Origin of the sequence: Trinickia sp. (assembly GCF_051961175.1) — a bacterium.
Taxonomy (GTDB): domain Bacteria; phylum Pseudomonadota; class Gammaproteobacteria; order Burkholderiales; family Burkholderiaceae; genus Trinickia.
In genome coordinates, this window is record NZ_JBQCDN010000112.1 from 1 (window position 1) to 57,671 (window position 57,671).

The window sequence follows — 57,671 nt, forward strand, 5'->3', positions numbered from 1 at the left end:
GTTCTCAATGGCTAAGTCCGCAAAGCGCGTTGCCGTTACCGGCGCCGCAGGTCAAATCGGTTACTCGCTGCTGTTTCGTATCGCCAACGGCGATCTGCTCGGCAAGGACCAGCCCGTCATCCTGCAACTGCTCGACCTCCCGCAAGCACAAGCCGCCGTCAAGGGCGTCGTCATGGAGCTCGAAGATTGCGCGTTCCCGCTGCTCGCGGGCGTGGTCGTGACGGACGATCCCAAGGTCGCGTTCAAGGACGCCGACATCGCGCTGCTCGTGGGTGCGCGTCCGCGCTCGAAGGGCATGGAGCGTAAGGATCTGCTCTCCGCCAACGCCGAAATCTTCACGGTGCAAGGCCGCGCGCTGAACGAAGTCGCCAGCCGCGACGTGAAGGTGCTCGTCGTCGGCAACCCGGCGAACACGAATGCTTACATCGCGATGAAGTCGGCACCGGATCTGCCGAAGAAGAACTTCACGGCGATGTTGCGCCTCGACCACAACCGCGCACTCTCGCAAATCGCCGCGAAGTCCGGCAAGCCGGTTTCGTCGCTCGAAAAGCTCACCGTCTGGGGCAACCACTCGCCGACGATGTACGCCGACTACCGCTTCGCGACGGCCGACGGCCAGTCGGTCAAGACGCTGATCAACGACGAGGAATGGAACCGCAACGTGTTCCAGCCGACCGTCGGCAAGCGCGGCGCGGCGATCATCGAAGCGCGCGGCCTGTCGTCGGCGGCTTCGGCAGCCAACGCGGCGATCGACCACGTGCGTGACTGGGTGCTTGGCACGAACGGCAAGTGGGTCACGATGGGCGTTCCGTCGGATGGCTCGTATGGCATTCCCGAAGACATCGTCTACGGCGTGCCGGTGACTTGCGAAAACGGCGAGTACAAGCGCGTGGAAGGTCTGGAAATCGACGCCTTCTCGCGTGAAAAGATGGACTTCACGCTGAACGAACTCCTCGAAGAACGCGACGGCGTCCAACACCTGCTCGGCTGATCTTCGGCAGCCGGCGCCGCCTGCGCGAGCGGGCAGCGCCGGCGAATGATTCGAGAGTCCGGCGCCGCGCACGCCGCGTCACGACGACGCAGGCGTCCGGCGCCGGCTCACCTTATGAGATTCGCACGTGCTTTGCTCACGCAAACGCGCAGTATCGGGTCGTCATGGCGCGGTGAAGCGGCGCCGCCATCGGCGCCTCGCACCGGGGAGCACCCCGCCACGCGTCCCGCAGCGCTCGAGCGAATCCCGTCTCTTGTTTTAAAGCGATTGAAGCTTCTCGAGCCGAAGATGCGCGCCCTCACTCCAGCAGAAGTATTGTTTGACGGCGAAATGCCGCCCGCGCTGCTACCCGTGTGCGATCACTACGCGGGCAGCGAAAAGCTGATGCTCAAATCGCTCGCGCTTCAGGCTGAACTCGGGCCCGTCTTCGACGTGACGCTCGATTGCGAAGACGGCGCTGCTGTCGGCCACGAGGCGGAACATGCCGAACTCGTCGCATCGCTGCTCGGCAGCGAACACGATCGGTTTGCACGCGTCGGCGTACGCATTCACGACTACGCCCATCCCCATTGGCGCGACGACGTCCGGCTCATTCTGCGCTCGGCGCGGCGTGCCCCCGCCTACATCACGCTGCCGAAAGTGCGCAGCGTCGCGGATGCGGCCGAAATGTGCGCGTTCATCGAAGCGACACGCCGTGAGTTCGGTATCGAAAAACCCGTACCCACTCAACTTCTGATCGAAACCCACGGCGCACTCGCCGACGTCTTCCGCCTCGCGTCGCTGCCGACTGTCGAAGCGCTGTCGTTCGGGCTCATGGATTTCGTCTCAGCGCACGACGGCGCGATCCCCGATGCGGCGATGCGTTCGCCGGGCCAATTCGATCATCCGCTCGTTCGGCGCGCGAAGCTGGAGATCGCCGCCGCCTGTCACGCCCACGGACGTGTGCCCTCGCACAACGTCAGTACGGAAATTCGCGACATGTCGATCGTTGCCGCCGACGCCGCCCGCGCCCGTGACGAGTTCGGCTACACGCGCATGTGGAGCATCCATCCGGCGCAAGTGCCTGTCATCGTCGCCGCGTTCGCGCCGCGCGACGAGGCCATCGCCACCGCGGCGGACATTTTGCTGGCGGCTCAAGCCTCGCAATGGGGGCCGACGCGCCACGGCGATACGCTGCACGATCGCGCAAGCTACCGCTACTACTGGTCAGTGCTGCGCCGGGCGCGCGCGACCGGGCGCGCGCTGCCGCCCGAAACCGCGCCGCTGTTCGCCAGCCCCGCTTGCTCGAAGGCGCTGTGATGACGTCGTCTCCCTCTACAAAACGGTCGGGCGCGGTGGCCCCAAAGGCGTCCGGGCGCATGGGTACGGCAGCAGCAAACGGCTTCAAGTCGTAAAATCTGAAGTTTGTACGGCCAAATAGGAGAAAATAGCGACCGCCGCGCGTCGCCATTGCGCGCAAAGCCGGCCGGTCCGCCTGCCGCGCGGTTCGTGTTCATTTGTCTCACCGTTATCCAAAGGTCTTGATTCCATGAAGAAATTGCTGATCGCCGCCGTCGTCGCCTCGCTTTCCGCCACGACGCTTCTCGCTGCGAACGATGCATTCGCGCAAGGCAGCACGGCTGCCAAGAAGCCCGCGCCGAAGCACCGCCTGATCAAGCGCAAATCGACCAAGAGCGTCGCCAAGAACGATCCGGTACCCGAGGGTGCGGTGAAGTGGTCCTGCCAGGACGGCCAGTCGTTCGACCTGAAGGGCGACATGAAGCGCGACCAGATCGTGACGGTCCACTGGGCCAACAAGAACTACAATCTGCCGCGCGAGTCCACGAGCACGGGCGCCGACCGCTTCCATGACGCCGCCACCGGCCTCGACCTCGTCGTCATCCCGACGAAGGCGATGCTGTTCTCCGACCATGATGGCGCGCGCCTTGCGGACGAATGCAAGACGGCCGAAATGATGCAAGGCTCGCCGGCCCCGACGCAATCGAACGAGTTGCAAAAGTCCGGCAGCTAAGTCCTGCGCGAGGGAGCCTCGTCCCATGTCCGCACCGATCCCCCATGTCCGGCCCGCGCCGGATCAGGTGTTTGTCGATATCGTCGACTACGTCCGGGATGCCCGGATCGACGGCGCTCCGGCGCTCGACACGGCCCGCAACTGTTTGATCGACACGCTGGGCTGCGGACTCGAGGCGCTCTCCTACCCTGCCTGCACGAAGCTGCTGGGCCCGATCGTGCCCGGTACTGTCGTCCCTCACGGGGCGAAGGTGCCCGGCACGCAATTTCAGCTCGATCCCGTGCAGGCCGCCTTCAACATCGGCGCGATGATTCGTTGGCTCGATTTCAACGATACGTGGCTCGCCGCCGAATGGGGGCATCCGTCCGATAACCTCGGCGGCATTCTGGCCACGGCCGATTGGTTGTCGCGCAACGCGGTGGCCGCCGGCAAAAAGCCGCTGGTGATGAAGGACGTGCTCGTCGCGATGGTCAAGGCGCACGAGATCCAGGGCGTCATCGCACTCGAGAATTCGTTCAATCAGGTCGGGCTCGATCACGTTCTGCTCGTCAAGGTCGCCTCGACGGCCGTCGTAGGGCAGATGCTCGGCCTTTCCCGCGACGAACTCGTCAATGCCGTTTCCCTCGCATTCGTCGACGGCCATGCCCTGCGCACGTACCGGCACGCGCCGAATACGGGCTCGCGCAAATCGTGGGCGGCGGGCGATGCCACCTCGCGGGCGGTGCGCCTCGCGCTGATCGCCAAGACCGGCGAGATGGGCTACCCATCGGCGCTGACCGCCCGGACGTGGGGCTTTTACGATGTGCTGTTCAAAGGCAACGCGTTCGGGTTTCAGCGTCCATACGGCTCGTACGTGATGGAAAACGTGCTCTTCAAGATCTCGTTTCCGGCCGAGTTTCATGCTCAGACGGCGGCCGAAGCGGCCATGGCACTGCATGGTCGATTGCAGGCAAGCGGCAAGCGAATCGAAGATATCGCGAAGATCACGATCCGCACCCACGAAGCGGCGATCCGCATCATCGACAAAACCGGCCCGCTTTCCAACCCGGCCGATCGCGACCATTGCATCCAGTTCATGGTGGCGGTACCGCTGATTTTCGGGCGTTTGACGGCAGCCGACTACGAGGATGCCGTCGCGGCCGATCCGCGTATCGACGCGCTGCGCGCGAAGATCGTTTGCATCGAGGATCCGCAGTTCACGGCCGATTACCACGATCCCGGCAAACGCTCGATCGCCAATGCATTGACGGTCGAGTTCAGTGACGGGACGAAGCTCGACGAAGTCGTGGTTGAATACCCGATCGGCCACAAACGGCGCCGTGCCGAGGGCATTCCGCTGCTGGTGGAGAAGTTCAAGACGAATCTCGCGCGCCGCTTCCCGGAGAAGCAGCGGCAGGCGATTCTCGATGTCTCGCTCGATCAAGCGAAGCTCGAGACGATGCCCGTCAACGAGTACGTCGATTTGTACGTGATATAGCAGGAATAGCAGGACCGAAGGATAGAAGGATAGCAAGCGGGAGTGCCGAATTCAGGCATCTCCGAACGCTGGTTTAAGGTTCAAGGTTCAAGAAAAACGTAGCAACGTCATTTCCTCGCTCTAAACCTAGGAAAAACCATGGCCCACAATCTGCACAACACGCTCAAGGAATTCGACAGCGGCACCGGCAACGGCAAGTTCTACTCGCTGCCGGAGCTCGGCAAGGCGCTGAACATCAAGATCGAGCGGCTGCCCGTGTCGATCCGCGTCGTGCTCGAATCGGTGCTGCGCAACTTCGACGGCAAGAAAATCTCGGAAGAGCACATCCAGCAGCTCGCCAACTGGAAGCCGGCCGCCGCTCGCGTCGACGAAATTCCGTTCGTGGTCGCGCGGGTCGTGCTCCAGGACTTCACAGGCGTGCCGCTGCTGGCCGACATCGCCGCCATGCGCGGTGTGGCACAGCGCACGGGCAAGGACCCGAAGGCGATCGAACCGCTGGTGCCGGTGGATCTCGTGGTCGATCACTCGGTGCAAATCGACTACTTCCGCCAGCACGACGCGCTCGATCTGAACATGAAGCTCGAGTTCCAACGCAACAACGAGCGCTATCAGTTCATGAAGTGGGGCATGCAGGCATTCGACACGTTCAAGGTCGTGCCGCCCGGCGTGGGCATCGTGCACCAGGTGAACCTCGAATATCTCGCACGCGGCGTGCACAAGAAGACCGAGAACGGCGACACCATCTACTATCCCGACACGCTCGTGGGCACGGATAGCCACACGACGATGATCAACGGTATCGGCGTGGTGGGCTGGGGCGTGGGCGGCATCGAAGCCGAAGCGGGCATGCTCGGCCAGCCGGTGTACTTCCTGACGCCCGACGTCGTCGGCGTCGAGCTCAAGGGCAAGCTGCGCGAAGGCGTGACGGCGACGGACCTCGTGCTGACGATCACCGAAATGCTGCGCAAGGAGAAGGTGGTCGGCAAGTTCGTCGAATTCTTCGGCGAAGGCACGGCCTCGCTCACGCTGCCCGACCGCGCGACGATCGGCAACATGGCGCCCGAATACGGCGCGACGATGGGCTTTTTCCCCGTCGACGAAAAGACGATCGACTACTTCAAGGGCACGGGCCGTACCGAAGCCGAAATCGCCGCCTTCGAAAACTACTTCAAGGCGCAGCAGCTGTTCGGCATTCCGAAGGCCGGCCAGATCGACTATACGAAAACGCTCACGCTCGACCTCGGCACGGTGGCCCCGTCGCTGGCGGGCCCGAAGCGTCCGCAAGACCGGATCGAAATCACGCACGTGAAGTCGACGTTCGCGGAGCTGTTCAGCAAGCCCGTGGGCGAAAACGGCTTTGCCAAGAAGCCGGCCGATCTCGAGGCCGAGTACAACACGACGAACGGCGTGAAGCTCAAGAACGGTGACATCCTGATCGCCGCCATCACGTCGTGCACGAACACGTCGAACCCGAGCGTGCTGCTGGCCGCGGGCCTGCTCGCGAAGAAGGCCGTCGAAGCCGGTTTGACGGTGGCGCCGCACATCAAGACGTCGCTCGCGCCGGGATCGCGTATCGTCACCGAATATCTGACGAAAACAGGCCTGCTGCCCTACCTGTCGCAACTGGGCTTCGAACTGGCCGCCTACGGCTGCACGACCTGTATCGGCAACGCAGGCGATCTCACGCCCGAGCTGAATGAAGCGATCACGAAGAACGACGTCGTCGCCGCGGCCGTGCTCTCGGGCAACCGCAACTTCGAAGCGCGGATTCACCCGAACATTCGCGCGAACTTCCTGGCTTCGCCCCCGCTCGTCGTCGCCTATGCGATCGCCGGTACGATCACGCGCGATCTGATGACCGAGCCGGTCGGCAAGGGCAAGGATGGCCGCGATATCTATCTCGGTGACATCTGGCCGTCGAGCGAGGAAGTCAATGCACTCCTGAAGTTCGCGCTGGACGCCGACGCGTTCCGGACGAACTACGCTCAGCTCACGAAGCCGGGCGACCTCTGGAGCAAGATCGAAGGTGAGGAAGGCCAAGTGTACGACTGGCCGAAATCGACCTACATCGCCGAGCCGCCGTTCTTCGGCGAGCAATTTTCGATGACGCCGTCGGGCGAAGTCGCGGCGATCAAGGGTGCGCGCGCGCTGGGCGTGTTCGGCGATTCGGTGACGACCGACCACATCAGCCCGGCCGGTTCGATCAAGGAAGATTCGCCGGCCGGCAAGTGGCTGAAGGCGAATGGCGTGCAAAAAGCCGACTTCAACAGCTATGGCTCGCGCCGCGGCAACCATGACGTCATGATGCGTGGCACGTTCGCCAATGTGCGTATCAAGAACCTCATGATTCCGCCCAAGGAAGACGGCACGCGTGTGGAAGGCGGCTTGACGATTCATCAGCCGAGCGGCGAGCAACTGTCGATCTATGACGCCGCGATGAAGTACATCGCCGACGACACGCCGACGATGATCTTCGCCGGTGAAGAATACGGCACGGGTTCGTCGCGCGACTGGGCGGCCAAGGGCACGCAGCTTCTGGGCGTCAAGGCGGTCGTGGCGCGCAGTTTCGAGCGGATCCATCGCTCGAATCTCGTCGGCATGGGTGTGCTGCCGCTGCAGTTCAAGGGTTCGGACAGCGTCCAATCGCTCGGGATCACCGGCGAGGAAACGTACGACATCGAAGGGCTCGGTGACGACTTCAAGCCGCAGCAGGAGGTCACGCTCGTGATCCACGGCAAGGATGGCAAGACGCAGCGCGTGCCGGTTCTGCTTCGCATCGATACGCCGATCGAAGTCGACTACTACAAGCACGGCGGGATTCTGCCGTTCGTGCTGCGCTCGCTGTTGGCGGCGTAAGCCTGCAGGACACACTGCAGTTTTGCAGGTGCCGCGCTTCGTTGCGAAGCGCGGTGCATTCGGAGCCCGGCCCCGTGCCGGGCTTTTTTTTGCCGAATTACCCTCAATTACCCGCAATTACCCTTCAGAAGGGTAATGTATCCTTCCAAGGGATAATCGAACGTCATCGGCAGCGCATCAGAAGAACCCAAGCGCCTCGGCTTGATAGCTCACGAGCAAGCACTTCGTCTGCTGGTAGTTCTCGAGCGCCTTCTTATGCGTTTCGCGGCCGATGCCGGACTGCTTGTAGCCGCCGAACGCAGCATGTGCCGGATACAAGTGATAGCAGTTCGTCCAGACGCGGCCCGCCTCGATCTCACGGCCCATGCGATAGGCGCGCGTGCCATTACGCGTCCAAACGCCGGCGCCCAGGCCATAAAACGTGTCGTTGGCCAGTTCGATCGCCTCCGCCTCGTCCTTGAAGGTCATCACCGAAGCGACCGGCCCGAAGATCTCTTCCTGGAAGACGCGCATCTTGTTGTTGCCCAGCAGCATCGTCGGTTGAACGTAGAAACCATCCCCGAGTTCGGCGAGCGGCGCCGTGCGCGCACCGCCCGTCAGACACGTCGCCCCCTCTTCGCGGCCAATATCGATGTACGACAGAATCTTGTCGAGTTGCTGCTGCGAAGCCTGCGCGCCGATCATCGTATTCGGATCGAGCGGATGCCCGGCCTTGATCTTGCCGACACGCGCGATCGCTTTCTCGATGAACCGGTCATAAATCGATTCCTGGATCAGAACGCGTGACGGGCACGTGCACACTTCGCCCTGGTTCAGCGCGAACATCGCCAACCCTTCGAGCGCCTTGTCGAGATACGCATCGTCCTGATCGAGCACATCGGCGAAGAAGATGTTCGGGCTCTTGCCGCCGAGTTCGACGGTACTTGGAATGAGGTTGTCCGCCGCGGCGTGCAAGATACGCTTGCCCACCGGTGTGGAGCCCGTGAACGCGATCTTCGCGATCCGCTTGTTCGTGGCCAGCGCTTCGCCGGCTTCCTTACCGAAACCGCTGACGATGTTGACGACGCCCGGCGGGAACAGATCGCCGATGATCTCCATCAGGACCAAGACGGAAGCCGGTGTCTGCTCGGCCGGTTTCATGACGACGCAGCAGCCGGCCGCGAGCGCCGGCGCCAGCTTCCACGCCGCCATCAGCAGTGGAAAATTCCACGGGATGATCTGGCCGACGACACCCATCGGCTCATGGAAATGGTAAGCCACCGTGTTGTCGTCGATCTCGGAGATCGCCCCTTCCTGCGCACGGATGCAACCGGCGAAATAACGGAAGTGGTCGACGGCGAGCGGAAGGTCTGCAGCCATCGTCTCGCGCAGCGGCTTGCCGTTGTCGATCGTCTCGGCCACGGCGAGCAGCTTCAGGTTCTTTTCCATGCGCTCCGCCACGGCCAGGAGCAGATTGCCGCGCTCCGTCGTCGAGGTCTTGCCCCACTTGCGGCGGGCCGCATGGGCGGCGTCGACGGCCAGCTCGATGTCCTCGGCGCTCGAGCGCGGAACGCGACAGAACGGCTTGCCGTTGATCGGCGAAACGTTCTCGAAATAATTCCCGCCGACCGGGGCAACCCACTTGCCCCCGATATAGTTGTCGTATTGCTTCCGGTACGGGAATTCGATGTCCAGGCCAAGTTGTTTCAGGTCAAACAGGTCCATCGCATGTCTCCTTTGGATTTCGATCGCGTTCTCTGCAATTCTCTGAACTTCACGTGACAGCGCCAAACGGCTGTGGGGGAATCAGGCAACTACCATGCCAAATTGAAAGCATTGAAATCCGGCAAACGAAGCGTCTTATCCGAAGCCGGAGTGTTTCATTTCGGCACAACGCTGATCGGCGATGCGTCGAGTGTTTCAATCTGGAACAGGTTCATGATGGTGATCGTGAACGAGCGTGATACAGCGCGGATGATCCGTTCACTTCGCCGCATGGCTCGCGACGAGGGGGCCGGCATTGAGCAATATAGTCGACGCGCGGGCGGTGTCGGCGGTCATTTTGGTGGTACCCGGGCCGTACCCGTTCGCATTCAGCAGATACGCCATGATGTCGGCGTACTCGTCATCTTTCATCTTGCCGGGGCGATCGGCGGGCATGTTCGTCGACATGTAGGTGTATATGCCGCCGATGGTGAGATGCGAACCGCTCGCTGGCGCAAAGGCCGGTCCGCTCAAAGCGGGTGCGGTGACGCCCTGCATGTTAGCGCCGTGGCACTTGGCGCAGCTGCTGCCGTAAAGGCGTTTGCCGTGCGCGACTTGTGCACTGTCGAACGTTGGCGCAGCGGAAGCGGGTGCCCCGGCGTCGGATATCTTGACGATGCGTCCAGCGTTGTTGGCGGAATAAGTCGCATCGCGCAGCCTGTCTCGGCCCGATGTGCGGACAGGTCCGTCCAGATAGGCAAACCGACCCGACGTATTGCGCGCCGCTCGAATCTGCGCGGGCAGCGCCCACGCGCGCGTCAGCGCATCGAGTCGTCCATCGGAGGCCATCGTTCCCAGCGCACGATCGACTTTATGCTGCAACGCGCCGGCATCCTCGCTAAAGGCAAAGACGAGCTGCCAATCGGAATACGGCGACCGCGTCTTACCGATGTCGAAGTGCTGGCCCGCATGCGCTTGCTGATAGGCAACGACTGCCGGATACCAAACGATCGCACGCATCGCGCGGCCGGTCGCCACGGCATCGACAGTAAGGTCGGGCGTGTTCTCGAGATCGAAGCGCACATGCTGCTCTTGAACGGCGATCAATTGCGAGGGACTGCCATAGGTCGCCGCAACAACCATCGGCATAGCGCCGTCTTGCGCCTTCGAACCCACTTCGATGCGGACATAGTCCGCGCGCAGATAGCCGCGGGAAAACAACATCGCGCCGCTGGCGGCATCGGCAACGGACGAGCGCGGAAAGCCCGCGATAACATCGCATCCGTGGCCGAGCGTCCGGCGCAATTCCTTCAGCGAAACGCCGTCGTCATCGCCGCCGCCGGGCAGGCCGCCATCGACGAACGTCGCGTCGAAACCGGCTGTCTTCAGCACTTCCTTTGCAACAATCTTGTCGAGCGCCGCCGAGGGGCTGCCGGGAAACGTACAGATGTGGATCGGTGCGGCGGCGACGGAAGACGACGAAGCGACGGCGAGACCCGCGGCGATTGCCGCGCCGGCCGCAAACTGACGAAGAGGCGTTTTCATGATCGTGCTTTCGGTGAAGGCCGAGCCGTGCCACCGCCGCACCCTGCAGGCGGCCGTGGCACGCGCTCGGAAACAGAACTGGGAAATGAGGAGTCCTCACTAACTCACTAACTCGCTAACTCGGTAACACACCGAGGCGGCGGGGTGCCGCCCCGTGCATCAGCCGTGATGCAAAGCGAACACGTAGAGCGTGCCGCCGCGGGGGACCTTATCGGCGATCTTCGCCATCGGGCCGCCCCAGATAGGATTCGCACCGCCATAGCCGGCGAGCACGGCCACGTACTCCTGCCCGTTCACTTCAAACACCGAAGGCTGCGCCACGATGCCGCTCGCCAGCTTCGGGCTCTGCCAGAGTACCTTGCCGGTCTCTTCGTCGAATGCATAGAGGTGGCCGTCGAGCGAACCGCTAAACGCCAGGCCGCCCGCCGTGCTCGCGACGCCGCCGTTCCACGGCATCTTGCTCCAATGGCTCCACACCTTCTTCCCCGTGTTCACGTCGATCGCCTGCAATTCGCCGTAGCCTTTGCTGCCGGGTTCGGGCTGAATCTCGAAGCCTTCCCCGAGATACGGCAGCCCCTCCATATAACTGACCGATTTGCCCGACAGGCTCATGCACGCATGCAGCGTCGGCACGAACGCCAAATGCTTGGCCGGATCGTATGAGACGGACCACCAGTTCTTCCCGCCCAGGAAGCTCGGGCACGTATTGATCGTCGTACCGACGTTGGGGTATTTCGATTGATCTTCGATCGGATCGCCTTCCGCCGTATAACCGGTGACCGACGTGGCCTTCACGAACGGCTTCGCATAAATGAGCTTGCCCGTCGCGCGATCGAGCGCATGGAAGAAACCGTTGCGGTCGGCATGGATAATCGCGTCGTAGCCCTTGCCGCCGTATTCAACCTTCGCCAGGATCGGCGTGTTCACGCCGTCGTAATCCCACGTGTCGTTGCGCGTGTACTGGTAGTGCCACTTGATATCGCCTGTCTTCGGATCGAGCGCAAGCAGCGAGTCCGAATAGAGGTTATCGCCCGGGCGCAGCTTCGCGAGCCACGGGCCCGGGTTACCCACGCCCCAGAACAGCGTCTTTGTCGACGGATCGAAAGTACCCGTGAGCCATGATGCGCCGCCGCCATGCTCCTGCATGCCGTCGGGCCAGGTCTCCCCACCCTTCTCTTTGGCGGCCGGAATCGTCGTGCGCTTCCACAGCACATTGCCGTTGCCGGGATCCAGCGCGGTAATGAAACCGCGCGCGCCGTATTCGCCGCCCGAATTGCCGACGACGATCGCGCCGTCCAGCGCGAGCGGGGCGAGCGAGAACGCGTAGCCCGTGCCGGGATCGAACATCGGTTTCTTCCACGCGACGTTCCCCGACTGAGCATCCAGGGCGACGATTTCGCCATCGAGCATCGCGATGTACACGTTCTTGCCATAAAGCGCGACGCCCCGGTTCACCACGTCACAGCAGGCATTCTTGAACGCTTCGGGTCCGAGCTTCGGCTCGTACTTCCACAGCGGCTTGCCTGTCGCCGCATCGAAGGCGTAGACGTTGTCCTTCGGCGTGCTCACGAACAGATAGTTGCCGTTGACGATCGGCGTCGCCTCGAAGCCTTGCTGCAGGTCGGCCGGGAACTTGTAGCTCCAGGCAAGCGAGAGGCGTTTCACGTTCGACGTATCGATCTGCTTCGCCGGGGAATGCGACTGCCCGTCGTAGGTACGATAGTAGGTGAGCCAGCCCGGATCGCTCCGCGCGTTCGCGAGCCGGTCGAAGGTAACCGCCGGATAGTCGCCGGCGGCGCTCGAGAATTGCGGGGCGAGACCGATCGCTGCGAGCGCGCATGCCGTGAGCGCTTTCCGCCAATCAGCTTGAGCAGAACTGCTATTCATGTGTGTCTCCTATATCGACCAGTGCGGTTGTCATCGCGCCTGACGCCGGTCCCCTGCCAAGTCATCGAATGGAGTCGGCGCGTCGAACACGCTACGGTCTATGCAAAGCTCGGGTTCGTCGATTGATTGCGACACGGCCCGGCCGAATGCGAAGGGTCGTCAATTGAGCCATGGCCGCGGGCGACGCTGAATGCAAAGGGTGTGCCATTGAAAGCCTCATACCCCGCGAACCGCGAACGGCCGTCGTTCGCTTGCCCCCGCGACAATCGGCCTCGATCCACGCTTCGAGACAGGTCGCCCAAAGCTGAAACACCGTTGACAGTTCAGGTGTCGCGAAACGAAACACTGGTTCGCCGGGAGCGCATTTTCAATGAATGCGAGCCCTCTTCAACCGTGCTGTTGTGAATTGCGCGAGTTGCAAGCACCATAGCGGGCAAGCATTGGCATGGATCTCGCACGAACTGGGCAAAAGAAAACGACGACATCACGCAACGGAGGAGATCATGAGCCGGTTCAGGATGGTGTTTCGCCCCATATGGGCGGGGCGCGCGATGAGTGCTTGTCCGGCGGTAATCGAATGAAGAGGAGTATCGATTATGTCCACCCCGGCCAACGACGTCGCCCGCATCCTTCGAAGCCCCATGCGTGCCTTGCGCGCTGCGTCGCCGCGAGCGCGCTTGCGGGGCTTGCGCCTTTCGCCTCCGCGCAGACCGATTCCGCGCGGGCGCTGCCTGTGGCTACCGCGTCGAACCCCGCTGCTTCGGGCGGCGCAACCTATAGCGCGACGCTCCAGCCGATCCTCGTAGTCGGGACGATGCCGCTCACCGGCATCGGCTTGCCGCTTTCGCAAGTGGCCGCCAACGTCCAGGTCGTCCATGCGCGGCAACTCGATGCGCAGCATCGCGAAACGCTGGCCGACTACTTCGCGAAAAACCTGCCGAGCATCGATATCAACGACGCTCAAGGCAACCCGTACCAAACGAACGTTAACTATCGAGGCTTCACCGCTTCGCCGTTGATCGGTACCCCTCAAGGTCTGTCTGTCTTCATGGACGGCGTTCGGATCAACGAACCGTTCGGCGACGTCGTGAACTGGGACTGGATCCCGCAACAAGCCATCGACACAATCGAACTCTTCCCCGGCTCGAATCCGCTGTTCGGCTTGAACACGCTGGGCGGCGCGATTGCGATTTCGACGAAGAACGGCAAGGACGAACCCGGCGGCGGCATCGAGGCGACGGGTGGCGCCTGGGGCCGCAAGTCAGTCAAAATCGAGCAAGGCGGCACGATCGGCCAGAACCTCGATTACTACATGGCCGGCAACGTGGCGAACGACAACGGCTGGGCCGATCACAACGCGAGCCGCGTGCGCCAAGCATTCGGCAAGCTGCGCTATCGCGACGCCGATACAACGGTCGCGCTTTCGGCGGGCGGCGCCGATAACGACTTGCAGGGCATGCAGACGATCCCGCGCTCGTTCCTCGACGACTTCCGGCAGGCGTACACCTTCCCGGACCGAACCTTGAACAGCGTCGGTTACACGACGCTTTCCGCGCAACATAATGTCAACGATCACGTCGAGTTGAGCGGCAACGTCTATTTCCGCCGCCTCTTCAGCAGGAACATCAGCAGCAATAACAACAATGACTATGGGTCAGTGCCGCCCGACGGCTCGATCGATACGCGCCAAGGCAGCAATGTGAAATCGACGGTGGCCACGGACAGCTACGGCGCGAGCCTGCAACTGACGCTGCTGGGCCAGCTCGGCGGCATGGAGAACCAATGGGTTGCCGGTGTGGCGGCCGATTTCGCGAATTCGCACTACACGGAATTTTCGCAAGACGCCTATTTCACGGCCTCGCGCGCGGCCATCGGCATCGGCAGCTACACGCAGCAGGTGAACGCCAAGATGCGCGATGCCAACCTCGCGGCCTATGTGCAAGACACGCTATCGCTGACGAAGCAATGGACGTTGACGGTGTCGGGGCGCTACAACTGGGCGAAGGCCCAGATAGGCGACGAAAGCGGCACGCAACCGCAGCTCGACGGCAGCCATGTATTCTCGCGTCTGAATCCGGCGCTCGGCTTGACATGGCATCCCACCTCGGGCTTCACGGCCTATGCCACCTACAACGAAGGCATGCGCACGCCGACGGCGATCGAGCTCGAGTGCGCCGACCCTGCCGCCCCGTGTTCGTTGCCGAACGACTTCGTCGCCGACCCGGCGTTGTCCCCCGTCGTCTCGAAGACGATCGAATTGGGTGCCCGGGGCCGGATCGGCCGCGCAACGACGTGGAGCACCGCGGTGTATCGCACCACGCTTTACAACGATATTGCCTTCATCAGCTCGCCCACCGCGGCGCAGGGGTTCTTCCAGAACGTCGGCAATACGCGCCGCCAGGGTGTCGAACTCTCGGGCCATACGCGGTTCGGCAAGCTCGATATCACGGCGAACTACAGCTACATCGACGCGACCTACCGCTCGAGCTGGACCGAAAGCAGCCCCGGCAACGCCAGCGCCGATACCAACGGCAACGTCCAGGTCCGGCCCGGCAATCGAATCCCGGGCATTCCGATGCATACCGTCAAGTTGCGGCTCGACTACGCCGCGACGCCTAAGTTGAGCCTCGGAACGAACGTGACATACCGCAGCGGTATCTATGCGCAAGGGGACGAAAACAACCAGGATGCCAACGGCAGGATAGCCGGTTACTTCCTGGTCGACTTCGATACGGCCTATCAGGCCACCAAGCGGCTGCGCGTATTCGCCACCGTGACGAACGTATTCAACCGCCGTTATGCGAGCTTCGGCACGCTCGGGCGGAACTTCTTCAGCGGTCCCGAGCATACCTTTGCAGGCGCCTCCCCCGTCAGCGAGCCATTCGTCGGACCTGGCGCACCAAGAGGCGTGTGGGCGGGGATCCGATATGACTGGGATTAGCGCGTGGGAGGGGTTGGGGAATCAGCGCATGCGATACGTATGGGCGATACGTATGGGTGGTATCCCTGATGTTCGGTCTCTCTCGCACGCGTCATCGTATTAGGTCGATGCCTTCGCGACGAGACCCTACACTCTAAGGGAGGGGATCGCCCCGCGGTTGCCAGCTGGCGCAATTTTTGCTCTCCCCGGAGTCAAAAGCGTGCGGGCGGCGTGCCGACGCACGACCAGGAGGAGACAATGCGCAACGTCGTTCATCGCCCCGTGCAGCCCATGGCGGGTGGCGAATCGGGTTGGCCTACGCCGTGCATTCAAAAAGCACATGAGCGTTCGGAGCATTTCGGCCTCGCCACGAGCACACGGCCCGACTACGACATCCTGCCCGCCTCCGAGCTCGCGCTGAAAGTCGAGCAGAACCGCATTCTCTGCGCGCACGCCATGCCCGTCATGGAGACGCTGCGCGATCAGATCGTCAACACAGAAAGCATGGTCGTGCTGACCGATGCGCAAGGGCTCATTCTTCATTCGATTGGCGACGACGACTTCCTCGCCCGCGCCGAGAAAGTCGCGCTGCGCCCAGGCGCGCAATGGTCGGAGGACCGGCAGGGCACCAACGCCATCGGTACGGCGCTGGCCGAACGCAGCCCTACCGTCGTCCACGGCGATCAGCATTTTCTTGCGGCCAACCATTTCCTGACTTGCTCGAGCGTGCCGATCCTCGATCCCTATGGCGACCTCATCGGGGTGCTCGACGTGACGGGCGACTACCGCAGCTACCATCAGCACACGATGGCGCTCGCGAAGATGTCCGTGCAGATGATCGAAAATCATCTGTTTTCCGCCACCTTCCGCGATACGCTGCAGATCGCCTTCCATAGCCGCCCCGAGTTTCTCGGCACGCTGATGGAGGGCATCGCCGCGTTCACCGGAGACGGACGCTTCCTGTCGGCGAACCGCAGTGCCCAATTCCAACTCGGCATGCCGCTCGCCGCGCTGCGTGCGCATACGCTTTCGTCGCTGTTCGGCATGACAAGCGCCGAACTCGTCGACCGCCTGCGCACGAGCCGCGACTCGATTCACTCCCTGAATCTGCACAACGGCGCCGTCGTCTGCGCAAGCATCACGTTCCGGCGCGCGCTGTTCGCGTCCGGCGGCTGGCAAACCGAAGCACGCGCGGAAATGAGTCCTCACCCGCAGGCTCAACCGTGTGCAGGACAAACCGCGCGCAACAATCCGCGCCTGCTGCGCCTCGATCAGCTCGATACCGGCGATCCGCACATCTCGGCCGTCATCGCGAAAGTGCGCAAGGTGATCGGCAAGGACATCCCGCTCTTGATCACCGGTGAGACGGGGACAGGCAAGGAACTGCTCGCCCAGGCCATCCACAATGAATCGCCGCGGCGCTCGGGGCCATTCATCGCCGTCAACTGCGCCTCGATTCCCGAGACGCTGATCGAATCGGAACTGTTCGGTTACGAAGAAGGCGCGTTTACCGGCGCGCGGCGCAAAGGCGCCGTCGGCAAGATCGTCCAGGCTCATGGCGGCACGCTCTTCCTCGATGAAATCGGCGACATGCCCTACCCGCTTCAAGTGCGGCTGCTGCGCGTGCTGCAAGAGCGTGTCGTCAACCCGCTTGGATCGGCGAAGACGATTCCCGTCGACATTGCGATCGTTTGCGCGACCCACCGCGATCTTCGCGAGATGATCGCGCAGAACCGTTTCCGCGAAGATCTCTACTACCGCTTGAACGGACTCGTCGTCAAGCTGCCGCCGCTGCGCGACCGTCAGGATCTCGCGGTCGTCATCGCCAAGATGCTCGAGCGCGAAGCGCTCAGGGGGGGCGACGGCCAATGCCTGACCGTCGCGCCCGAAGTCATGACGCTGTTCGATCAGTGCACGTGGCCCGGCAATTTCAGGCAGTTGGGGAACCTGCTGCGTACCGCGGCCGCGATGGTCGACGAAGACGGCGAAATTCGATCCGAGCATTTGCCGGACGACTTTTTCGGCGATCTGCGAAAGGACGACATGCAACGGCAACCGGCGGCGGCTGACGCCACTGGCATCGGTGCTGAAGTACCGTCCGCTTCGGCTTTTATGTCGATGCCGGTGTCGGCTTCGACTGCCCCTCCGCTTCCGCAACAAGGCACACGGCTCCAGGATGTCGCGGCACAAGCGATCGCGGCAGCGCTCGCGCAACACGGGGGCAATGTCTCCGCCGCGGCGCGCTCGCTCGGGGTGTCACGGGCCACGCTCTATCGCAGGATGCCGAATCTGGCACCTGCGAAACGCGACGAACAGAACTGAGGTTCTTTCTCTTCTCAACTACGTTGCGCATGTCGGTGTCTCACTTCGCACTGTTGCAGGTTGAGACAGTCTGTCGCCAATCGAGACACCGGCTGCCCAATGATCGACGGGGCACTCCGCGCTGCCGGCGGCACCGCTCGGCGAACCACGTTTCATCGAGCCTCGATTGCTCCATTGCTCCATTGCTCCATTGCTCCGTTGCGTTGAACCGAAGCGCGCATCGCCAGCGGCATGGGCCTTGCTATTAAAAAAGCGACCGCACGCTAACCCAGCACGGTACGCCGCTTCATCCATGTTCAACTCATCAAGGAGACTGCCATGCAATGGACCACGCCCGCCTATACCGATCTGCGCTTCGGCTTCGAAATCACGATGTATATTGCCAACCGGTAACGCGTCGGTGAGCACGCCGCGCCCGAGGGTGACGCTCCTTGCGCGCGGATGCCTTTGAGGGCATCGCCATGTTGATCAAGGTTCTGGGTTCCGGCGCAGGCGGCGGACTGCCGCAATGGAACTGCAATTGCGCGAACTGCTCCCGAGCACGCGCCGGAACGGACGGACTCAAGCCTCGCACGCAATCGTCGATCGCCGTCAGCCAGAACGGCGAAGACTGGGTGCTCGTCAATGCCTCTCCAGACTTGCTTGCTCAGCTACGCGCGCACCCCGACTTGCAGCCGGGCCGCTCGCTGCGCGATAGCGGCATTACGGCTGTCATCCTCTGCGATGCGCAGATCGATCATGTCACCGGGCTTCTGATGTTGCGCGAGCGCACGAGCCCGTTGCCGCTGTATGCCACACGCCCGGTGCTCGACGACTTGTCGAGCGCGTTCCCGCTGATTCCGTTGCTCGGCCATTACTGTGGCGTCGAACCACATCCGATCACGCCCGGCGAATCCTTCGGCATCGAACCGCTGACTGGCATGCGCTTCACGCCGATCGCCATCGAGAGCGCCGCGCCGCCTTACTCGCCGCATCGCAACGCACCTGTCGCCGGCGACAACATCGCCTTGCTGATCGAAAGCGTCGCGACGGGAGCACGCGCCTTCTATGCGCCGGGGCTCATGCACGCGTCGGATACGATCGTGACTGCAATGGGGGCCGCACAGGTCGTACTCGTCGACGGAACATTCTGGACCGACACTGAGATGATCGATCTCGGCCTTTCTCGCAAACGCGGCACCGAGATGGGCCATCTCGCCCAATGTCCGGCAAACGACAGGCCCGGCACGATCGCCCTGCTCGATGGATTGCCCAGCACGACGCGCAAAGTCCTGATTCATATCAACAACACGAACCCGATTCTGGATCCCGCCTCCGACGCCCATGCCATCGTGCGCGAACACGGCATCGAGATCGCAGAAGACGGGATGGAACTACAGGTGCAGCCGTGAACGTCATTGCCACTCCCGCCTCACCGACGGCCAGTTCGCATTCGAACGAATCGCCCTGGACGCGCGATCAGTTCGAAGCGCAGTTGCGTGCGCTCGGCAAGTACTATCACATCCACCATCCGTTCAACGTTCGTTTGAACGGCGGGCGCTGCACACCCGATGAAATTCGCGGATGGGTAGCAAACCGCTTTTACTACCAAATCAACATTCCGCTAAAGGACGCGGCGATTCTCTCCAATTGCGACGATCGAGCGACACGGCGGCTTTGGGTGCAGCGCATTCTCGACCATGATGGATACGGAGAGGACGCGGGCGGCATCGAATCGTGGGCATGCCTGGCCGATGCCGTGGGGCTATCGCGCGACTCCCTTTGGTCACTCGAGCATGTGGTACCGGGGGTACGATTCGCTGTCGATGCCTACGTCAATTTCGCGCGGCGGGTGCCGTGGCAAGAAGCGGTCTGCTCGTCGCTGACGGAGATGTTCGCGCCGCAGATTCACAAAGACAGGCTCTCGGGGTGGCCCGAGCGCTATCCTTGGATCGACCAAAAGGGACTGCACTACTTCCGAAGCCGCATCCGGCTCGCCTCGCGCGACGTCGAGCACGGATTGGCCGTCACGCTCGACTATTTCCGCACGAGCGCGGCGCAGCAGCGCGCGCTCGACATTCTCCGGTTCAAGCTCGATATCTTGTGGTCGATGCTCGACGCCGTCGAAAAGGCGTACGCACAATGAACTACGAAACCACCGGTGGTGGCGCACCGTTGCGTCCGCGCCTACGGCCTATTTACAGACTGCAGTGGGAATCGCAGCAGGACGCCTATGTGCTGCTTTACCCCGAGGGGATGGTGAAACTCAATCCCAGCGCGGGGCAAATACTCGTGCGCTGCGATGGAACGCGCGAACTCGACGAGATCATCACCGAGCTCGAGGACCTGTTCAATGCGCAGGACCTCGCGGCCGATGTCTACCGGTTTCTCGATCATGCGCGGCAGCGCGGGTGGGTGGATTGACATGGATGCGACCGCCTCCGTTTCCGTGGCTGCGCCGCTTTGGCTATTAGCCGAGTTGACTTATCGGTGCCCGCTTCACTGCGCGTTTTGTTATAACCCGACCGACTTCGCCAGCCACGGGCCCGAGCTCGATACCGAGGCCTGGCTGCGTGTGATTTCAGAGGCCCATTCCCTGGGTGCCGTGCAGATCGGTTTTTCCGGCGGCGAGCCGCTCGTACGTGACGATCTCGAAACGCTGGTCGCGCATGCGCGCGGGCTCGGGTTCTATACGAATCTGATTACATCGGGCGTTGGGCTCACCGAAGCACGCATCGCCGCGTTAAAGGAGGCCGGGCTCGATCATATTCAGCTTTCGTTTCAGGACTCCACGCGCGAGCTGAACGATTTTCTATCGAGTACGCGCACGTTCGAACTCAAGCGCAAGATCGCTCAGTTGATCAAAGCCTATGGCTATCCGATGGTACTGAACTGCGTGCTCCATCGATATAACCTGCCGCATGTCGGGCAAATCATCGAGATGGCGCTCGATATCGGTGCCGAATATATCGAGCTTGCCAACACGCAGTACTACGGCTGGGCAATGCTCAATCGCGAGCAGTTGATGCCGACGCAAGAGGCGCTGCGCCAAGCCGAGGATACCGTCAACCGATATCGGGCCAAAGTGGGCGATCGCTGCAGGATCTTGTTCGTCGTGCCGGATTACTTCGAGAAGCGCCCCAAGGCCTGCATGAACGGATGGGGCTCGGTGTTTCTCGGCGTGGCGCCCGATGGCGCGGCGCTCCCGTGTCACGCCGCGCGGTCGTTGCCGGGGCTCCATCTGCCGAACGTGCGCGAGACATCGCTCTCGTCGATTTGGTACGAAAGCACAGCGTTCAATGCGTTTCGCGGCGAGCATTGGATGCGCGAGCCGTGTCGAAGCTGCGACGAGCGCGCGACGGATCACGGCGGGTGCAGGTGTCAGGCGTACTTGCTCACGGGCGATGCGAGCGCCGCCGATCCCGTGTGCGAGAAGTCGCCGCGGCATGGTGACGTCGAACGCGTTGTCGCGTTTGCGCGGCAGGCCGCGCCCGGTGGCGGCAACGAACGGCCGCTTGTTTTTCGCAGCATGACGCCGTTAGCGCCGGCGCCCAATCGAAAGTAAGCCTGCCTCTTCCCCTGGCGCTTTTAATGCGCCTTCTTGACTTAAGGGCCCATCGCGCCCACCCGTTCTCCGCCGAAAAACGCGGCGGCCAGCGCATCACCGCAATAAAACTGCCGAGTCGCATTACCGGTCGAAAAATCCGGGCATTCCGGCGTGACGTCATTCTTGTTCCCCGATCCTTCCGTTCCGCAATGACTTATACTGCCAGCCACGAGGCGATGAGATATCGATGAGATATATTCGCTGGACCACTAAAACCCTGCCCGCCGCCGACACCCGACGACGAAAATGAAAGCAAAATGACATTGTCATCGTAATCGGAGATCGTTTTCATCTCCGATGTGCCGCGCGCAGGCCCATTGCGCTTTTCCATACTCTTACTCGAGCATAGGTATGACCGACGAAGCGTCGCATTCGAAACCGACCGATACGTCCGAAGCACCGCTGGATCTATCGGCTTATCTGAATCCAGAGCGCTCGGAAAGCAATGCGGCGGCTGACGCATCGACGGCGCTGGTCACGACCGAACCGGCCCTGCCGGCCAACGTGCCGCCCGAAGTGCAAGCGCCCATGGCGCCGATGGCCCGCCTCGTCGATCTCTCGTCGCTGTCGCCCGAACAGCGCGCGATCGCCGAAGAGCGCGCCAAGGCCATTCGCTTCGACGATGCCACATCGACCTTGAATTTCGTCGATAACGCCCTGGCCCCGCTCGCGACCGCATCGCGCCGGCTGCTCTCGGAAACGACGGTGGGTGAGGCCGGCGAGATCGGGCGCATCGCCGCCGCCGTGATCGACGGCATCAAGATCCTGCGCATCGAGGAATTGCAGGAAGAAGCGCGCGATGCCGCGCCGAAAGCGATGGGGTTGCTCAGCCGGCTTGGCCGGCTCGGGAAAGTCGCGCACAGTGCAATCAAATCGTTTCAAGAAAACCGCAAAGCGTTTCTCGCGTTGATGGACGAAGAAGTCGCCCGCGCGCGGCGCATCAAGAGCGACTTGATGATCACGATCCAGCAACTCGATCAGCAGTCGCAATCCGTACGCACGGGCGTTTCGGAGTTGTCGATCAGCATCGCGGCAATGCAAGTCGCACTCGATCGCGGTCTCGTCGAAGCCGAGCAATTACGCCAGGTTGCGCTGCGCACGAATACGGCCGGCGATGCCGCAATCGCGATGGATTACCGCAATACGCTGGCCAACTTCCGTGGCCGGATTGCCGATCTACGCGAAGCAATGATCTCCGCCGCGAGCCTCATTCCGTTGATCGCTTCCAACCGCAAGGCCGCCGAAACGCGGGTCAGCAAGCTCAGCACCGGCATTATGGTGACGATTCCGCGCCTGATGGCGGTCGCCGCCCAGGCCGTCGTGCAGGCCGATACCCGTCGTGCCGGCGAAGAAAGCGAAAAGCTCGACGATGCCGCCCGCAAAATCACGGAGCTTGCTGTCCAGGGAACGCACGAAGCCGCAGTCGACGCGGCCCGCAGCCTCGGCGGCGATCCACGCAACCTCGAAACGCTTGCCGCGGCCGCCGATCAGTCGATTGCGACGATGCGGGAAGTCCAGGAAATTGAACAACAGGTTCTCGCGCAGGATCGAGAGCGCGAACAAAAACTGATCGCGATTCGGGACAAGCTCGTCACGGGTATGCGCGGCGTACAAGCCCAGGCGCTCGCGCGGCCGATCGGAGAGTGAGATGGGCAAACTCGACAGTCTCTCCGGCGTCGGCGATAGCAGCACGCCCATGAATTTCGATCTGGCGGCGGCCTGGCTGCGGCACGCGGAGGCCGGCCGGGCCGCTTTTCTCTCGCGTTTCGTGGCGATCGTCTCGCAGGCGTTGCCGAACCACACGCAAGTTCAGAAGGTCCGCCGTGGATTGATTCGCAAGACGGAAGAAATCGTCGGCATTTCCGTGGCGTTCGATAACGAAACGTATTCGATGCGGCTGAAGGACGGCCGCCATCTGACCACCGAAATCGAAAAGAAAGTGAGGGGCGTCGTGCTCTCGACGCGCGAAGTCGATGCCCACGCATGGATGACCGGGCTCATGACGCACGTGCGCGAACGCACTGAACAGGCGCGGGCGATTTCGGAAATGCTGGCGGCCCTTTGACGCTTCCGAACAATACGTCATCGGTAATCATCGGTAAATCAGTAGTCAGTCATACGCAACGCCTAATGGCCGGGAGATCCCGATGGGATGGTTGAGTTCGCTGTTTGGCAATCGCTCGGGGCCCACCGTGCCCGAACCCAACTTCTTCGACGACGACGGCGTACCTCGCCTCGTGCATCAACGTCTGGCCGATTCAAAGAGCGGCGCGCTGCCTTGGGTGTCCACCCTGACCGCGCCGGAAATGGCATTGGCGCGCAGCCACGGCGTCAAGATGCTGGCGCCGATCGCGGCGACTTGCTGGATGCACTATGGCTTTTCCTGGACCGAAGGCCATGCGCAAGGCTGGCGCCAGGCATTGAGCCGCCTGCAAGCCGAAGCAGCGGCGCTAGGCGCGAATGCCGTGATCGATACGCGGATGGTGACGGTCGATCTCGCGATGGAAAACAGCATGGATTATTCGCTGGTCGGCACGGCTGTGCGGATCGAAGGTTTGCCTCCGAGCCCCGCGCCGGTGATATCGACCGTGCCCGCGCTTGAATTCGTTCAGTTGCTGGAAGCCGGCATCGTGCCTGTCGGCCTCGCCGTGGGCGCGCGCTTCCAATGGAGCAACGGTCCGCTCGATAGCGACAACGGGGCCTGGCGCAACCAAGCGCTCAAACAAACCACGGCGTTCTGGGAAAAAATTCGACGCCACGCACACGCCGATCTGCGAGCGGATGCGGCGCGGCAGGGAACGGGCGTGCTCGCGCAATTGCAATTCAGTCAGTTGTTCAAAGTCGAGAAACCCGAGCCGGCGCGGCTGCTCGGCCGGCACATCGTCATTGGGACAGTCGTCGATTGCGAAGGGACGACCGGGTTCAAACATCCGATCGAGTTCGTCGTCGATCTGAGCGATAAGCGGGACAACTTGCGCACCACCTCGGTTCACCACAATTCGTATAACGACGGGATTTGAAGTCCCCATCACTGAGAGATTGAGAGATCATGAGCGAAACGACTACGCAAAATCCGTCGACGCAACTTCCCGCGAACGCCCGTGAGCGCCTGAAGGGCTTGCGCAGCAGCGCCCATCCCACGGCCGTCTTCACCTCGGATCTGTCGGTCAATGAGTTCCTGCTCGTTCGCAAGGCGGGGTTCGAACCGATCGGGTTATGCGTCGGCAGCAGCATTTACCACGTGGGCATTCAGTACGGTTCGTGGAGCAAGAATCAGGAACTCGAAGTGCTCTCGCAAGCGATGTATCACGCGCGGGAATTGGCCATGTCGCGTATGCGCGAGGAAGCGCGCGGCATGGGCGCGGACGGCATCGTTGGCGTGCGCCTCGAAATCAAACACGTGGAATGGGATGCTGACATCCTGGAGTTCGTCGCGATCGGTACCGGCGTCGTGCATAACCACGACCGGGAAGGATTCCGCGCTCACGATGGCGGGCCGTTCACCTCCGACCTCTCCGGGCAGGATTTTTATACGCTGCTCAATTCCGGCTACCGGCCCATCGAGCTCGTGATGGGCAGTTGCGTCTATCACGTCGCGCACCGCGGCATGCTGAAAGCGTGGAATCAAGCCGGCCGCAATGTCGAACTGGAGCAATTCACGCAAGCGATTTACAGCGCGCGCGAGTTGGCTATCGAGCGCATGCAGGTGGAAGCGCAGACCGCCAAGGCCGAAGGCGTGATCGGGACGACCATTCACGAGAAGTCGTATCGTTGGGAAAGCCACGTCATCGAGTTCTTCGCGGTCGGCACGGCCGTTGCACCGCTGCATGTGGAGATCGACGCCAAGGACATTCCCGCGCCGACCTTCGTTTTGTCGGTCAACGATTGATTCGATCGCCTGAGCGTCAGGAATTCGCGTTCTGGGCGCCGCGACACAACCAACGACAAGGATTCATACCGCGGTAGGTGCGCTCGTCTGCGAACGATGGGCCGTTGACGAGCCGGAGCGATCGTGCCTCTCCTTCTTTTATTGATATTGCCCGCCGCGTTCGCCGGCCGGTTCGCCGGAATAAGGTTCGGCTTTCTCGCCGGACTGGCCGCCGTCGTCGCGACGCTTGCCGCTGAAACCGGCGTGATCATCGTGCTGGGAGGCGGGCTGCAAAAACGGCGTGAAGCGAAGACGCCCGCGCGGCGCGAAACCGTTTCGTCGCATGGCAGCGTCAGCGGTCGTCACACAGCGCGTGAACGGGATGACGAAAGCGACGCGGCAGCGATACGCGCAGGATCGATCGGGCTATTCGACACCGACAGTGTCGACAGCTTGGACGCCGAAACGCGGCGCAAGCTCGTTCAAGGTTTCTATGATTCGCTGAAGGATGCGTTCGGGAAACAGGTCGGGATCGATGTCCCGCAGGGGGCGGCAGAGGAACGACATGCGCCGGAAGCTTCGGACGGTCAGTTGATGGCGTTTCGCTCACCGGACGGGCATCGCGCGGGATTCGCCTCAGGCGCGGAATGTTTTTGGTTTCCCGCGGACGCGTTGAAATCGATCGAGCTTTGGAGCCTCGCTCCGGCTAAGGGCCCGGGCGGATTCAGCGTCTCGCTGTATTTCATCGACAAGGATGCGCTCGAGGGGCCGTTCGCTGAGCGGTGGGCGCTGATCGCGCCGTGTCTGAAGAGCTTCGACCTGGACATCGGTTACGGCGATGACACCGCCGCTGCAGTCGCCATTGCCATCGAGCGGATTGCCGCGATGCTGGGGGCTAAATCCGAGATTCATGAGGGCGCTGACGTTTGAGCCGCTTCATGGTAGAGATATCTCCGAAGGCTTTATGCGAGCTTTTAGATGAGTAATCGAATGCCCGCTGCCGCTGTACGTCGCGGTAGAATCCGTCTCCCAATCCAAGCGTCAGACGAGGAAAGCGAATGCCCCCGTTGAGCTCCACGACCCAAGAGATACCTACGCCCGATGCGGTGGCGTTTCCCGTACACCAGCAGCTTGAGGCCTACAACGCGCGCGACATAGAATCGTTCGTGCAATGGTGGGCCGCCGATTGCGAATACTATGAGTTTCCTTCGCGCCTGCTAGCCAAGGGCGTGGAGCAAATTCGCGAACGCCACGTGACTCGCTTCCAGGAAGCAAATCTCTTCGGCAAGCTGCTTCATCGCTCTGTGGTGGGAAACATCGTCATCGACCACGAACGTGTCACGCGTACGTTCCCCGAGGGCCCCGGCGAAGTCGAGGTGCTGGCGATATACGAAATCGCAGACGGCAAAATCGCCAAGGCTTGGTTCAAGATCGGGACACCGCAGTTGGCGTGAGTAACGGGCGCCGTCTCGGGTGTGCGACCACATCAATGAGACAATCGCATTCCTTCACGGAGCATTCGATGATCGGCGTATTTGATTCTGGCAGCGGCGGACTCACTGTTTTGAAAGCACTCAGAGAGACTTTTCCGGCTCAGCGATTCGTCTACTACGGCGATCACGGCAACGCGCCGTATGGGAATCGGGACGCCGATACGATTTACGCGCTCACCGTGGCTTCGCTGGCGCGACTCTTTGAATTGGGCTGCTCGTTAATCGTCGTCGCATGCAATACGGCGGCGGCTACGGGCCTGCGGCGGCTTCAGCAAACATGGCTCCCTGCGCACTACCCGGACAAGCGTGTGATTGGAGTGATCGTCCCCATGGTGGAGGCCATGAGCGGCGTGCCTTGGGCGACTGGACTTGATAGCCGCTCGCGCAGCGGCGAGAAAAAGACCGTGGCGGTGTTTGCAACACGCTATACCGTCGAAAGCCGTGTGTTTGTTGAGGAAACCAAGAAGCGAGCGCCCCATATCGATCTCGTCCAGCAAGCCTGCCCCAGCCTCGTGCGGCTCATTGAAGCGAATGCGCCGGTTCACGATCTCAGGCGCGCCGTCCGGCGATACGTTGCGCTACTCCTGCGTCGATTGGGCGGACAGCCGTTGGATGCCGTCTTGCTCGGCTGTACCCACTATCCGTTAGTCGCCGATCTTTTCGAAGAAGTCCTCCCGGATGGCGTCGAAATCTTCTCGCAGCCGCAAGTAACGTCGGACAGCCTCGTTGACTACTTGGCGCGCCACCCTGAATTCGCGGGCAGTGAAGATTCGGGCATCACCTTCTATACAACGACCAGCCCGGGGCCTGTCACCGAACTCGCGAGACGATTTCTAGGCGACGACAACGTGCGTTTCTTGGCGCCGCCTTGCGCGAACGCTATGGTGCACGTGTCGCGATAGGCCGGGGCATCGACGGTGCACCGCAATCCTGCGCATACGCCTGGGCCGCGGTCGCCGAAGAAACCGCCAATCCCATCCAACGCGCATGTGCAGCATCGCGTTTTCTGGTAGTAAGATAGCCGGTACAGATCCAAAATCAACGCGTGAGCGAGCACGGGGGCGAGCTTGACCGAGTTGACGACCGATTCAAGGGTATTCCTCTCGACCTTGCCGCCCGGGCGCCGCGAGCGGCGACTCGCGATTGCCGTCGTCCTGCTTACAGCAGTCGCCTTCATTGCGGCCGTGCCATTCGCGAAAGTCCAATTGCCCCGGGTGTGGGCCTTTATTCCCGTCTATGAATCCGCGGTGGTCGTCTGCGATCTGCTCACGGCCGCACTCTTGATTGGCCAGTACCGTATTTTGCGGTCGAAGGCATTGCTTGTATTGGCGACGGGATACTTGCTGACCGCCTTCACAGCAACGGCGCACTTGCTTACGTTTCCAGGCGTCTTTTCCGATACCGGTTGGTTAGGGGCACATAGCCAAAGCACGGCTTGGCTCTATGCTTTCTGGCATGGCAGTTTTCCGCTTGTCGTGATCGCCTATGCGTGGCTAAAGCGTGACCACGCGTCGGCGGGGACGCAACGCGCGGGTGCCTGCGCGCCGCAGATCGTGGCCGGTATTGCCTTTGCCATCTGCTTCGCTATCGCGTTCGCGATCCTGGCCACCCGCGGCTACGCCTGGCTGCCGCCGCAGCTGTCCGGGCCGCCGCTGGCACCGCGCTATACGATGGCGCACCATATCGTGGTCGCGTTCATCTTTTCGCTCAGTCTGCTTGCGCTTGTGACGCTGCTCTCGCGGCGGCCGCACTCCGTGCTGGACCTGTGGCTGATGATCGTCATGTGTGCATGGCTTTTCGACATCGCATTCGCGGGCGTCCTCAATCATGGCCGCTTCGATCTCGGTTTCTACGTCGGCCGCATTTACAGCCTATGCGCTGCAAGCTTCGTGCTTGTCATATTGACGCTCGAAAACATCAACCTTTACGCGCGTGTGGTCCAGGCGCTCGATCGCGAACGCATCGAACGGCAACGCGCCCAGTCGCAGACTGTGCAATTAAACGAAGCGAATGCGCAGCTGGAGCAACGTGTGACTTCGCGTACGGCTGCGCTCACGGCGGCGAACCGCGACTTGCTCAATGAAGTGCTCGAGCGCAAGCGCGCTGAAACGGCGCTGGAGCATTCACGCGAGGAGTTGCGTGAATTGGCATCGATCGGGACTTCCGCGCGCGAACAGGAAAATCGACGCATCGCGCGCGAATTGCACGATGAACTTTGCCAGACGCTCGCCGCATCGCGGCTCGAGCTTGAATTAGTTTCCGAAAGAAAGGCGTTGAAAGCCGAGCTGGCGCCCGTGCATACGCTGCTCGATGAAGCGGTCGTCGCGACCCGCCGCATAGCCGCGGACCTTCGGCCGCTGGTGCTCGACGACCTCGGCCTCGTTGCCGCGGCGGATTGGCTCGCGCAGAATTTCCGGCAGCGCCACGGCATCGAATGCGATTTGACCGTCGAGCCCCCGAATCTCGATCTCGAAGAACCGCAGGCGACAGCGGTGTTTCGCATCATGCAGGAATCGCTGACGAACATCGCGAAGCATGCGCACGCCTCGCACGCAACGCTCAGCTTGACGCGCAATGATGACCACGTCTTGTTGATCGTGCAGGACAACGGTATCGGGTTTGACCTTTCAACGCCGCGCAAGTTAAATTCGTTTGGGTTATCAGGCCTGCGCGAGCGCGCCTATCTCGTTGCTGGCGAGGTTAGCATCGAATCCTCGCCGGGACACGGCACGTCGATTAAAGTGCAGATTCCATTGCCTATCGTGCGCGCAACCGATACCTCGGACGCAGCGTTGCTTCATCCCGAACCGAGCGCTGGCCGCTGGCGCTGATTGGATACAGGCCCGTGGCAACTGCCTGATTCGGATTGAGGATTGCCGTCTGCACATCGAAGAACAACACACATGGAGTCGATATCATGACAGACCCCGAAGCGTACGTACGGGAGTGCGTGACCAAATGGATATGGTCGGGATTCTATGAAGCTGACGAAATCCGGGAGATGATGGACGACATCCTGGAGCCCGACTGCGATGTGGACGAGTTGGAAGCCTTCCTTGAGCAGGAATTTGAGCGCAAGGTTGCCGCGGAGGCGTCCTGGCCATCCGAAACGGACTGCGATCGACTCGACCGGGTTTTCGATCGGCTTCACGAAGAGGGAATCTGCGCTTTGTCCAACGCGGGATATACGATGTCGGACGGCCGCTCGGACGTCGCCGAAGCCGTGGGGCAGGCGCCGAAAGGTCACTACCATGGATACTGCTTCTATCACGGACAAGATGTCGAGAGGGCCGTGGACGGACACGGCCTCATGATCGCTTTCGGCAATCTGACTGACGACGATGAGCGCAGTTTGGCCGTGGGCCACCGCATTGCAGAAGCGCTTTCGCTCGCCGGGTTTGAAGTGTCGTGGAATGGTGCGGTCGCTACACGGATCAACATTTCGTCGCTCGACTGGAAAAGACGGCAAGCGTGATCAGTCCCAGGAGAAGATTGTCGCCCCCCGAAACCTGGCGTCACGTTCAGCGAGAGGGAGCAGACTGACGGACCTTTGCGGCCATTACCGCTGTCTATTGGAATTCCCCTCCAGGGTTCACTCATATCCCCCCGACATCGGAAATGGCTGCACACATGACGAACTTCGAATGGGAATACAAGTCTGTTCGCGAACTAACGGCGGCGCTCGCGGCCCGGCAGATTTCGGCCCGCGAACTTGCAGAAGCCGCCATCGTCCGAATTGAACGCCTCGACCCAGCGCTGAATGCAGTTTGTATACGTGACTTCGATCGTGCGCGCGATGCTGCGCGCACCGCCGATGATGCATTGGCGAGGGGCGAGCGGCGGCCCCTGCTGGGCATTCCGCTGCTCGTCAAGGAATCGTTCAACGTAGCCGGCCTGCCGACGACATGGGGCTTTCCGCAGCACAAGGATTTCGTTCCGATCGAGGACGCCCTGTCAGTCGCACGTGTAAAAGCCGCTGGCGGTGTTGTTCTAGGTAAAACGAACATTCCGATCGGCCTCGGGGATTGGCAGAGCTATAACGACATCTACGGAACGACCCACAACCCGTTCGACGTGGGTCGCTCACCTGGGGGCTCATCGGGCGGGTCGGCCGCAGCGCTTGCCGCGGGCTACGTGCCGCTCGCACTCGGCTCCGACCTCGGCGGGTCATTGCGGGTACCCGCACATTTCTGCGGCGTTTATGCCCATAAGCCCACGTTCGGGGTCGTGCCGGCGCGCGGACATGTCCCGCCGCCACTCGCGCCCTTGCCCGATACGATCGATCTCGCGGTGGTCGGACCGATGGCGCGTTGCGCCGCAGACCTTACGCTCCTTTTCGATGTCATGGCCGGTCCAGACGAGATCGATGCAGGGATCGCCTACAGGCTCGACCTGCCGGCCCCGCGGCATGAGCGGCTAGGCGACTTCCGCGTGTTGATCCTCGATACGCATCCGCTGCTGCCGACGGACAGCACCGTGCGGCTCTCAATGAGTTCGCTTGCCGAACACCTTCGGGCAGCCGGCGTTCGGGTGGTCGGAGACAGCGAACTGCTTCCCGATCTTGAAGCGAGCGCGCGCCTTTATATGCGGATGCTGATGTCCTTCCTGGCCGCGAATTGGCCCGCGCAAGTCTATGCCGATCTTCAGAAGCAGGCGGCGGCGATGCCTACCGATGCCTCCGGCCTGGACGCCGAACAGGTTCGCGGTGCGGTGCTGAGCCACCGCGACTGGATCGCAGCGAACAACGCGCGTTGCCAACTGCGGGCGCAATGGCGCGAGTTTTTCAAAGCGTTCGACGCGCTGATCTGCCCCGTCTCGCCCGTGACGGCGTTCCCGCACGATCATTCCGATAGGGACGCACGGCGGGTATTGATCGACGGCGAGGCCCACCTCTATGGCAACCAACTCGTATGGCCAGGCGTCGCGACGCTTCCGGGCCTGCCGGCGACATCGGTGCCTATCGGGATGTCACCGCAGGGCCTTCCGATTGGTGTCCAGATCGTCGGGCCGTTGCTGGAAGACCGCACACCGCTGAAGCTCGCCGAATTGATAGAGTCTGAGTTCGGCGGCTTCGTTCCGCCGCCGAATTATTGACGTACGGTTACGCGTTTTCGCACACCGCTGGCCACGTTCGATTACTCGGCATAGCCTTAGGGTTCGCTAACAACTACGACAAAAATGGCCATCCAATCAGTACCGAACGAGCGCCCGCACCGGTCGACAATGCCCCTGTCCCCGCAAGCCCGCCTGCGCGGTGGCTTGTTCGGCTTATTGATCGGGGACGCTTTGGGCGTTCCGTATGAATTTCATAGTGCGGTGTCGATATCTACGGTGAGCAGGATCGAGATGGCCCCGCCGCCCGATTTCGAGCGCACTCATGACGGTGTACCGCCGGGCACATGGAGCGACGACGGTGCACAAACGCTGGCGCTGCTTGATGCGCTCGCGCGCGATCGGGAGTTGGACCTCGAGATGTTCGCTGGCAACCTGCAGGACTGGTTTCACCGCGGGGCATTTACACCGGATGGCAAGGTTTTCGACGTCGGTTTGCAGACGCAGCGTGCCTTGCAGCAATTAGCGTCCGGCGTTGCCCCGGCCGTCGCCGGACCCGTTGATGAGCGCGATAACGGCAATGGATCGCTCATGCGATGTCTTCCCGTCATCATGGTGACGACATCGCACGAGGAAATCATTCGCCTTGCTTGCAAGCAGAGTCTGGTAACCCACGGGCATGCGCGTTCGCAGTTGTGCTGCGCACTTTATTGCCTGACCGCAGTAGGCATCCTTGAAAACATGTCCGCCGCCGACGCGGTACGGGCGGCGGAAGACGAGCTGCTTACGCGCTATGCGGGCACTGCCGAAGAAGCCGAACTGAAAGTCGCATTGGACGGCCGCTTTGATGCTCCGCAGGGGTCCGGGTATGTGGTCGATAGCTTTTGGTCTGCCATTCACTGTTTGTTATCGACGCGCAGTTATGAAGACTGCGTCAAGCGCGCGATCACGCTCGGGAACGACACCGATACGACAGCCGCCGTCGCCGGTGGATTGGCCGGCATCGTGTATGGCGAGGAGGCGTTGCCCGCGCGCTGGCTTGCGACGTTGCGGGGGAAAGAAATCGTCGAGCGTCTGTTGGCCAAGCTTTAACGTTCCTATCCCCTCAACACAAGCGACCCTTGCGGCTTCGGCTCACGTCGACTACGTGCGCAGTCTCGGCGCGAATCACGTCATCGATTACAAGAGACAACGTTTTGAGGAAGTCGCAAGCGACATTGAGCTGGTGCTCGACTACGTCGGTGGCGAAGTGCTCACATCGGCAAGGTCGTGGCCGACTTCCTGCGCTAGTTCCGATAATCTGGTTCTACCAGGAAAAATCCATTCGAAAGCAGACGGCCCGTCAGTCGATCTTCGAGCCGTCCGCAATCGCGAACTACGTCGCAACCCGATTACGCGAGGCTATTTGAACTCAGTTGCATCACCTTCGCCGGGCCCGCCCTGAAACTAGGGCTATGGGCATCCGCGGCGATCATGTGAGGCGTCACATCGTGAGCGGCTAATGCAGCCGCCGATGCCCAGCGCTCAATCAGAAGAAAGCTATCGTCTGCGCCCACCACGGCATGAAGATCATATTGGAGACACCCTGCTTCCGCGCGCACGACTGGGGCCAACTTTTCATACGCCGCGATTTGCTCGTGGCCTTTTCCGGGAAGGGTTTGGATCGAGATGACAAGCAAGACCTCGGATTCGCTGCTTCGGCTGCAATGATTTAATTCGTTCATGACGACTCCGTACGTGTATGGAGCCGACAAAAGACGGTCAGCCGTAAACGCGAAAGGCCCCGTCTCCTGCCGGCGGGGCCCTTGGTGGTATGCAATACAGAGATTACCTCGTGCGCACCCCGGACGACCCACCGTTGCCGGTAATCGCCGTTGTGATAATGCTTTCGAGGGGAATCAGATCGCGTTGCATGTCGTTACAGTAGCTCACGTTTCAGTCGCGCGTCAACACCCGGCCGAAGTGAGCCTTAAAACGCAAGCGCCATCGCACGCGCCGCTTCTATTGCGCTGCTTCGATCGGCCTGTCCCTCGGGACCCAGCAAAGTACGCTCAACAACGATGCCCGCAACATCCTCAACCCCTACGAACTTGAGCCAGGTTTCCATATAGGGACGCTGAAGATCAAACTGACTCGCTGGCGTGAAGGAGCCCGGCGCCGTGTAGCTCAGGCCGCGGGCATAGACAACGGCCGCCTTCTTCCCCCGCAGCAAACCGCCGAAGCCCGAACTATCGAATGAGAAGAGCACATCCTTCTGCGAGATCAAATCGATCAGATGCTTCAGTTTGTACGGAATACTGAAATTCCATAGCGGCACCCCAAATAACAATTTGTCCGCTTCATGAAAGGGCGCGGCAAGCGCTTCGATGCGCTGCCACGCAAGCGTCTGCTTCGATGTCAATGGCTCCCCTCGGAGGCCAGCGTACTTGGCCGCCAGTGCGTCTTGATCAAACTCGGGCAGCGCCTCGTCCCACAGGTCCAGCTTTTCGATCACATGGTCGGGATGCGCCAACCGGTATGCGTCGAGAAATGCACTGCACACGTCGATGGACGCCGAATATTCCTTGTTGGGGGAGCCTTCGACGTAAAGAACGCGAGTCATGACGTTTACCCTTTCGAGAGGACGGCGACAGGCACAGTGCGCAGTCGTTCCGTCGTATCGCGCAGCGTACTCAGGCCGTCTATAATTTTGAAACGACATTAATTGATCGAATTAATCTTGTTTGGTGATCAATGAGCCATCCTCTCGACACGACGCTTTTGCGAACATTCGTAGCGGTTGCGGATGCCCGGAGCTTTACCGGCGCGGGTCGCCGCCTGCATCTGAGCCAATCCGCGGTGAGCGCCCAAGTGGTCCGGCTCGAGGAACAGATCGGACGCGCACTGCTCGTGCGTAATACACGAAGCGTCGCGCTCACCGACCACGGTGAAACGTTGCTCGGCTACGCTCGCGCCATGCTCAATCTGAGCGAGGAAGCGAGAACGCGATTGGGAGGCGGCGAAGCATACGGGGGAAAGCTGCGCATCGGTGCATCGGAGGAGGTGGCAGGCGGATGGCTTCCCGAAGCAATGCGTCGGTTTAGCGCCGCGCGCCGCGGATTGCTGCTCGATCTCACCGTCGATATTGGCGATAGTCTGTTTCGACGGCAAGCAAACGGCGATTTCGATCTCGTGATCGGCAGCCGGTGTGCGCCCTCCCGCGAAGGTGTCGCCTTGTGGCGGGAACCGCTCGCCTGGGCGTTCGCCCGTCACGAGCCGCTGCCCGAAGGCGAAGTCCCGCTGGCGTGCTTTCCCGATCCTTGTCCGTTTCGGGAAGCGGCTACGAGGACGCTCGCGTTAGCGAAAATGCCGTATCGAATCGCATGCGAAAGCCCCAGCGCCACGGGCATCCGCGCATTTGCACAAGCCGGTATCGCGATCGCGCCGGTGCCGCGCGGCATGATTGACGATGAACTGCGCGAGCTGGGTATCGCCGAGGGATTGCCGGCGCTGCCGGACGTCGAATTCGTCATGATGTACGACCGTCAGAAACCGCCCGCTGTCGAATTCGCTGAAACGATTTTCGATGAAGTCGACGCGCGGACGGGAATGGGCGAGCGTCGCCCGACCGCCAGGCACAACTAGGCTGCCCTATCCCAATCACCACTCGCACAATCCTTAAAACCCCACGCCACCCTTCCCCATACAGCTCCGCGCTTGTTCCCGCCCCACCTTATATGGCATGATCGCGACGAGTTTCCGATCTCGCTCGAATATTCCCGGTGGCATTGCCTGCGCGTCGCAACACGCGAGCGCAATACGCCCAATAAGCGCTGAGATACAGGTACGTGCGCTTCAGGTCGAAAGCGTACGAATTCGGTGGTAATAACAAAATTGAAAGCAATCGGGGGTAAGAGGCTGAACGCTTATCCTTGAAATGGAAAGCATGGGCCTTCTTCGATTTCTCGCTCTTCTGCCGCTGCGCGTCCTGCGCGGCTTGTTGCACTGCCTCGCACTCGTTCTGCGGCCCGTATTCGGCAGCGTCTCATGGTCAGCCCCCGCATGGGCACCCGCCGCCAGCGCCAAGATCCGCCGCAATCCGCGGCAATTCGCAATCCGCGCGCTCGCTACGATCGCTGTCATCGCAGCCGCATGGGCCGGCTGGCACTGGTACGTCCACAGGCCCAAGCCCCCCGAGCCCGACCGCATTACCTTCCAAGTGAAAGCGCCGCCGGTCACGAGCTACGTGGCGGCCGACGGCACGCCGAAGATCACGGTCCATCCGTTGGAAATCGATTTCTCGCGCTCGGCCGCGCCCATTGAGCTGGTGGGCAAGCCTGTCACCAAAGGCATCGTCATGAAGCCCGCGTTCAAGGGCGAATGGACCTGGGCGGACGATCACACCTTGCGCTTCGTGCCGGCCGCCGATTGGCCGATCGGCACGCACTACGAAGTCGACTTCGACGTCAAACAAGCTTTCGCCGCTCACGTGCTGATGGCCGACGATCATCTCGCCTTCGATACCGCCCCCTTCACCGCGCAGGCAGGCGATGCCGAGTTCTACCAGGACCCGCAGAACGCGACGGCGAAGAAAACCATCATGCCGGTGCGATTCAATTACCCGGTCGATACCGCACAGTTCGAAAAGCGGATCTCGCTGGCCATGGCCGGCACCGACGGCAAGTTCAACACGCCGTTGAAGTTCTCAGTCGTTTATGACGCCACAAAACTGAACGCCTGGGTGCATTCGCAGCCGCTCGACCTGCCGCGCGACGACGGCGCAGTACAGCTCACGCTAGACAGCGGCGTGCGCAGTTCGCGCGGCGGCTCAGGCACGAAGGACCCATTGACGTCGGTGGTGCGCGTGCCCGGCCTCTATAGCCTGACGGTGAAAAGCGTCAGCCCGACGCTCGTCGACAACGATCATTATGAGCCGGAGCAAGTGCTCGTCACCGAACTCAGCGGTGCCGTGCGCGGCAGCGATCTCAACAGCGTCATCAAGGCGTGGGTGCTGCCGAAGCGAAAACCGGGCGTAGATCAGAGCGACGATGATCGGCCGTACGAATGGGATACCGCGGACGTGAGCGAAAGCGTCCTGCGCCAATCGAAACCGCTCGATCTGCAACTCGTCCCCACCGAAAACGAATTCGCCGAATTACAGAGCTTCAAGTTTCATGCGGACCCAGGCCAGCGTGTCTATGTCCGCATCGCGTCCGGTTTGAAATCATTCGGCGGCTACATGCTCGGCACGCCGTCCGTCCAGACGTTCACCGTGCCAGACTATCCGAAGCTGCTGCGCTTCATGGCGGACGGTTCGTTGCTTTCGCTGAGCGGCAGCAAGCGGATTTCCGTCGTCTCGCGCAACCTGCCCGGCATGAAGCTGGAGATTGGGCGCGTGCTGCCGGATCAACTGCAGCATTTGGTGAGCTTCAACCAAGGCACCTATACCCAGCCCGACCTCGGCTATAGCTTCAGCGAGGATCACATCGTCGAGCGCTTTGAACAGAAGCATGTCTTCCCGAAGGCCGGCCCCGGCGAGGCGCACTATGAGGGCGTCGATCTTGGCCAGTATCTGAAAGACGGCAAGCGTGGCGTGTTCTTGCTCCATCTGTCGGCCTATGATCCTGTCGCCGAAAAGAAAAAAGCCGACAAGGCCGCTCAAGCCGCTGCCGACGGCAATGGCAACGGCAGCAGTGACAACGGCAATGCCGATGACAGCAACAGCAGCGATAGCAACAACGGCAACGACGATCCGTCGCCCACGGACACCCGCATGATCGTCGTGACGGATCTCGGCATGCTCGTCAAACGCTCGCTCGACGGCAGCCAGGACGTCTTCGTACAGTCGATCCATACCGGGCAGCCCGTCAGCGGCGCCACGGTATCGGTGCTCGCGCTCAATGGCCAGACGCTCTACACGCAAGACACCACCGCCGACGGCGTGGTGCACTTCCCCACGTTCAAGGGCCTCGATCACGAAAAGAAGCCGATGCTGTACGTGGTGAAAAAGGCCGACGATCTATCGTTCCTGCCCGTCGGCGGCCAAGATCGTCAGCTGGACTTCTCGCGTTTCGACGTGGGCGGCGAACGCAATCCGACAAGCGAAGGCCAACTCTCCGCGTATCTGTTCTCCGACCGCGGCATTTATCGCCCCGGCGATCTGTTCCATATCGGCCTGATCGTGCGTGCGGCAAGCTGGTCGCGCAGTCCGGCCGGCGTACCGCTGCAAGCGGAAGTCGTGGACCCGCGCGGGATCACGGTGAAGCGCATGCCGGTATCGGTCGATGATTCCGGTTTCAGCGAAGTGTCGTACACGCCCTCGGAAACCGCGCCGACGGGCACGTGGACGGTGAATCTCTATATCGTTAAAAACGGCAAGACAGACGCACCGATCGGCTCGACGACCGTGCAGGTGAAGGAGTTCCTGCCGGATCGCATGAAGGTGGAGGCCAAGCTGTCGCAGCGGGTGGCCGAAGGCTGGGTGAAGCCTGACCAGCTGATGGGAATCGTCGATGCGCAGAACCTTTTCGGCACGCCCGCCGCGGATCGCCGCGTCGAGGCGTCTTTGACGCTGCGCCCCGTTTGGCCGCAGTTTCAAAGCTGGCCGGACTATCACTTCTTCGACGTCAGGCGCGCGCAAGAGGGCTATACCACCAACCTGCAAGACGGCAAGACCGACGAGAAGGGCCACGCCCAGTTCGATCTCGATCTGAAGAAATATGCGGACGCCACCTATCAGCTCTACTTCCTCGCGAAGGCTCACGAAGCGGACGGTGGACGCAGTGTGGCAGCGAGCGCGCAGACGCTCGTCTCCAACGACGACTGGCTCGTCGGGTATAAGTCGGTCGACGATCTCTCGTACGTGAAGCGCGGCAGCCCGCGCACGGTTCGCTTCGTCGCGATCAATCCGCAAGCCACGGCATTCGAACTGAAGGGCCTCACGGCCCAGCTCGTGGAACGCCGCTATGTTTCAGTGCTGACGAAGCAGGATTCGGGTGTCTACAAGTACGACTCGCGTCTCAAGGAAATCCCCATCAGCGAAAATCCGCTGACGATCCCGGCAACCGGTCTTGCGTACACCTTGCCTACCGACAAGCCGGGCAACTACGCGCTGGTCATCCGCCGCGCAGACCGCACGGAAGTGAACCGCGTCGAATACTCGGTAGCCGGCGATGCAAACATCTCGCGCTCGCTCGACCGCAATGCCGAGTTGCAGATCAATCTGAGCAAGCATGACTACGCGCCGGGCGAGCCGGTGGAGATCGCGATTCGCGCGCCCTATGCGGGCAGTGGCCTGATCACCATCGAGCGCGACAAGGTGTACGCCCACGCGTGGTTCCACTCGGATACCACGAGCTCCGTGCAGCACATTACCGTGCCGCCCGGCTTCGAAGGCAACGGCTATGTCAACGTGCAGTACATTCGCGATCCGTCGTCAGACGAAGTATTCATGAGCCCGCTGAGTTACGGCGTGGTGCCTTTCTCGGTGAGCATGGATGCACGCCGCAATGGGTTAACGCTCGACGCCCCGCCGCTCGTCAAACCGGGCCAGACGGTGACGTTCAAGCTGCATGCAGCACATCCGACAAAGGCGGTAGTGTTCGCCGTCGACGAAGGCATCCTGCAAGTGGGCCGTTACAAGCTGGGCGATCCGTTGCAATACTTCTTCCGCAAACGCATGCTTGAGGTGGGCACATCGCAGATCCTCGATCTGATCCTGCCGGAGTTCGAAAAGCTGATGCAGATGGCGGCACCGGGCGGCGATGCGGATGATGGGATCGGCAGCCAGCTCAACCCGTTCAAGCGCAAACGCGATAAGCCGGTGGTGTACTGGTCCGGCATCGTGGATGTCAACGGCGAGAAGGATGTCACCTACACCGTGCCGGATTACTTCAACGGTAAGCTGCGCGTCATGGCGGTGGCGGTGTCGCCGAATCAAGTGGGCACCATTACGTCGAGCACGACGGTGCGCGGCAATTTCGTGCTCTCGCCGAACGTGCCCACCACGCTCGCACCGGGTGACGAAGCCGAAGTCAGCGTGGGCGTGGCCAACAATCTGACCGGGCAAGGCGACAAACCGGTCCCGGTCACGGTTGCGCTGAAGACCGGCCCACAGTTACAGATCGTCGGCAATGCATCGCAGCAATTGAACCTCGCATCGATGCGGGAAGGCGTGGCGCTGTTCCACGTCAAGGCAACCGCCACGCTCGGTTCGGGCAACCTGACCTTCAGCGCGCGCTACGGCGCGAAGTCCGCAGCGCAAAGCGTCGATCTGTCCGTGCGGCCGGCCGCCGCGTATCGTACGCAGGTGGATATCGCCCGGGTGGGTGCGGACAGCAACGCGGATGTGTCGGGGCTGCGCCAGATGTATGACGCGTATGCCTCGCGCGATGCCAGCTTCTCGACGATTCCCGTTGTGGTCACCCAGGGCCTGACGTCGTGGCTCGTCAACGTCCAGAACTATTGCAGCGAACAACTCGTCAGCGAAGCGATGCCTCGGCTCATTGCGACAAAATGGCCGACGGTGCCGGCGCTCACGCGCACGCTGCAACCCGTCAACGGCAACGCGCGGCAGACCAACGATCAAGCGCTCGCGCAAATGCTCGACGTGCTGCGTTCTCGGCAAAACAGCGAGGGCGGCTTCGGCGTCTGGACGGCGACGCCCGACGCGGATCCGTTCATCTCCGCCTATGCGATGCACTTCCTGCTGGAAGCGCGCGACCGCGGTGTGGCGGTGCCGAAGGATATGCTCGACGCAGGCAACCAGTATCTGCATCGTCTGGCGAGTGACGACAGCTTGAATACGCTCGACGAACTGCGCCAGCGCGCCTATGCGGTCTATCTGTTGACGCGCGAGGGCAACGTCACGACCAACGATCTCGCTGGCGTGCAAAAGCGCCTGCAACAAGCCTTCCCGAACGACTGGAAGAACGACCTCGCGGCCGCCTGGCTCGCCGCCGCCTATGAGCTGCTGATGCAGGACAAGGAAGCGAAGGCGCTGATTGCCGGGCCGCAGCGTGCGCTCGAAGCCAAGCAGAACGACAAGGACTTCGTGTACGGCTATTACACCGATCCGTTGACGCGCAATGCAAGCGTGCTCTATCTGCTTGCAAAGTATTTCCCGGACCGTGTCAAAGCACTGTCGCCGCAGGTGATGGAAAACATCGCCGGTCCGCTCGCGCGTAATGAGTTCAATACATTGTCATCGTCGATGACCGTGCTCGCGCTCAACGCCTACGCCAGCCTGAACGCGAGCGGCCTGGATAAGCTCACGATCAACGAAGTGCATGCGGACGGCAGCAGCAAAGCGATTTCGACGTTGCAAGCCAATCTATTGCAGGCCGGTAGTTGGAGCGCGTCGGCGGCGAAGCTTCGCTTCGCGAACGGCAGCAATATGCCGGCGTGGCGCGTGACGAGTCAGTCGGGTTACGATCGTGGCGCACCGGACAAGGCGATCAAGAATGGCCTTGAAATCGTGCGCGACTACACCGATGTCAATGGCAAGCCGCTCGACAAGATCAAGGTGGGCGAGGAGATCGAGGTGCACGTCAAGATTCGCGCGACGGGCGATCAAGGCGTGGGTAACGTCGCGATCGTCGATCTGCTGCCGGGCGGCTTCGATCCCGTGATTCAGCCCCCGCCGGCCGCGAGCCAGTCGGACGATAACAGCAATGGCAATGGCAACGGCAGCGGTACCGGTGATGGTCAGGGCGATCAATCGGCCGATCAATCCGGCGATCAACCGAATCAAGATGCCGATAGCGGCAATAGCGCCGCACAGCCCGCACCGTGGCGGTCCCCGATCGGTCTGCCGAGTTCGACGTGGCAGCCCGAGTATGCGGATATCCGCGAGGATCGCGTCGTGATTTACGGCACGGCAACATCCGACGTCAAAGAGTTCGTCTATCGGATCCGGGCCACCAACGCCGGTAAGTACATCGTCCCGCCCGCGTTCGGCGAATCGATGTACGACCGCCGCATCCAGGCACGCTCGCCGGGCGGCGCCACGCTAACGGTGGCGCGTCCGCAGTGATCCCGCCGCGCTACGTCGTCGAGCGCTTCGGCTCGATGACGTAGCGCTTTGCGGACAACGCCGATCTCGTATTGGGTTGAAGCACTCATCGTGTTTTTATTTCGGTCTTTACTGCGCGTGTCCGGCAACTGGGTCCGGCGGCTGCAAAACTGGCTCGCCGGGGCGCTGCTGATCGCCGCCGCGCTGGTTGTTTGTCGCCTGTGGCCGCATCCGCCGTTGCGCGATTGGAAGCCCTCTTCCACCGCGGTGTATGACGATCGCGGCCGGCTGTTGCGCTTGACGCTGGCGAGCGACGATCGGTTTCGCCTTTGGGTGCCGCTCAAGGACATGTCGCCGCAACTCGTCGATGCGGTGCTGCTACATGAGGATCGTTGGTTCCGCTGGCATCCGGGCTTCAACCCCTATGGGCTCGCACGCGGCGCATGGGTCACTTATGTGAGGCACGGCAACCCGCAGGGCGGATCGACCATCACGATGCAGCTCGCGCGCTCGCTCTGGCAACTGGGCACGCGTACGCCTTGGGGCAAGCTCAAGCAGGTGGCACGCGCGATTCAGCTCGAACTGTTCTATTCGAAGAAGCAGATTCTCGAAGCCTATCTGAACGACGCGCCGTATGGCCGTAACGTCGAGGGGGCGGGCGCGGCGAGCATTGCGTATTTCAACCGTCCGGTAGGCGAATTGAGTTTGCCCGAGGCGCTGACGCTGGCCGTGATCCCACAGGATCCGACGCATCGTTTGCCGAGCAGTGCTGCCGGCACGGCCACCGACGTCGATAACGTGATCAACCATGCCCTCACCTTATCGCGCAATCGGCTGTACGCCCGCTGGCTCTTGAGCCATCCCAAGGATGCCACGCTCAAACCACTGTTCGCGCTGCCGCTCAATGTCCAGCCGCTGTCGCGTCTGCCGTTCGAGGCACCGCATGCGGTCGATCAAGTGCTGACGGCGCGCAGGATGGAGAGCACGGACAGCGAATCGCGCGTGCGAACCACGATCGACCTGCGTCTACAGCACGTTCTCGAACGCGAAGTCACGCGCTATGTCGCGCGCAACGACAACATCGGTATCCGCAATGCGTCCGCGATTCTCGTGGATACGCGCGATATGGGCATCAAAGCACTGATCGGCTCCGCGGATTACTTTAATCGCCCGATCCATGGGCAGGTCAACGGCACGCTGGCTCGCCGCTCGCCAGGCTCCACGCTCAAGCCGTTTATCTACGGATTGGGTTTCGATCAAGGCGTGCTGCATCCGCAAACCGTGCTTCGGGATGTGCCCACGTCGTTTGGCCCCTACACCCCGGAAAATTTCGATGGGCACTTTCTCGGACCGATCACGGCAACGGACGCACTGAATCGCAGCCGCAACATCCCTGCAGTATGGGTCGCATCGCAATTGCACGATCCTGATCTCTATCATTTCTTGCAGGAAGCGGGCATCGGTCACATGGCGAGCCAGCAGCACTATGGTCTCGCGCTGGTGCTGGGCGGCGGTGAAGTGTCGATGCAGGAACTCGCGTCGCTCTATGCGATGCTGGCCAATCGCGGCGTGCTCAAGCCGTTGCGATTGCGCGCGAGCGATCCTCGCCCAAGCGGTATCCGCCTGCTGAGCGATGAGGCCAGCTTCATGACGATGGACATCTTGCGCCAGCATCTTCGGCCGGACGAAACGACCGGCGCCCAGCCATCCAGTCTGCCGGTGTATTGGAAGACCGGCACGTCATGGGCGTTTCGCGATGCGTGGACGGCGGGCGTGTTTGGCCCTTACGTGTTGGTGGTTTGGGTCGGCAACTTCGATGGCACTGGCAATCCCGCGTTCGTCGGAGTGGATGCGGGAGCGCCGCTGTTCTTTCAGATCGTCGATGGGCTCGAAGCCGACTATCCGCAATTGACGGAGCCACCGCGCCCCCGGCCGGCGAATCTCAAACGCGTACAGATCTGTCTGGCGAGCGGGGAGTTGCCGAACCAGTGGTGCCCGCAACGCGGCTGGACGTGGTTCATTCCGGGGAAATCGCCCATTCGCGTGAGCAGCGTGCATCGTCCACTCGTGATCGACGATGCAACTGGCTTGCCCGCCTGTCCGCCCTACTCCGGCGAACACACACACCAGGAAGTGTACGAGTTCTGGTCGTCGGATTTGCAACAGGTGTTTGCGCAGGCCGGTATTCCGCGCCGCAAACCGCCGATCAATCCGGCCTGTCGGAATGCGGGCACGCCGGATGGCAGTCCACCGCAGATTACGTCGCCGGTGCGGGGCAGCATTTATACGATGCGTCTGACGCAGCCGGATAAACAGCGCATCGCATTCAGTGCGACAACCGATGCGGATGCGCACGCGTTGTATTGGTTCGTCAACGATGCCTATGTCGGGCAAAGCGCGCCCGGTACGGCGCTGTATTGGCAACCGCGCACGGCCGGCAGCTATGATGTGCGGGCGATCGACGATCATGGGCGCGTCGATGAACGTACGTTGCAGGTTAGTCTGATCGAGTAGCCCGTGGGAACGCGAGAGCAGTATGTTATGGGTTTAAAGCGTCCGTGTATCTGGACACCGTGCGAAAGTTGCTCGCCGCTCCCGGAACGACTTTCAATCGATGAAAGATCGCGTTAACTCCCACTGTGCCTAACGCTTCTCGATGGCCGATTGAATCTGTACCGCGCAATGTTATAGCGAGAGCGATAACAGCCTCCAGCCTGCCCCCTAATCCTGCGCCGGCTGATCAATCGAAATACCCAACTCGGCCGCCATCCGTTCGACGAGCGCCCGCAGCAGCGCCACTTCACCGGCCAACCGCGCCTGTTCGGCCTTCAATGCCTCGAACTCGCCTGGCTGAATCGACTCGTCGCCCGCTTCACGCCCACTGGCGGCGAATTGCTCCATATTCACTTCGCCGCATAGGAGATGCATCCATCGATTTTCGCGGGCGCCCGGCGCGCGCGGCAATCTCACGACGAGCGGCGGGGTACGCGCGGCCAGTTCGTCGAGGAAAGCCTCGACCGATGAGTTGTCCGCAAAGCCGTGCAAGCGAGCGGCGTTCATCCGCAATTCCGAAGTGGTCTGCGGCCCACGAAGCAACATAACCGTCAGTAGCGCAGCAGCTTGGCTCGGAATACCGAGCACGCGATTCATGTTGTGCTCGTAGCGCGTGACGCGGCTGCTACTCGCCTCCATCACGAGGCTCAAACGCTTCAGGCCATCGATGGCCGTCTGAACGTCAGCCTCCGTCGCGCTCATCACCGGCGAGCGCGCGGTTTTCTGGTTGCAGCCGGCCGTCAAAGCGTTCAGGGAAAGCGGGTACGTATCCGGCACGGTGTGCTGCTTTTCTACCAGCACGCCGAGCACACGGGCTTCGAGGGGAGCGAGGTCGCGCAAGGATTGAGTCATGGAACGTGGGCGAGCAATGAAGATGGATCGATATGATAGCCCCGCCAGCCCTCCGTTGACCTGAGTGACGTAACGTCCAGTCGCGCCCGCTGGTGGCAGCGTGTTGTCGCAGGAATTCGAGTAGAAGCCGTAGTTCTTTATCATGTACAGTGCTTGGCTGTTATCCGAAACGCAATCCGGCGAAGGGGAGCCGCACCCCCATTCGCTTTGGCGCGAGCAAATCCCTTTTAACGCCCGCAGGCCGATTGACGTGCCGTCCGCGGATGATCGCCGCTCGCCATGCACCTCGCACCATCCGCACCCGCTTCAAAGGTAACTACACATGCTGATCAATTGCGTCGCCTATCAGAACGGCAGAAAACTCGCCGACATCGAGGTCCCCGAGATAAGCGACTATCTCGCCAAGCCCGACTGCCTGGTGTGGGTCGCCTTGAAGGACCCGGAAGCCGGCGAACTCGAAGTCATGAAAGAAGAGTTCGGCCTGCACGAGCTTGCCGTGGAGGACGTCTATCACGGTCACCAGCATCCTAAGATCGAGGAATACGGCGACTCGCTCTTCGCGGTGCTGCACACGATCGAAATGGATGAGGAAGATCAGTTGCTGATCGGCGAAGTCGATGTTTTTGTGGGCAGCAATTACGTGCTATCCGTTCGCAACCGAACGCGCCTTGGCTTCCAGGAAGTTCGCACGCGCTGCGAGCGGCAGCCAAATTTGCTCAAGGAAGGTTCCGGCTTCGTGTTGTATGCGCTCATCGACAGCATCGTCGATCGCTATTTCCCGATCCTCCAGGCGCTCTCCGCGAAACTCGAGGATATCGAAGATCGGATCTTCGAGAAACACAGCCTCGCGGCGTCGCGCGCAATCATCGAGGATCTCTACTCGTTGAAGCGCAGGCTCGTCGCGCTGCACCATCACATCGCGCCGTTGCTCGAGAGCGTCGGCAAGTTGACAGGCGGCCGCATTCCGCAGATCTGCGAAAGTATGGACGCGTACTTCCGCGATGTTTACGATCACCTCGAGCGGATGGTAAGGACGATCGAAGGCCGCCGGGAAATGACCGTCACGGCGATCCAGGTAAACCTCGGCATGATCTCGCTTGCGGAAAACGAAGTCACGAAACGTCTCGGGGCGTTCGCCGCATTGTTCGCCGTGCCGACGATGATCGCCGGCATCTACGGAATGAACTTTCAGAGCATTCCCGAATTACACTACGCGTACGGTTATCCGATCTGCCTTGCGGCCATGTTGGGCATCGACGTTATCCTCTGGTGGCGCTTCAAGGCAGCCGGCTGGTTATAAGCGAAATTTTTGATCGAGGCGATGTTCGCCCCGTCGAACCACAGATGAAACACCAAACGGTTTCAATCCAACGTACGGCCACGCCGACATTCTGGCGCGAAGCGGCACTACCCTATATCGAAGCCCGCTCCGTCGAGGATGGACGCAAGGTCTGCTATGCAAAGCACGCGCACGATACGTTTTCGATCGGCGCGATCAACGGCGGCAGGAGTACCTACCTGAACGGCACGCATCGTCAGCACATAGGCACGGGCGCGGTAGTGGTGATCAATCCCGAAGATGTCCACGCCTGCAACCCGATCGACGACGAAGCCTGGTCGTATCTCATGCTGTACGTGGACGTTTCCTGGCTGACGGATCTTCAGCACGAATCGGGCGGGCGCCAAGGTCAAGGCTTCCGCCGCTTTTCCACCACGATGTCAACCCGCCCCGGTCTCCATGCGGGCTTGAATCGCCTCTACGGCATCCTCACCGACGAAGGCGCCGATATTCTGCAAAAGGAAAGCGCGGCCCGCCTGTTTTTTGGCGATGTTCAGCTGGCGCTGGGTGAAACGGCACCCGCGCCGGCCGCCACATCAAATCCGAAACTTGCGCGAGCAGCGGAATTCATCCGCGCGAATTTCACGTGCTCGCTCAAGCTCGATGAGATTTGCGCGGCGTCGGAGCTCTCGCCCTCTTATCTCATTCGCGCGTTCAAACAGCGGTATGGCATGACGCCACACGCTTATCTCGTCAATTGCCGGATCGAATATAGCCGCTCGGCACTCAAGCAGGGACGCGCGATCGCCGATGTCGCCGCCGAAGCGGGCTTCGCCGATCAAGCGCATCTGCAACGCGCGTTCCGCCAATTCACGGCGGCGACGCCTAATCAATATCGAGGTTGATTCGGCCGCAGGCCGGCCGGTCAGTCAAGCTCGGACGAGGTAGACCGCGCTGCCCACGAGCAGCATCGCCATCAGGCGATTGCATAGCCGGACCTGCTTCGGGATACGCAGATGCCGATGCAGCCGCGCGCCTGCATACGCCCAGCACGCGATGGAGCCATAGCAAATCGCGAAATAGATCGCGGAGAACCGCAGGACCAGCATCGTATCTCCACTTGCCGCGAACGCGCCCATGCCGGCGAGAGACGCCAGCCACGCTTTCGGATTGAGCCACTGCATAGCGGCTCCCGACATGAACGAGGGCCCTTTTATTGTCCCCTCGGATCCGAGCCGCCCATCGTCGACGGCGAGTTTGTAAGCCATGTAAATCAGAAATACGACCCCGGCCCATTGGATCGCCTTCGTAAAGTTCGGCCAACGACTAAGAAATTCGTGCAATCCCAACCCTATCAGCAGGAGCAGCAACGTAAAGCCGACGGTCGCGCCCGTCACATGCCGCAAGCCGGCACGGAGCCCATATTGCGCACTGGCACCCAATGCGACGATGTTGACGGGGCCGGGAGAAATAGACGCAGCCAGCGCAAAAGCGCCCATGGAAAGTGCAGGATTCATTGTGTTGCCCTCGGTGATTCGGTGGTCAAGAATTCATCGAATCCGAAGGTATGCGACGCGGGATCTGGCGTATTGAAGAAAATTGCCCTTCGACTTACTCACGCCAACAACCGACCGGTACTGTCGATCGGCGCGGTCCGTGTATAGTCACGCGATCAAGTTGGATTCATCTCAGCTCACCCTCCCCTGCTGAAAGGCCAAGCCATGCATCGTTATCTTTCTGCGAGCCAATACATCGACTTCGACACCCCCGAAGTTCAAGCAAAGGCCCGCCAGCTTGCCACTCAGGCAGCGTCAGAAACCGAACTCATCCGGTCGTCTTTCGAATTCGTCAGGGACGAGATCCGCCACAGCTCCGATTTCAAACTCAATCCTGTGACCTGCAAAGCATCGGACGTCTTGAGGCATAAGACAGGCTACTGCTACGCGAAAAGCCACCTGCTTGCCGCCCTGCTGAGAGCCAACGGCGTCCCGACGGGGCTGTGCTACCAACGGCTATCCGTTACGGGTGAAGGAGCGCCGTACTGTCTGCACGGGCTGAATGCTGTGTACCTGAAGGAATCGGGCTGGTACCGTATTGACCCGCGAGGGAACAAGGCGGGCGTCAATGCCCAGTTCCAACCGCCGCAGGAAGCGCTCGCGTTTCCGATCGGAACACCGAACGAACGCGATCTTCCGGAAATCTGGGCGGAACCTCTGCCCTTGGTGGTGGACACCCTCGCGCGGTATGACACGTACGACCAAGTCCTCGCCAATCTCCCCGACATTGAGTTGATTGCATAGAACGCTGGCGGCCTTTCCCGGCTGCCCCGCCCGTCTCCCGGCTCGAATCGCTCGAATGGCCCATTCCTTCCCCTCACTTCGCGAACAGCATGTCGAGGTTGCCGAACGATTTGAATTCGAGGGCGTTGCCGCTCGGGTCCAGAAAAAACATCGTCGCTTGTTCGCCCGGTTCACCCTTGAAGCGGATATACGGTTCGATGACGAACTTCACGCCGGCGGCCTTTAGCTTATCGGCAAGCGCGGTCCATTGCGGCATCGTCAGGATGGCGCCGAAATGACGGACCGGCACGCCATGTCCGTCGACGGCATTGGTCGTACTTACGCCTGTTTCGTTCGGTGCAAGATGCGCAACGATCTGGTGGCCATAGAGATTGAAATCGACCCACTCGGCCGAGCTACGGCCTTCGGGACAACCGAGCAGGTCGCCATAGAACGCGCGCGCCGCATCGAGGCTGTGCACGGGAAACGCGATGTGGAACGGCAGCAGCGGAGTATTCATGACGAGAGGCTTCCAAGCGTTGACGAAAGCGGTGCGCTCCAACTTGCGCGCCGAGAAGACATGTTATACGTGATGAAATTGGATGGACATCGAAATGCCCCCGACGGTATAAGTTGGCTACGCCACGATACGAGGCGAGCCGCCACCGTTTTTTCGCTGCGACCGGTATGATCCGAGCTATTCATCTTTGATACCGCTTGGGAGAATGGCGTCGTGCATGTCGGTGAGCGTTTCAACAGCATTACGCATCTCGTCGGGGCAGTGTTGTCGGTGGCGGGTCTTTCCGTACTGGTCACAATGGGCGCGCTCGAAGGCGACGCTTACAAAGTCGTCAGCTTCAGCGTATACGGTGCGATGCTGTGCTTGCTCTACGCGATTTCGACGCTGTATCACAGCGCGCGTACGCCGCTAGTCAAAGCCATTCTTCAGAAATGCGATCACTCGGCGATCTATCTGTTGATCGCGGGCAGCTACACGCCGTTTACGCTCGTTACGTTGCGCGGGCCGTGGGGATGGTCGCTGTTCGGCGTCAGTTGGGGGCTCGCCGCGCTCGGCATCGCACAGGAACTCACGCTCGGCCGGCGCACGCGCATCGTATCGATGACGCTGTACGTGCTGATGGGCTGGCTGGCGATCGTGGCGATTCGCCCGCTGATTCACGCACTGCCTGCGGCTGGCACCGCTTGGCTCCTCGCGGGGGGCATCATCTACAGCGTCGGCATCTACTTCTTCATCAACGATGAGCGTATCCGCCACGGGCACGGCATCTGGCACCTGTTCGTGCTGGCAGGCAGCTTGTGCCAGTTCGTGAGCGTCGCCCGGTACGTGGCGTAGCGCCTATGCACACTCGCCGGCGGCGCAGCCAGACCTCGCGTCTCCACGTCGATTGTGAACAGATTTGCAACGATGATTTATCAACTTAGGGATTAACCCTAGGGCCTCCAATCACTACACTGCAGTCATCGGTTCACGCAACGAACACGATGCAACCAGCAGGTAGATAAACAACTTTGGAGGTCATCATCATGAAATCGCTCGTTCAAGCTGTCGTCATCGCCGCCGCCTTTGCCGCTCCTGTGGCCGCTTTCGCCCAATCGGACGCCCCTGTGACGCGGGCTCAGGTCAAGGCCGAACTGATTCAATTCGAGCAAGCGGGTGGCCGTACGAACTTCAGCAATGACCCGTACTACCCGCAAGACGCCCAACTCGCGCAAGCCCGCGTCAGTGCACAAAACGGCAACAATCAAGGTGTCGGTGGCGTGCAAGCCGGTTCGTCGGCCTCGGGGGCTCCGGCGCAAGTCAATGGCATCAAGCCGCTGTACTTCGGCAATTAAGCCGCTCCGCCATGAAAGATAGCGTGCGGCGCCGCGCTCGAGGCGCCGCAATCATTTGCATAGCAGTCAAACACCGCCCGCCGGCTGCTTCACAACCGCGCGCAAAGCGGCATCGGCGCTGTGCAGGGGACGCTGCTTCGCCCGTACCAAACTAGCGGCCGGTGCCATCCAGGGATGAGCAAACGCGACGACAGTCGCCCCTGCTTCGTAGGCTTCATCGGCCGCGGCGGCTGCAGCGGCGTGGGAGCCGGCGATATCGCCGCTTTGATAGAGCGTCCATACGGGTTCCACGTGGACGATCTCGACCAATGTGCCAGCGATGACAATATGTTCTTCGAACAACCGCCTATTCGCCTCGATCGTGGATGCGACGGCGCAGAGGACAGCGATTTTTCCTCCACCGTTGGCAGCCGCCGCGGCAAGCGCCCGATCCGCTCGCACGATAGGAACCGCCGCATCCTGAAGTTGGTCAACCACCGGCCCCAACGTCGCGCAACTGACAATGACAGCATCCGAATCCGCGGCAAGATCGAGGACGCAACGCGCCGTCTGTGCTTTTAAGTCTTCCGAGAACGCGCCGGCCTGCTGCACGGCCTCGCGCAGGTCGGGTCGGACTTCATGACGCAGATCGCCGTCCCCTAAACCGAGCTGCTTTGCAGCTTCGTCGAAAACGCGTTTGTTGCCATCGATTGTATGCAAGAGCGATATGCGCATGGTTTGCCGTTCCAGGTCGCTGTTAGTCATGTGAGCCATCATTCATCGATAGATGGCTTGCCCACATTTTTCCAACGCTGAGCTCAGCTAACAAGGCAACTGCCATTACTGGTATCGGCAATACCAGTCGACGTTTAACATCCCCAACTCGCCCGACCAGACGCGCCCTATCTGCTCTACCTCAATTCGAAGCAAAACTCTCCGTGAGCCAATCCCGCATCATTTCATAGGATCGGGCCGCCGCCTTCGCATCGTACCGGCATGCGCCTGTCGCGGCCTTCGCCTCCGTCTCCGTGAAGCAATGTACGACGTGCCCGATTTCGACGAATTGCCAATCGGCGGGATCGCGTTTCATCTCCTTCGTAAACTCAGGCACCTGAGGCATAGTGAGCGGATCGTCGCCCCCATTCATGGCCAGTACGCGCGCCTTGATTTTCGCCGCCGAGGCGGGATCGTCCGTGCCCAAATCGCCATGAAAGGCGATCACCGCTTTCACGTCCGATCCGCTACGTGCGAGATCCAGGACGGCCGCACCGCCGAAACAAAAGCCAATCGCCGCCAATCGCGAGCGATCGATCGGTGCACTGCCAGCCCGCGCTTTAAGTTCGTCGAACGCTTTGCCGATGCGAGCGCGCATGAGCCCGCGATCGTGATAGAGCGGCGCAACAGCGGCACGCGCGTCATCGTCGGTCTTGGGACGCACCCCTGCACCGTACATGTCCGTCAGCAAAATCACGTAATCTTTGCCCGCAACCATCTCAGCTTTTTTCACCGCGATATCGTTCACGCCGTACCAGTTCGGGACCATGACGAGCCCGGGCCGCTTGGTCGTCACGGCGTCGTCATACACCAGCACGCTTTTGAACGTCGTACCGTCCAACTTCCAATCGACGGGTTCGGCAACCATCTTCGCGAAAACCGGCGAAGCAATGAAAAGGCCAAAGACAACACAAGCGAAGCGCATCAATCGCATGGCGAAGTCCTCTCAGCGGGTTGAACGGATGTTTGAAGTCGCGACCGGCGCGTGGCCCCGAGCGGCGGGCCTTTGGCTGAGCCAAATACTGCCGATGACGAACACGATACCGACGATTTGAACCGGCGTCAGCGCCTGATTCAAAAACACCCATCCAAGCAGCGCCGCTGTGAGCGGGCTGACGAACAGCAGCGGCGAAACGACAGCGGGTTCGAGCCGAGCAATCCCGCGAAACCAAAGCACGTATGTTAGAGCGGCGCCAACCAGCGCGAGCCATGCCAGTCCCCCAATATTGGCCATCGTCGGCGTTGGCATCGCCGGCGCGAACAGAACGACTACGGGAATGAGTAGGAGACCTCCGGCTGTCAATTGCCATGCCGTGTACGCGAGCAACGATACCGACGGTTGCCACTTGCGCGCCAATACGTTGCCGACGGCCATCGACGCCGCTCCCGCAAGACCGGCTGCGATGCCGATCGGGTCGAGCGCGGCCCGCGGGGTCAGCACGAGCAAGGCGACACCGCCGATTCCGATCAGCACCGCAACGATCGGTGCCGGCCGAATCGGGCTACCGAGCAGCAGCCTGGCCAGAAACACGGCGAACAAGGGTTGAACCGCGGCGACGGTTCCGGCCACCCCGCCAGGTAGCCGGTAGGCCGCCACGAACAGCATGCTCAAGAAGATCGAGATGTTGAGTGCCCCAAGGACGAACACGCGAAGCCATTCGATACCGGACGGCAACTGCCGCACGAAAAGAAGCAGCAGCAATCCGGCAGGCAGAGCCCGCAGCATGGCAACCGTGATCGGAGAGAAATTCGGCAGAAACTGGGTCGTGACGATATACGTACTGCCCCATACGACCGGGGCAATCGCCGTCATCAAGACATCGGACGCGTTGACTTTCATACCTTTGCGGAACTTCCGATAGAGGCCGGCGTGGCTTTTGCGGCCAGTTTCCGGGTGCCGCGCGACCGAGCGCGACGCGCATCACGGGCCCTTCGTCCGCGGCAAGCCCGAATGCTTGAGCGACACGCTCCACGTCGAATCCGCTCATGGCGCAGGATACGTAACTCACTCGGAGATGATAATGTTCGCTAAAGAATAACTTTATTTACCAAGGGTGAACGATCGATGGACCGCTATACCGCCCTGCAGGTCTTCCGTCACGTGGCCGAACTGAGCAGCTTCGCCGAAGCCGGACGGCGTCTCGGCGTGTCGTCCGCCGCGGTCAGCAAGAACATTGCAGAGCTGGAGACGTATGTCGGCGCAAGGTTGATCAACCGGACGACGCGGCGAATGGCGCTCACCGAGGAAGGCAGAATCTATCTGGAGCATGTGACGCGCGGGCTCGACGCACTCGCCGAAGCCGACGCCGCACTGGGCCCGATCAAGGCATCGCCTAGCGGAACATTGCGTGTCACGGCGCCCATGACGGTCACGCTCACGCGGCTCTCAGCCGCCATCCCGCGCTTTCTGTCACAGTACCCCGATCTCAAGCTCGATTTGCATCTCGACGACAGACGCGTCGATCTGGTGCGAGAGGGATTCGATCTTGCCATCCGAGGCACCGATAACCTTGAAGACTCCAGCTTGATCGCCAGAAAGCTGGCCATCATGCCGCATGTGGTGTGTGCGGCGCCGTCCTATTTCGAAGCACATGGCGAGCCCCGAACGCCATCGGATTTGAAATCGCTCAACTGCATCCGGTTCAGCCTCTCGGGCCACGCCGACACATGGGAGTTCCAAAAGGGCGATCGCATCGAGCGGGTGCCGGTCGACGCACGATATTCCGTGGGATCGAGCCTCGCGATTCGTGACGCGCTGCGCGCCGGCTTCGGCGTCAGCCTGATCCCCTATCCCTATGTCGAAGACGACTTGATGCAAGGGCGGCTGCAATCCGCACTCGGCGATTGGCGCACGGTGGAAACCACGATCTATGCGATCTATTCGTCGCGACAGCATCTTGCTCCGAAAATTCGCGCGTTCCTGGGGTTCCTGATCGAGGAGTTCGGCCGGGGGCCGGCCGAACGCGCCGACGAGTCGGACGCCGGCAACGTTTGAGATTAGATTCCCCCAAATTCAAGCGGTAGCGCGAGCCGCATTCCGCCCGCGCAGCCATTCCAGTGCCAGCAGCAACGCCGTCGAAAAGATGATCAGAATGGTGGCCAGCGCGGCGATCGTCGGCGTGATGTTCTCGCGGATACCCGTGAACATCTGGCGAGGCAACGTGGTTTGATTCGCGCCCGCCAGAAACAGCGTCACCACCACCTCGTCGAACGAAGTCGCAAACGCGAACAACGCGCCGGAAATCACGCCGGGCGCGATCACGGGCAGCGTGATCCGGAAGAACGTACGAGTCGGATTGGCACCGAGCGAAAGGCTCGCCTTGACGAGATTTCCGTCGAATCCTTGTAACGTCGCCCCAACCGTCGTCACCACGAACGGCACGCCGAGCGCCGCGTGCGCCATGATCAGGCCGATATAGGTATTCGCCAGCCCAAGCGGCGCGAAGAACAAATACATGCCCACGCCCACGACGATGACGGGCACGATCATCGGCGAAATCAACACGGCCATGACGATCGCCTTGCCGCGGAAATTCGCCTTCGCCAAGCCGAGCGCCGCCAACGTACCGAGCACCGTGGCCAAGACGGTTGCCGAAGGCGCCACGATGAAGCTGTTCTTCGCCGCCATACGCCAGGCGTCGGAGGTGACGAGGTGCTCGTACCAGCGCAGCGACCAGCTCGGAATCGGATAGACGAGAAATGTGCTCGACGAAAACGACAAAGGCACGATCGCGAGGACCGGCAGAATCAAATACAACAGCGTCAGCACGGCCAAGCCGCGCAACAGGAAATACCATGCGCGTTCGACGAGCGACGTATGCGGTGCGAACAGCGGCTTCGAAAGTTTCATCGTCGGCTCCGGCGCGAATGCCCCTTCAGGACATTGCGGTCTATCGATTTCAAATGGCGCGAAAGTTCGGCGTTCAAGCGCGATCCGTACTACAGGTTCGGCTGGGCCTTAGTGAAGCGGCCGTAAACCACGTAGAGCACGAGCGTCGCCGCCAACAGCAAGCCGCCAAGCGCACAGGCCATACCCCAATTGATCGTCACGTTCGTGAAATAGGCGACGTAATAGCTCACCATCTGATCGTTCGGCCCACCCAGCAATGCCGGCGTAATGTAGTAGCCGATCGCGAGAATGAACACGAGAAGCGCCCCCGCACCGATGCCCGGATACGTCTGCGGCACATACACCCGCCAGAATGCCGCGAACGGGTGGCTGCCCAGTGAAACCGCAGCGCGCTGATACGTCCGCGGAATCGACTTCATCACGCTATACAGCGGCAGGATCATGAACGGCAGCAGAATATGCGTCATCGAAATATAGACGCCCGTACGATTGAACAGCAGTTCGAGCGGCGCGTGAATCAAGCCAAAGCCGAGCAACGTTCGGTTGACGAGCCCTTCGGTCTGCAAAATCACGATCCATGCGGCGACACGCACCAGGATCGATGTCCAAAACGGAATCAGCACGAGAATCATGACCAGGTTCGCGCGTCGCTCGCTCAGCGTCGAAATCCAGTAGGCGAGCGGATAGCCGAGCAGCAACGCCGCCAGCGTCACGACTGCGCCAATCACGAACGTCCGGCCGAAGACGTTCAGATAGATACGTTGATCGGGATCGGTCTGCTCGATGTGGCCGAACGCATCTTCACGATGATCGAGCGCCGCCAGCAAGTAGAACGGCGAATAACGCGAGCCGTTCTTGGCAATCGCCCGCCAGTAGCGCACCTCGCCCCACCGCCGATCGAGATCGATCAGCTTCGCCCGGATTTGCTCGGGTGCAAGCTTGAGCGGATGGTTGTCGTCGTCCATGAACGGCAGCGCGTTCGCCGTCTTCGACACCAGCGAGTGGAAGCCCGGTATTTCGACATTGAGCCGGCGCTCGAGGCTGCCCATCACCTCGCCGTCCTGCGTCGCAGCCAAATCGCTGGCCAGCGCCGCGTAGGCGGTGGCTGGGATCTCGCTCGTACGATCCCAATGGCGCAGCTGAACCGCGGTCTTCGGCAGCGCGTTGGCCACTTCGGGATTCTGCACCGCGCGCGTCAACAAGGCTGCGATCGGCACAACGAAGATCAACAACAAAAAGATCGCCAGCGGTGCAATCAGCAGGATCGCCGTCAGCCGCTTGCGTGCCTGTGCGGCTTTCAGCTCGCGCTTCAATGTCGCGGTCGACGCGCCGCTCGGCTCGCCCGGAATCGTCATCGTTTGCACGCTCATCTCCTACATTGCCTCTTGTTTCGTGCTGGACGCTATTCGCGTTGCCCCGGCCCGATGTCATTCGGGCCGGCGCGATAACAGCGAATTACTTCGACGCCCACGACGCGAAGCGCTGCTCGAGTTCATCGCCGTAGTCAGTCCAGAACGCCGCATCTTGCAGGACCGCGTTCTGGCCATTGGCCGGCGAATTTGGCAGATTCGACAGCGTCTTCGCATCGAGCGATTTGATCGCATCGCGATTCGCCGGGCCGTAGGCAATGTGCTGCGCATAGACTTGTTGCGGCTTCGACGACACCGAATAGGCAATGAATTGTTCCGCCAGCGCCTTATTCGGAGAGCCCTTCGGAATCACCCAGTAGTCGAGGTCGTAGATGCTGCCGTTCCACACCACCTTCAGGTTCTTGCCTTCGCGCTGGGCGGCATCGATACGGCCGTTGAAGGCAGACGACATCACGACATCGCCGGCGACGAGAAATTGCGGCGGCTGAGCGCCCGCTTCCCACCACTGAATGTTCGGCTTCAGTTCGTCAAGCTTCTTGAACGCGCGATCTTGGCCGGCCTTGGTCGCCAGCACCTTGTAGACATCCTTCGGCGCGACGCCGTCGGCCATCAGCGCGAATTCGAGGTTGCCGCGCGCCCCCTTGCGCAGCGCACGTTTGCCGGGGAATTTCTTCACGTTCCAGAAATCGGCCCAGCCCGTCGGCGCCGTCTTGAGTTTGTCGGCGTTATAGGCAATGGCCGTCGACCACACGAAAAAGCCCACGCCGCAGGTGCTCGGCGATTCCGGGATCAGTTCCGATTTCTTGGCGATCTTCGACCAGTCGAGCTTTTCATAGAGACCTTCGTCGCAACCGCGGCCGAGGTCGCCCGATTCGACTTCGACGACGTCCCAGTTCACATGCTTGGCTTCCACCATTGCCTTGATCTTGGCCGTCTCGCCGTTGTATTCCACCGCCGTGATCTTGTCGCCTGTCTTCTGTTGGAACGGCTGGTAATAGGCGAGCTTCTGCGCGTCGGCGTTCGCGCCGCCGAAGTTCACGACAGTCAACTCGGCCGCCGCGGCGCCGGCCGCGGCAAGTACCGTCGACGCACAAGCGACGGCCAGCGTCGCAGCAACGCGGCGCATCGTGATGGGGTTCGTCTTCATCTGGGCTCTCCTCTACGTGGGTATTCGTCAGGTCTTCGTTGATGGCGTTACG

At 61.3% G+C, this 57,671-nt stretch carries 48 protein-coding genes and 2 pseudogenes (1 of these 50 running past the window's edge); 33 read left to right on the forward strand and 17 right to left on the reverse strand.

Annotated features, from left to right (window positions below; genetic code table 11):
* The first annotated feature begins 7 nt into the window (after window positions 1-7).
* From ACTHL0_RS05895 to acnA, 5 genes are all read left to right on the forward strand, one after another.
* A complete protein-coding gene (locus ACTHL0_RS05895; protein ID WP_440565765.1) occupies window positions 8-991 on the forward strand; it encodes a malate dehydrogenase in 984 nt (327 codons plus the stop codon).
* A gap of 288 nt (window positions 992-1,279) precedes the next feature.
* A complete protein-coding gene (locus ACTHL0_RS05900) occupies window positions 1,280-2,290 on the forward strand; it encodes an HpcH/HpaI aldolase/citrate lyase family protein (RefSeq protein ID WP_440565699.1) in 1,011 nt (336 codons plus the stop codon).
* Window positions 2,291-2,519: 229 nt separating this feature from the next.
* Window positions 2,520-3,002, forward strand: coding sequence for a hypothetical protein (locus ACTHL0_RS05905; RefSeq protein ID WP_440565701.1), 483 nt, complete (start codon window positions 2,520-2,522; stop codon window positions 3,000-3,002).
* Between the two features lie 25 nt (window positions 3,003-3,027).
* Window positions 3,028-4,479 (forward strand): bifunctional 2-methylcitrate dehydratase/aconitate hydratase, encoded by a 1,452-nt coding sequence (locus ACTHL0_RS05910; RefSeq protein WP_440565703.1) that lies wholly within the window; start codon window positions 3,028-3,030, stop codon window positions 4,477-4,479.
* 138 nt (window positions 4,480-4,617) lie between these two features.
* Window positions 4,618-7,335, forward strand: coding sequence for an aconitate hydratase AcnA (acnA, locus tag ACTHL0_RS05915; RefSeq protein ID WP_440565705.1), 2,718 nt, complete (start codon window positions 4,618-4,620; stop codon window positions 7,333-7,335).
* 177 nt (window positions 7,336-7,512) lie between these two features.
* Here acnA and exaC read toward each other — a convergent pair whose 3' ends face one another.
* The 3 genes from exaC to ACTHL0_RS05930 form a co-directional block, all read right to left on the reverse strand.
* Window positions 7,513-9,039, reverse strand: coding sequence for an acetaldehyde dehydrogenase ExaC (gene exaC / locus ACTHL0_RS05920; protein ID WP_440565707.1), 1,527 nt, complete (start codon window positions 9,037-9,039; stop codon window positions 7,513-7,515).
* 258 nt (window positions 9,040-9,297) lie between these two features.
* Window positions 9,298-10,563: a c-type cytochrome gene (locus tag ACTHL0_RS05925; protein WP_440565709.1), complete on the reverse strand. Its 1,266-nt coding sequence runs from the start codon at window positions 10,561-10,563 to the stop codon at window positions 9,298-9,300.
* A gap of 159 nt (window positions 10,564-10,722) precedes the next feature.
* A complete protein-coding gene (locus tag ACTHL0_RS05930; RefSeq protein ID WP_440565711.1) occupies window positions 10,723-12,450 on the reverse strand; it encodes a methanol/ethanol family PQQ-dependent dehydrogenase in 1,728 nt (575 codons plus the stop codon).
* A gap of 577 nt (window positions 12,451-13,027) precedes the next feature.
* On the opposite strand from ACTHL0_RS05930, the gene ACTHL0_RS05935 reads away from it, so the two are divergent.
* The 7 genes from ACTHL0_RS05935 to pqqE all read left to right on the forward strand — a co-directional run bounded on the left by ACTHL0_RS05935 (window position 13,028) and on the right by pqqE (window position 21,236).
* Complete coding sequence (locus ACTHL0_RS05935; RefSeq protein WP_440565713.1) at window positions 13,028-15,391, forward strand: TonB-dependent receptor; 2,364 nt, start codon at window positions 13,028-13,030, stop codon at window positions 15,389-15,391.
* 237 nt (window positions 15,392-15,628) lie between these two features.
* Window positions 15,629-17,692, forward strand: coding sequence for a sigma-54-dependent Fis family transcriptional regulator (locus tag ACTHL0_RS05940; protein ID WP_440565716.1), 2,064 nt, complete (start codon window positions 15,629-15,631; stop codon window positions 17,690-17,692).
* 318 nt (window positions 17,693-18,010) lie between these two features.
* Complete coding sequence (pqqA, locus tag ACTHL0_RS05945) at window positions 18,011-18,085, forward strand: pyrroloquinoline quinone precursor peptide PqqA (protein ID WP_006410019.1); 75 nt, start codon at window positions 18,011-18,013, stop codon at window positions 18,083-18,085.
* A gap of 68 nt (window positions 18,086-18,153) precedes the next feature.
* Window positions 18,154-19,083, forward strand: a complete 930-nt coding sequence (gene pqqB, locus ACTHL0_RS05950) for a pyrroloquinoline quinone biosynthesis protein PqqB (protein ID WP_440565718.1) — start codon at window positions 18,154-18,156, stop codon at window positions 19,081-19,083.
* 5 nt (window positions 19,084-19,088) lie between these two features.
* Window positions 19,089-19,817 (forward strand): pyrroloquinoline-quinone synthase PqqC, encoded by a 729-nt coding sequence (pqqC, locus tag ACTHL0_RS05955; RefSeq protein WP_440565766.1) that lies wholly within the window; start codon window positions 19,089-19,091, stop codon window positions 19,815-19,817.
* Window positions 19,814-20,095, forward strand: coding sequence for a pyrroloquinoline quinone biosynthesis peptide chaperone PqqD (gene pqqD, locus ACTHL0_RS05960; protein ID WP_440565720.1), 282 nt, complete (start codon window positions 19,814-19,816; stop codon window positions 20,093-20,095). The genes pqqC and pqqD overlap by 4 nt, the downstream gene beginning before the upstream one ends.
* 1 nt (window position 20,096) lies before the next feature.
* Complete coding sequence (pqqE, locus tag ACTHL0_RS05965) at window positions 20,097-21,236, forward strand: pyrroloquinoline quinone biosynthesis protein PqqE (protein WP_440565767.1); 1,140 nt, start codon at window positions 20,097-20,099, stop codon at window positions 21,234-21,236.
* Window positions 21,237-21,432: 196 nt separating this feature from the next.
* Here the strand turns inward: pqqE and ACTHL0_RS05970 are convergent, their stop codons facing one another.
* Window positions 21,433-21,609: a hypothetical protein gene (locus tag ACTHL0_RS05970; protein ID WP_440565721.1), complete on the reverse strand. Its 177-nt coding sequence runs from the start codon at window positions 21,607-21,609 to the stop codon at window positions 21,433-21,435.
* 20 nt (window positions 21,610-21,629) lie between these two features.
* Here ACTHL0_RS05970 and ACTHL0_RS05975 point away from each other — a divergent pair, with 20 nt between their 5' ends.
* The 12 genes and pseudogenes from ACTHL0_RS05975 to ACTHL0_RS06030 form a co-directional block, all read left to right on the forward strand.
* Complete coding sequence (locus ACTHL0_RS05975) at window positions 21,630-22,925, forward strand: toxic anion resistance protein (protein WP_440565722.1); 1,296 nt, start codon at window positions 21,630-21,632, stop codon at window positions 22,923-22,925.
* 1 nt (window position 22,926) lies between these two features.
* Complete coding sequence (locus tag ACTHL0_RS05980) at window positions 22,927-23,343, forward strand: hypothetical protein (RefSeq protein WP_440565723.1); 417 nt, start codon at window positions 22,927-22,929, stop codon at window positions 23,341-23,343.
* Between the two features lie 91 nt (window positions 23,344-23,434).
* Complete coding sequence (locus tag ACTHL0_RS05985; RefSeq protein ID WP_440565724.1) at window positions 23,435-24,298, forward strand: heavy metal-binding domain-containing protein; 864 nt, start codon at window positions 23,435-23,437, stop codon at window positions 24,296-24,298.
* A 29-nt stretch (window positions 24,299-24,327) separates the two neighbouring features.
* Window positions 24,328-25,167, forward strand: a complete 840-nt coding sequence (locus tag ACTHL0_RS05990; protein WP_440565725.1) for a heavy metal-binding domain-containing protein — start codon at window positions 24,328-24,330, stop codon at window positions 25,165-25,167.
* A gap of 123 nt (window positions 25,168-25,290) precedes the next feature.
* Window positions 25,291-26,076 carry a hypothetical protein gene (locus tag ACTHL0_RS05995; protein WP_440565726.1) on the forward strand — a complete coding sequence of 262 codons (786 nt, stop codon included), beginning with the start codon at window positions 25,291-25,293 and terminating at the stop codon, window positions 26,074-26,076.
* A 137-nt stretch (window positions 26,077-26,213) separates the two neighbouring features.
* Entirely contained in the window at window positions 26,214-26,600 is a 387-nt protein-coding gene (locus tag ACTHL0_RS06000) for a nuclear transport factor 2 family protein (protein ID WP_440565727.1), read from the forward strand.
* Window positions 26,601-26,668: 68 nt separating this feature from the next.
* Window positions 26,669-27,541 carry a glutamate racemase gene (gene murI / locus ACTHL0_RS06005; protein ID WP_440565728.1) on the forward strand — a complete coding sequence of 291 codons (873 nt, stop codon included), beginning with the start codon at window positions 26,669-26,671 and terminating at the stop codon, window positions 27,539-27,541.
* Between the two features lie 165 nt (window positions 27,542-27,706).
* Window positions 27,707-29,470, forward strand: coding sequence for a sensor histidine kinase (locus ACTHL0_RS06010; protein WP_440565729.1), 1,764 nt, complete (start codon window positions 27,707-27,709; stop codon window positions 29,468-29,470).
* Between the two features lie 86 nt (window positions 29,471-29,556).
* Complete coding sequence (locus tag ACTHL0_RS06015; protein ID WP_440565730.1) at window positions 29,557-30,114, forward strand: DUF6891 domain-containing protein; 558 nt, start codon at window positions 29,557-29,559, stop codon at window positions 30,112-30,114.
* 155 nt (window positions 30,115-30,269) lie between these two features.
* Window positions 30,270-31,733 carry an amidase gene (locus ACTHL0_RS06020; protein ID WP_440565731.1) on the forward strand — a complete coding sequence of 488 codons (1,464 nt, stop codon included), beginning with the start codon at window positions 30,270-30,272 and terminating at the stop codon, window positions 31,731-31,733.
* A gap of 129 nt (window positions 31,734-31,862) precedes the next feature.
* The gene (locus ACTHL0_RS06025; RefSeq protein ID WP_440565732.1) at window positions 31,863-32,783 is read left to right on the forward strand and encodes an ADP-ribosylglycohydrolase family protein; all 921 of its coding nucleotides are present in this window, start codon (window positions 31,863-31,865) and stop codon (window positions 32,781-32,783) included.
* A 31-nt stretch (window positions 32,784-32,814) separates the two neighbouring features.
* Window positions 32,815-32,964, forward strand: a pseudogene (locus tag ACTHL0_RS06030) (NADP-dependent oxidoreductase); the annotation flags it as partial.
* 118 nt (window positions 32,965-33,082) lie between these two features.
* On the opposite strand, the gene ACTHL0_RS06035 reads toward ACTHL0_RS06030, so the two are convergent.
* Both ACTHL0_RS06035 and ACTHL0_RS06040 read right to left on the reverse strand, forming a co-directional pair.
* The gene (locus ACTHL0_RS06035; protein ID WP_440565733.1) at window positions 33,083-33,415 is read right to left on the reverse strand and encodes a putative quinol monooxygenase; all 333 of its coding nucleotides are present in this window, start codon (window positions 33,413-33,415) and stop codon (window positions 33,083-33,085) included.
* A gap of 245 nt (window positions 33,416-33,660) precedes the next feature.
* Complete coding sequence (locus tag ACTHL0_RS06040; RefSeq protein ID WP_440565768.1) at window positions 33,661-34,293, reverse strand: FMN-dependent NADH-azoreductase; 633 nt, start codon at window positions 34,291-34,293, stop codon at window positions 33,661-33,663.
* A 131-nt stretch (window positions 34,294-34,424) separates the two neighbouring features.
* Here ACTHL0_RS06040 and ACTHL0_RS06045 point away from each other — a divergent pair, with 131 nt between their 5' ends.
* The 3 genes from ACTHL0_RS06045 (at window position 34,425) to pbpC (ending at window position 44,196) form a co-directional block, all read left to right on the forward strand.
* Window positions 34,425-35,315 carry a LysR substrate-binding domain-containing protein gene (locus tag ACTHL0_RS06045; protein ID WP_440565734.1) on the forward strand — a complete coding sequence of 297 codons (891 nt, stop codon included), beginning with the start codon at window positions 34,425-34,427 and terminating at the stop codon, window positions 35,313-35,315.
* A gap of 301 nt (window positions 35,316-35,616) precedes the next feature.
* Window positions 35,617-41,703, forward strand: coding sequence for an alpha-2-macroglobulin family protein (locus ACTHL0_RS06050; RefSeq protein WP_440565735.1), 6,087 nt, complete (start codon window positions 35,617-35,619; stop codon window positions 41,701-41,703).
* Window positions 41,704-41,820: 117 nt separating this feature from the next.
* Window positions 41,821-44,196, forward strand: coding sequence for a penicillin-binding protein 1C (gene pbpC / locus ACTHL0_RS06055; protein WP_440565736.1), 2,376 nt, complete (start codon window positions 41,821-41,823; stop codon window positions 44,194-44,196).
* A gap of 207 nt (window positions 44,197-44,403) precedes the next feature.
* Here the strand turns inward: pbpC and ACTHL0_RS06060 are convergent, their stop codons facing one another.
* Complete coding sequence (locus ACTHL0_RS06060) at window positions 44,404-45,087, reverse strand: YceH family protein (RefSeq protein ID WP_440565737.1); 684 nt, start codon at window positions 45,085-45,087, stop codon at window positions 44,404-44,406.
* A gap of 322 nt (window positions 45,088-45,409) precedes the next feature.
* On the opposite strand from ACTHL0_RS06060, the gene corA reads away from it, so the two are divergent.
* Together corA and ACTHL0_RS06070 are read left to right on the forward strand one after the other, a co-directional pair.
* Entirely contained in the window at window positions 45,410-46,387 is a 978-nt protein-coding gene (gene corA, locus ACTHL0_RS06065) for a magnesium/cobalt transporter CorA (protein WP_440565738.1), read from the forward strand.
* 44 nt (window positions 46,388-46,431) lie between these two features.
* Entirely contained in the window at window positions 46,432-47,271 is an 840-nt protein-coding gene (locus tag ACTHL0_RS06070; protein WP_440565739.1) for a helix-turn-helix domain-containing protein, read from the forward strand.
* A 24-nt stretch (window positions 47,272-47,295) separates the two neighbouring features.
* Here the strand turns inward: ACTHL0_RS06070 and ACTHL0_RS06075 are convergent, their stop codons facing one another.
* Window positions 47,296-47,883 (reverse strand): LysE family translocator, encoded by a 588-nt coding sequence (locus tag ACTHL0_RS06075; RefSeq protein WP_440565740.1) that lies wholly within the window; start codon window positions 47,881-47,883, stop codon window positions 47,296-47,298.
* Between the two features lie 204 nt (window positions 47,884-48,087).
* On the opposite strand from ACTHL0_RS06075, the gene ACTHL0_RS06080 reads away from it, so the two are divergent.
* Window positions 48,088-48,666, forward strand: a complete 579-nt coding sequence (locus ACTHL0_RS06080) for a transglutaminase-like domain-containing protein (protein WP_440565741.1) — start codon at window positions 48,088-48,090, stop codon at window positions 48,664-48,666.
* Between the two features lie 73 nt (window positions 48,667-48,739).
* On the opposite strand, the gene ACTHL0_RS06085 is transcribed toward ACTHL0_RS06080, so the two are convergent.
* The gene (locus ACTHL0_RS06085) at window positions 48,740-49,165 is read right to left on the reverse strand and encodes a VOC family protein (protein WP_440565742.1); all 426 of its coding nucleotides are present in this window, start codon (window positions 49,163-49,165) and stop codon (window positions 48,740-48,742) included.
* Window positions 49,166-49,378: 213 nt separating this feature from the next.
* Between ACTHL0_RS06085 and trhA the strand changes: the two genes are divergently transcribed.
* Both trhA and ACTHL0_RS06095 read left to right on the forward strand, forming a co-directional pair.
* Window positions 49,379-49,999, forward strand: coding sequence for a PAQR family membrane homeostasis protein TrhA (trhA, locus tag ACTHL0_RS06090; protein WP_440565743.1), 621 nt, complete (start codon window positions 49,379-49,381; stop codon window positions 49,997-49,999).
* Window positions 50,000-50,190: 191 nt separating this feature from the next.
* Window positions 50,191-50,499: a DUF4148 domain-containing protein gene (locus ACTHL0_RS06095; protein ID WP_440565744.1), complete on the forward strand. Its 309-nt coding sequence runs from the start codon at window positions 50,191-50,193 to the stop codon at window positions 50,497-50,499.
* A 66-nt stretch (window positions 50,500-50,565) separates the two neighbouring features.
* Here ACTHL0_RS06095 and ACTHL0_RS06100 read toward each other — a convergent pair whose 3' ends face one another.
* The 4 genes and pseudogenes from ACTHL0_RS06100 to ACTHL0_RS06115 form a co-directional block, all read right to left on the reverse strand.
* On the reverse strand, window positions 50,566-51,243 hold the full coding sequence (locus tag ACTHL0_RS06100) for an arylsulfatase (RefSeq protein ID WP_440565745.1): 678 nt from the start codon (window positions 51,241-51,243) through the stop codon (window positions 50,566-50,568).
* Between the two features lie 151 nt (window positions 51,244-51,394).
* On the reverse strand, window positions 51,395-52,186 hold the full coding sequence (locus ACTHL0_RS06105) for a dienelactone hydrolase family protein (RefSeq protein ID WP_440565746.1): 792 nt from the start codon (window positions 52,184-52,186) through the stop codon (window positions 51,395-51,397).
* Window positions 52,187-52,198: 12 nt separating this feature from the next.
* Entirely contained in the window at window positions 52,199-53,092 is an 894-nt protein-coding gene (locus ACTHL0_RS06110) for a DMT family transporter (protein WP_440565747.1), read from the reverse strand.
* A gap of 10 nt (window positions 53,093-53,102) precedes the next feature.
* A pseudogene (locus ACTHL0_RS06115) lies at window positions 53,103-53,249 on the reverse strand (nitroreductase family protein); the annotation flags it as partial.
* A gap of 68 nt (window positions 53,250-53,317) precedes the next feature.
* Between ACTHL0_RS06115 and ACTHL0_RS06120 the strand changes: the two are divergent.
* A complete protein-coding gene (locus tag ACTHL0_RS06120; RefSeq protein WP_440565748.1) occupies window positions 53,318-54,247 on the forward strand; it encodes a LysR family transcriptional regulator in 930 nt (309 codons plus the stop codon).
* An 18-nt stretch (window positions 54,248-54,265) separates the two neighbouring features.
* Here the strand turns inward: ACTHL0_RS06120 and ACTHL0_RS06125 are convergent, their stop codons facing one another.
* The 4 genes from ACTHL0_RS06125 to ACTHL0_RS06140 all read right to left on the reverse strand — a co-directional run.
* Window positions 54,266-55,102 carry an ABC transporter permease gene (locus ACTHL0_RS06125; RefSeq protein ID WP_440565749.1) on the reverse strand — a complete coding sequence of 279 codons (837 nt, stop codon included), beginning with the start codon at window positions 55,100-55,102 and terminating at the stop codon, window positions 54,266-54,268.
* A gap of 89 nt (window positions 55,103-55,191) precedes the next feature.
* On the reverse strand, window positions 55,192-56,457 hold the full coding sequence (locus tag ACTHL0_RS06130) for an ABC transporter permease (protein WP_440565769.1): 1,266 nt from the start codon (window positions 56,455-56,457) through the stop codon (window positions 55,192-55,194).
* A 100-nt stretch (window positions 56,458-56,557) separates the two neighbouring features.
* A complete protein-coding gene (locus ACTHL0_RS06135) occupies window positions 56,558-57,598 on the reverse strand; it encodes an ABC transporter substrate-binding protein (RefSeq protein WP_440565770.1) in 1,041 nt (346 codons plus the stop codon).
* A gap of 68 nt (window positions 57,599-57,666) precedes the next feature.
* Window positions 57,667-57,671: the 3' portion of an ABC transporter ATP-binding protein gene (locus ACTHL0_RS06140; RefSeq protein WP_440565750.1), read on the reverse strand. Its footprint extends 1,090 nt past the window's final position; the window shows 5 of its 1,095 coding nt (coding positions 1,091-1,095); its start codon lies beyond the right edge, outside the window; it ends in the stop codon at window positions 57,667-57,669.

Excerpts from the sequence above, each read along its gene's own strand:
- ACTHL0_RS05895 (WP_440565765.1), top strand. The coding sequence starts at position 8 with ATGGCTAAGTCCGCAAAGCGCGTTGCCGTTACCGGCGCCGCAGGTCAA.
- ACTHL0_RS05900 (WP_440565699.1), top strand. The coding sequence starts at position 1,280 with ATGCGCGCCCTCACTCCAGCAGAAGTATTGTTTGACGGCGAAATGCCG.
- ACTHL0_RS05905 (WP_440565701.1), top strand. The coding sequence starts at position 2,520 with ATGAAGAAATTGCTGATCGCCGCCGTCGTCGCCTCGCTTTCCGCCACG.
- ACTHL0_RS05910 (WP_440565703.1), top strand. The coding sequence starts at position 3,028 with ATGTCCGCACCGATCCCCCATGTCCGGCCCGCGCCGGATCAGGTGTTT.
- acnA (WP_440565705.1), top strand. The coding sequence starts at position 4,618 with ATGGCCCACAATCTGCACAACACGCTCAAGGAATTCGACAGCGGCACC.
- exaC (WP_440565707.1), bottom strand. The coding sequence starts at position 9,039 with ATGGACCTGTTTGACCTGAAACAACTTGGCCTGGACATCGAATTCCCG.
- ACTHL0_RS05925 (WP_440565709.1), bottom strand. The coding sequence starts at position 10,563 with ATGAAAACGCCTCTTCGTCAGTTTGCGGCCGGCGCGGCAATCGCCGCG.
- ACTHL0_RS05930 (WP_440565711.1), bottom strand. The coding sequence starts at position 12,450 with ATGAATAGCAGTTCTGCTCAAGCTGATTGGCGGAAAGCGCTCACGGCA.
- ACTHL0_RS05935 (WP_440565713.1), top strand. The coding sequence starts at position 13,028 with ATGAAGAGGAGTATCGATTATGTCCACCCCGGCCAACGACGTCGCCCG.
- ACTHL0_RS05940 (WP_440565716.1), top strand. The coding sequence starts at position 15,629 with ATGCGCAACGTCGTTCATCGCCCCGTGCAGCCCATGGCGGGTGGCGAA.
- pqqB (WP_440565718.1), top strand. The coding sequence starts at position 18,154 with ATGTTGATCAAGGTTCTGGGTTCCGGCGCAGGCGGCGGACTGCCGCAA.
- pqqD (WP_440565720.1), top strand. The coding sequence starts at position 19,814 with ATGAACTACGAAACCACCGGTGGTGGCGCACCGTTGCGTCCGCGCCTA.
- pqqE (WP_440565767.1), top strand. The coding sequence starts at position 20,097 with ATGGATGCGACCGCCTCCGTTTCCGTGGCTGCGCCGCTTTGGCTATTA.
- ACTHL0_RS05970 (WP_440565721.1), bottom strand. The coding sequence starts at position 21,609 with ATGGAAAAGCGCAATGGGCCTGCGCGCGGCACATCGGAGATGAAAACG.
- ACTHL0_RS05975 (WP_440565722.1), top strand. The coding sequence starts at position 21,630 with ATGACCGACGAAGCGTCGCATTCGAAACCGACCGATACGTCCGAAGCA.
- ACTHL0_RS05980 (WP_440565723.1), top strand. The coding sequence starts at position 22,927 with ATGGGCAAACTCGACAGTCTCTCCGGCGTCGGCGATAGCAGCACGCCC.
- ACTHL0_RS05990 (WP_440565725.1), top strand. The coding sequence starts at position 24,328 with ATGAGCGAAACGACTACGCAAAATCCGTCGACGCAACTTCCCGCGAAC.
- murI (WP_440565728.1), top strand. The coding sequence starts at position 26,669 with ATGATCGGCGTATTTGATTCTGGCAGCGGCGGACTCACTGTTTTGAAA.
- ACTHL0_RS06015 (WP_440565730.1), top strand. The coding sequence starts at position 29,557 with ATGACAGACCCCGAAGCGTACGTACGGGAGTGCGTGACCAAATGGATA.
- ACTHL0_RS06020 (WP_440565731.1), top strand. The coding sequence starts at position 30,270 with ATGACGAACTTCGAATGGGAATACAAGTCTGTTCGCGAACTAACGGCG.
- ACTHL0_RS06025 (WP_440565732.1), top strand. The coding sequence starts at position 31,863 with ATGCCCCTGTCCCCGCAAGCCCGCCTGCGCGGTGGCTTGTTCGGCTTA.
- ACTHL0_RS06035 (WP_440565733.1), bottom strand. The coding sequence starts at position 33,415 with ATGAACGAATTAAATCATTGCAGCCGAAGCAGCGAATCCGAGGTCTTG.
- ACTHL0_RS06040 (WP_440565768.1), bottom strand. The coding sequence starts at position 34,293 with ATGACTCGCGTTCTTTACGTCGAAGGCTCCCCCAACAAGGAATATTCG.
- ACTHL0_RS06045 (WP_440565734.1), top strand. The coding sequence starts at position 34,425 with ATGAGCCATCCTCTCGACACGACGCTTTTGCGAACATTCGTAGCGGTT.
- ACTHL0_RS06050 (WP_440565735.1), top strand. The coding sequence starts at position 35,617 with ATGGGCCTTCTTCGATTTCTCGCTCTTCTGCCGCTGCGCGTCCTGCGC.
- ACTHL0_RS06060 (WP_440565737.1), bottom strand. The coding sequence starts at position 45,087 with ATGACTCAATCCTTGCGCGACCTCGCTCCCCTCGAAGCCCGTGTGCTC.
- corA (WP_440565738.1), top strand. The coding sequence starts at position 45,410 with ATGCTGATCAATTGCGTCGCCTATCAGAACGGCAGAAAACTCGCCGAC.
- ACTHL0_RS06070 (WP_440565739.1), top strand. The coding sequence starts at position 46,432 with ATGAAACACCAAACGGTTTCAATCCAACGTACGGCCACGCCGACATTC.
- ACTHL0_RS06075 (WP_440565740.1), bottom strand. The coding sequence starts at position 47,883 with ATGAATCCTGCACTTTCCATGGGCGCTTTTGCGCTGGCTGCGTCTATT.
- ACTHL0_RS06080 (WP_440565741.1), top strand. The coding sequence starts at position 48,088 with ATGCATCGTTATCTTTCTGCGAGCCAATACATCGACTTCGACACCCCC.
- ACTHL0_RS06085 (WP_440565742.1), bottom strand. The coding sequence starts at position 49,165 with ATGAATACTCCGCTGCTGCCGTTCCACATCGCGTTTCCCGTGCACAGC.
- ACTHL0_RS06095 (WP_440565744.1), top strand. The coding sequence starts at position 50,191 with ATGAAATCGCTCGTTCAAGCTGTCGTCATCGCCGCCGCCTTTGCCGCT.
- ACTHL0_RS06100 (WP_440565745.1), bottom strand. The coding sequence starts at position 51,243 with ATGACTAACAGCGACCTGGAACGGCAAACCATGCGCATATCGCTCTTG.
- ACTHL0_RS06105 (WP_440565746.1), bottom strand. The coding sequence starts at position 52,186 with ATGCGATTGATGCGCTTCGCTTGTGTTGTCTTTGGCCTTTTCATTGCT.
- ACTHL0_RS06110 (WP_440565747.1), bottom strand. The coding sequence starts at position 53,092 with ATGAAAGTCAACGCGTCCGATGTCTTGATGACGGCGATTGCCCCGGTC.
- ACTHL0_RS06120 (WP_440565748.1), top strand. The coding sequence starts at position 53,318 with ATGGACCGCTATACCGCCCTGCAGGTCTTCCGTCACGTGGCCGAACTG.
- ACTHL0_RS06125 (WP_440565749.1), bottom strand. The coding sequence starts at position 55,102 with ATGAAACTTTCGAAGCCGCTGTTCGCACCGCATACGTCGCTCGTCGAA.
- ACTHL0_RS06130 (WP_440565769.1), bottom strand. The coding sequence starts at position 56,457 with ATGACGATTCCGGGCGAGCCGAGCGGCGCGTCGACCGCGACATTGAAG.
- ACTHL0_RS06135 (WP_440565770.1), bottom strand. The coding sequence starts at position 57,598 with ATGCGCCGCGTTGCTGCGACGCTGGCCGTCGCTTGTGCGTCGACGGTA.